The organism is Pseudomonas sp. R45(2017), assembly GCF_002112305.1.
In the GTDB taxonomy this organism is placed as follows: Bacteria; Pseudomonadota; Gammaproteobacteria; order Pseudomonadales; family Pseudomonadaceae; genus Aquipseudomonas; species Aquipseudomonas paraglycinae.
On sequence record NZ_NEHH01000003.1, the window covers coordinates 1 to 57671 of the forward strand.

46 protein-coding genes and 4 pseudogenes (1 of these 50 running past the window's edge) are annotated in these 57671 nt (G+C 63.0%); 22 read left to right on the plus strand and 28 right to left on the minus strand.

Annotated features, from left to right (window positions below; all coding sequences use genetic code 11):
- A pseudogene (locus CAF74_RS07155) lies at nt 1–207 on the minus strand (type VI secretion system tip protein VgrG); the annotation flags it as partial.
- Between the two features lie 269 nt (nt 208–476).
- Between CAF74_RS07155 and CAF74_RS07160 the strand changes: the two are divergent.
- Nucleotides 477–1469, plus strand: coding sequence for a diaminopimelate epimerase (locus CAF74_RS07160; protein ID WP_085745865.1), 993 nt, complete (start codon nt 477–479; stop codon nt 1467–1469).
- Between the two features lie 143 nt (nt 1470–1612).
- Here the strand turns inward: CAF74_RS07160 and codA are convergent, their stop codons facing one another.
- From codA to CAF74_RS07185, 5 genes are all read right to left on the minus strand, one after another.
- On the minus strand, nt 1613–2854 hold the full coding sequence (gene codA, locus CAF74_RS07165; RefSeq protein ID WP_085745866.1) for a cytosine deaminase: 1242 nt from the start codon (nt 2852–2854) through the stop codon (nt 1613–1615).
- 13 nt (nt 2855–2867) lie between these two features.
- On the minus strand, nt 2868–4139 hold the full coding sequence (codB, locus tag CAF74_RS07170; RefSeq protein ID WP_085745867.1) for a cytosine permease: 1272 nt from the start codon (nt 4137–4139) through the stop codon (nt 2868–2870).
- 172 nt (nt 4140–4311) lie between these two features.
- On the minus strand, nt 4312–5124 hold the full coding sequence (locus CAF74_RS07175; RefSeq protein WP_085745868.1) for an alpha/beta fold hydrolase: 813 nt from the start codon (nt 5122–5124) through the stop codon (nt 4312–4314).
- A gap of 85 nt (nt 5125–5209) precedes the next feature.
- On the minus strand, nt 5210–5566 hold the full coding sequence (gene queD / locus CAF74_RS07180; protein ID WP_007955941.1) for a 6-carboxytetrahydropterin synthase QueD: 357 nt from the start codon (nt 5564–5566) through the stop codon (nt 5210–5212).
- A gap of 86 nt (nt 5567–5652) precedes the next feature.
- The gene (locus tag CAF74_RS07185) at nt 5653–6732 is read right to left on the minus strand and encodes a patatin-like phospholipase family protein (protein ID WP_085745869.1); all 1080 of its coding nucleotides are present in this window, start codon (nt 6730–6732) and stop codon (nt 5653–5655) included.
- A 146-nt stretch (nt 6733–6878) separates the two neighbouring features.
- Here CAF74_RS07185 and CAF74_RS07190 point away from each other — a divergent pair, with 146 nt between their 5' ends.
- The 4 genes from CAF74_RS07190 to CAF74_RS07205 are packed head-to-tail and all read left to right on the plus strand — an operon-like array spanning nt 6879 to nt 9480.
- Nucleotides 6879–7187, plus strand: a complete 309-nt coding sequence (locus CAF74_RS07190; RefSeq protein ID WP_011335107.1) for a PepSY domain-containing protein — start codon at nt 6879–6881, stop codon at nt 7185–7187.
- On the plus strand, nt 7187–7498 hold the full coding sequence (locus CAF74_RS07195; RefSeq protein WP_039770259.1) for a PepSY domain-containing protein: 312 nt from the start codon (nt 7187–7189) through the stop codon (nt 7496–7498). Before CAF74_RS07190 ends, CAF74_RS07195 begins: the two co-directional genes overlap by 1 nt.
- A gap of 3 nt (nt 7499–7501) precedes the next feature.
- Nucleotides 7502–8170 carry a response regulator transcription factor gene (locus tag CAF74_RS07200; protein WP_011335105.1) on the plus strand — a complete coding sequence of 223 codons (669 nt, stop codon included), beginning with the start codon at nt 7502–7504 and terminating at the stop codon, nt 8168–8170.
- Nucleotides 8167–9480, plus strand: a complete 1314-nt coding sequence (locus tag CAF74_RS07205; protein WP_085745870.1) for a sensor histidine kinase — start codon at nt 8167–8169, stop codon at nt 9478–9480. The genes CAF74_RS07200 and CAF74_RS07205 overlap by 4 nt, the downstream gene beginning before the upstream one ends.
- A gap of 215 nt (nt 9481–9695) precedes the next feature.
- Here CAF74_RS07205 and CAF74_RS29605 read toward each other — a convergent pair whose 3' ends face one another.
- Nucleotides 9696–10451: a methyl-accepting chemotaxis protein gene (locus CAF74_RS29605; RefSeq protein WP_371807414.1), complete on the minus strand. Its 756-nt coding sequence runs from the start codon at nt 10449–10451 to the stop codon at nt 9696–9698.
- 102 nt (nt 10452–10553) lie between these two features.
- Nucleotides 10554–11942, minus strand: a pseudogene (locus tag CAF74_RS29610) (HAMP domain-containing protein); the annotation flags it as partial.
- A gap of 215 nt (nt 11943–12157) precedes the next feature.
- Here CAF74_RS29610 and CAF74_RS07215 point away from each other — a divergent pair.
- From CAF74_RS07215 to CAF74_RS29620, 3 genes and pseudogenes are all read left to right on the plus strand, one after another.
- Nucleotides 12158–13474 carry a Na+/H+ antiporter family protein gene (locus CAF74_RS07215; RefSeq protein WP_085745872.1) on the plus strand — a complete coding sequence of 439 codons (1317 nt, stop codon included), beginning with the start codon at nt 12158–12160 and terminating at the stop codon, nt 13472–13474.
- A gap of 212 nt (nt 13475–13686) precedes the next feature.
- A pseudogene (locus tag CAF74_RS29615) lies at nt 13687–14463 on the plus strand (cache domain-containing protein); the annotation flags it as partial.
- A gap of 312 nt (nt 14464–14775) precedes the next feature.
- Nucleotides 14776–15369: pseudogene (locus tag CAF74_RS29620) on the plus strand (methyl-accepting chemotaxis protein); the annotation flags it as partial.
- 210 nt (nt 15370–15579) lie between these two features.
- On the opposite strand, the gene CAF74_RS07225 reads toward CAF74_RS29620, so the two are convergent.
- On the minus strand, nt 15580–16515 hold the full coding sequence (locus tag CAF74_RS07225) for a LysR family transcriptional regulator (RefSeq protein WP_085745873.1): 936 nt from the start codon (nt 16513–16515) through the stop codon (nt 15580–15582).
- Nucleotides 16516–16626: 111 nt separating this feature from the next.
- Between CAF74_RS07225 and CAF74_RS07230 the strand changes: the two genes are divergently transcribed.
- The 3 genes from CAF74_RS07230 (at nt 16627) to CAF74_RS07240 (ending at nt 18165) form a co-directional block, all read left to right on the plus strand.
- Complete coding sequence (locus CAF74_RS07230; protein ID WP_039770247.1) at nt 16627–17115, plus strand: DMT family transporter; 489 nt, start codon at nt 16627–16629, stop codon at nt 17113–17115.
- Between the two features lie 3 nt (nt 17116–17118).
- Nucleotides 17119–17574, plus strand: a complete 456-nt coding sequence (locus CAF74_RS07235) for a DMT family transporter (protein WP_085686889.1) — start codon at nt 17119–17121, stop codon at nt 17572–17574.
- Between the two features lie 423 nt (nt 17575–17997).
- Entirely contained in the window at nt 17998–18165 is a 168-nt protein-coding gene (locus CAF74_RS07240) for a metallothionein (RefSeq protein ID WP_074689145.1), read from the plus strand.
- 24 nt (nt 18166–18189) lie between these two features.
- Here CAF74_RS07240 and CAF74_RS07245 read toward each other — a convergent pair whose 3' ends face one another.
- Both CAF74_RS07245 and CAF74_RS07250 read right to left on the minus strand, forming a co-directional pair.
- Nucleotides 18190–18462, minus strand: a complete 273-nt coding sequence (locus CAF74_RS07245; protein WP_085745874.1) for a hypothetical protein — start codon at nt 18460–18462, stop codon at nt 18190–18192.
- A gap of 38 nt (nt 18463–18500) precedes the next feature.
- Nucleotides 18501–18728: a DUF6555 family protein gene (locus tag CAF74_RS07250; protein WP_011335095.1), complete on the minus strand. Its 228-nt coding sequence runs from the start codon at nt 18726–18728 to the stop codon at nt 18501–18503.
- 137 nt (nt 18729–18865) lie between these two features.
- Here CAF74_RS07250 and CAF74_RS07255 point away from each other — a divergent pair, with 137 nt between their 5' ends.
- From CAF74_RS07255 to CAF74_RS07265, 3 genes are all read left to right on the plus strand, one after another.
- Nucleotides 18866–19654: a helix-turn-helix domain-containing protein gene (locus CAF74_RS07255; RefSeq protein ID WP_085745875.1), complete on the plus strand. Its 789-nt coding sequence runs from the start codon at nt 18866–18868 to the stop codon at nt 19652–19654.
- Nucleotides 19655–19743: 89 nt separating this feature from the next.
- Nucleotides 19744–19917: a DUF1427 family protein gene (locus tag CAF74_RS07260; protein ID WP_007958996.1), complete on the plus strand. Its 174-nt coding sequence runs from the start codon at nt 19744–19746 to the stop codon at nt 19915–19917.
- A 31-nt stretch (nt 19918–19948) separates the two neighbouring features.
- Entirely contained in the window at nt 19949–20905 is a 957-nt protein-coding gene (locus CAF74_RS07265) for a zinc-binding alcohol dehydrogenase family protein (RefSeq protein ID WP_085745876.1), read from the plus strand.
- Between the two features lie 139 nt (nt 20906–21044).
- Here the strand turns inward: CAF74_RS07265 and CAF74_RS07270 are convergent, their stop codons facing one another.
- Together CAF74_RS07270 and CAF74_RS07275 are read right to left on the minus strand one after the other, a co-directional pair.
- Nucleotides 21045–21422: a DUF6124 family protein gene (locus CAF74_RS07270; protein ID WP_039770242.1), complete on the minus strand. Its 378-nt coding sequence runs from the start codon at nt 21420–21422 to the stop codon at nt 21045–21047.
- A 487-nt stretch (nt 21423–21909) separates the two neighbouring features.
- Nucleotides 21910–22869: a nucleoside-specific channel-forming protein Tsx gene (locus CAF74_RS07275; RefSeq protein ID WP_085745877.1), complete on the minus strand. Its 960-nt coding sequence runs from the start codon at nt 22867–22869 to the stop codon at nt 21910–21912.
- Nucleotides 22870–23279: 410 nt separating this feature from the next.
- Here CAF74_RS07275 and CAF74_RS07280 point away from each other — a divergent pair, with 410 nt between their 5' ends.
- From CAF74_RS07280 to mnmH, 3 genes are all read left to right on the plus strand, one after another.
- Nucleotides 23280–33803: an autotransporter-associated beta strand repeat-containing protein gene (locus CAF74_RS07280; protein WP_085745878.1), complete on the plus strand. Its 10524-nt coding sequence runs from the start codon at nt 23280–23282 to the stop codon at nt 33801–33803.
- A gap of 99 nt (nt 33804–33902) precedes the next feature.
- Nucleotides 33903–34937: a selenide, water dikinase SelD gene (selD, locus tag CAF74_RS07285; RefSeq protein WP_085745879.1), complete on the plus strand. Its 1035-nt coding sequence runs from the start codon at nt 33903–33905 to the stop codon at nt 34935–34937.
- Nucleotides 34937–36040, plus strand: coding sequence for a tRNA 2-selenouridine(34) synthase MnmH (gene mnmH / locus CAF74_RS07290; protein ID WP_085745880.1), 1104 nt, complete (start codon nt 34937–34939; stop codon nt 36038–36040). Before selD ends, mnmH begins: the two co-directional genes overlap by 1 nt.
- A 27-nt stretch (nt 36041–36067) precedes the next feature.
- On the opposite strand, the gene CAF74_RS07295 is transcribed toward mnmH, so the two are convergent.
- Nucleotides 36068–36742 carry a histidine phosphatase family protein gene (locus tag CAF74_RS07295; protein ID WP_085745881.1) on the minus strand — a complete coding sequence of 225 codons (675 nt, stop codon included), beginning with the start codon at nt 36740–36742 and terminating at the stop codon, nt 36068–36070.
- Between the two features lie 295 nt (nt 36743–37037).
- Between CAF74_RS07295 and CAF74_RS07300 the strand changes: the two genes are divergently transcribed.
- Both CAF74_RS07300 and hemB read left to right on the plus strand, forming a co-directional pair.
- The gene (locus CAF74_RS07300) at nt 37038–37736 is read left to right on the plus strand and encodes a glutathione S-transferase family protein (RefSeq protein WP_039770231.1); all 699 of its coding nucleotides are present in this window, start codon (nt 37038–37040) and stop codon (nt 37734–37736) included.
- Between the two features lie 142 nt (nt 37737–37878).
- Nucleotides 37879–38853 (plus strand): porphobilinogen synthase, encoded by a 975-nt coding sequence (gene hemB / locus CAF74_RS07305; protein ID WP_085648205.1) that lies wholly within the window; start codon nt 37879–37881, stop codon nt 38851–38853.
- A 4-nt stretch (nt 38854–38857) separates the two neighbouring features.
- On the opposite strand, the gene CAF74_RS07310 is transcribed toward hemB, so the two are convergent.
- On the minus strand, nt 38858–40393 hold the full coding sequence (locus CAF74_RS07310; protein ID WP_085745882.1) for an FAD-dependent oxidoreductase: 1536 nt from the start codon (nt 40391–40393) through the stop codon (nt 38858–38860).
- Nucleotides 40394–40586: 193 nt separating this feature from the next.
- On the opposite strand from CAF74_RS07310, the gene CAF74_RS07315 reads away from it, so the two are divergent.
- Nucleotides 40587–41675: a DUF1615 domain-containing protein gene (locus CAF74_RS07315; protein ID WP_085745883.1), complete on the plus strand. Its 1089-nt coding sequence runs from the start codon at nt 40587–40589 to the stop codon at nt 41673–41675.
- 78 nt (nt 41676–41753) lie between these two features.
- Here the strand turns inward: CAF74_RS07315 and CAF74_RS07320 are convergent, their stop codons facing one another.
- The 12 genes from CAF74_RS07320 to CAF74_RS07375 all read right to left on the minus strand — a co-directional run bounded on the left by CAF74_RS07320 (nt 41754) and on the right by CAF74_RS07375 (nt 54763).
- Complete coding sequence (locus CAF74_RS07320) at nt 41754–42155, minus strand: phage infection protein (RefSeq protein WP_074689113.1); 402 nt, start codon at nt 42153–42155, stop codon at nt 41754–41756.
- A 113-nt stretch (nt 42156–42268) separates the two neighbouring features.
- Nucleotides 42269–42964, minus strand: a complete 696-nt coding sequence (locus tag CAF74_RS07325; RefSeq protein ID WP_085745884.1) for an anti-sigma factor domain-containing protein — start codon at nt 42962–42964, stop codon at nt 42269–42271.
- Nucleotides 42961–43494, minus strand: coding sequence for a sigma-70 family RNA polymerase sigma factor (locus CAF74_RS07330; protein WP_170928941.1), 534 nt, complete (start codon nt 43492–43494; stop codon nt 42961–42963). The genes CAF74_RS07325 and CAF74_RS07330 overlap by 4 nt, the downstream gene beginning before the upstream one ends.
- A gap of 42 nt (nt 43495–43536) precedes the next feature.
- Nucleotides 43537–44058: a DUF3455 domain-containing protein gene (locus CAF74_RS07335; protein WP_064597927.1), complete on the minus strand. Its 522-nt coding sequence runs from the start codon at nt 44056–44058 to the stop codon at nt 43537–43539.
- Between the two features lie 119 nt (nt 44059–44177).
- Entirely contained in the window at nt 44178–45791 is a 1614-nt protein-coding gene (locus CAF74_RS07340) for an ABC transporter ATP-binding protein (RefSeq protein WP_085745885.1), read from the minus strand.
- Between the two features lie 14 nt (nt 45792–45805).
- A complete protein-coding gene (locus CAF74_RS07345; RefSeq protein WP_085648212.1) occupies nt 45806–46828 on the minus strand; it encodes an ABC transporter permease in 1023 nt (340 codons plus the stop codon).
- Nucleotides 46828–47892 (minus strand): microcin C ABC transporter permease YejB, encoded by a 1065-nt coding sequence (locus CAF74_RS07350; protein WP_011335075.1) that lies wholly within the window; start codon nt 47890–47892, stop codon nt 46828–46830. The genes CAF74_RS07345 and CAF74_RS07350 overlap by 1 nt, the downstream gene beginning before the upstream one ends.
- 1 nt (nt 47893) lies before the next feature.
- Nucleotides 47894–49765 (minus strand): extracellular solute-binding protein, encoded by a 1872-nt coding sequence (locus CAF74_RS07355; RefSeq protein WP_085745886.1) that lies wholly within the window; start codon nt 49763–49765, stop codon nt 47894–47896.
- A 110-nt stretch (nt 49766–49875) separates the two neighbouring features.
- Nucleotides 49876–52581, minus strand: coding sequence for a TonB-dependent receptor (locus CAF74_RS07360; RefSeq protein ID WP_085745887.1), 2706 nt, complete (start codon nt 52579–52581; stop codon nt 49876–49878).
- 208 nt (nt 52582–52789) lie between these two features.
- Nucleotides 52790–53191 carry a biopolymer transporter ExbD gene (locus CAF74_RS07365; protein ID WP_011335072.1) on the minus strand — a complete coding sequence of 134 codons (402 nt, stop codon included), beginning with the start codon at nt 53189–53191 and terminating at the stop codon, nt 52790–52792.
- Complete coding sequence (locus CAF74_RS07370) at nt 53191–53895, minus strand: MotA/TolQ/ExbB proton channel family protein (RefSeq protein ID WP_085608298.1); 705 nt, start codon at nt 53893–53895, stop codon at nt 53191–53193. Before CAF74_RS07370 ends, CAF74_RS07365 begins: the two co-directional genes overlap by 1 nt.
- Before the next feature lie 49 nt (nt 53896–53944).
- The gene (locus tag CAF74_RS07375) at nt 53945–54763 is read right to left on the minus strand and encodes a TonB family protein (protein ID WP_085686619.1); all 819 of its coding nucleotides are present in this window, start codon (nt 54761–54763) and stop codon (nt 53945–53947) included.
- A 1079-nt stretch (nt 54764–55842) separates the two neighbouring features.
- Here CAF74_RS07375 and CAF74_RS07380 point away from each other — a divergent pair.
- Nucleotides 55843–56466 (plus strand): glutathione S-transferase, encoded by a 624-nt coding sequence (locus tag CAF74_RS07380; protein WP_085745888.1) that lies wholly within the window; start codon nt 55843–55845, stop codon nt 56464–56466.
- Between the two features lie 141 nt (nt 56467–56607).
- On the opposite strand, the gene CAF74_RS07385 is transcribed toward CAF74_RS07380, so the two are convergent.
- Nucleotides 56608–57048 (minus strand): CBS domain-containing protein, encoded by a 441-nt coding sequence (locus CAF74_RS07385; protein ID WP_064380861.1) that lies wholly within the window; start codon nt 57046–57048, stop codon nt 56608–56610.
- 189 nt (nt 57049–57237) lie between these two features.
- On the opposite strand from CAF74_RS07385, the gene CAF74_RS07390 reads away from it, so the two are divergent.
- Nucleotides 57238–57671, plus strand: partial view of a DNA polymerase II gene (locus tag CAF74_RS07390; protein ID WP_166673430.1) — the beginning only. 1927 nt of this gene lie beyond the right edge of the window; the window shows 434 of its 2361 coding nt (coding positions 1–434); its start codon is at nt 57238–57240; the stop codon falls past the right edge of the window.

Consider the following 57671-nt stretch of genomic DNA (forward strand, 5'->3'; position numbering starts at 1 on the left):
GCCCGAGCCCTGCGGATCGAGGGCGAGGAACGCCTGTTTGTGCAGGAGTTTTTCCAGGTCCAGATCCGGGTTTTCGCTGACCAGTTCCAGGTCGAAACGAAACGGCTGGCTGATGCCTTCGGTGCCGGTGAACGACAGCACTTGCAGGTCGCAAACGTAGTCCTCAACGGTCAGGCTGAAGTGCGTTTCGTTGGCTGGACTGAACATTTGACGCTCCTTGAGGTGAAACTGAATCTCCTGAAAGTTCTAACCTCGGCGAAAGCCTGATCCAGAACCGAGTCGGATCATAAAGGCTTAAAGTTGCGCAAAAAGTTGCGCACATGCCCTGAAAGCCGCGGTTCATAAGGCCTGTTCGAAGTTGCTACGAGATGTTTCTTGGCAAAGTGATATCACTTTTGCTGATATTTCCACGTGATTGTCGATCACGTCAGGCGATACAGTGGAGCGCAAACCGCAACCTGAACGCAGGAAACGAGATGGCAAAGTTTTACGATGCGCGCGGCAATATCTACGGCGTGGTTTCACCCCTACAGGTGCGAGAGGCGGGCATCGACCTGCCGGCCAACGCACAAGAGGCGGCGTCATCCAGAGCCATCTGGAGCGAGCAGGCCATCGCGACATTCTGCCAATGGCCTGACGCAATCCGGCCCGCCGGTGCCAAACATCATCGCAGCGATGGCTTGCTGATCGGCCCGTTTCAGTCCTCGGCACCCTTTGATCTGCTGATCGTCAACACCGACGGCACGCTGGCCGAGCGCAGCGGCAACGGTCTGACGATTTTTTCTCAGGCACTGCTTGAGCAGGGGCTGATGCCAGAGCAGGGCGCATCGTTGCAGGTGCATCACGACAAACAGGATGCGCAGTCGCCCGTGCCGATCTCGGTCAAGCCGGCTGAGGTCGCGGGCGTGCAGGGCTTCTGGCTGGATCTCGGGCAACCCGGATTCGGCCCGGCAGCCGTCAGTGCGCTCGGCGTTGAACCGGTGTCGTTCAATGGTGTGGAAATCAGCCGTGTTCGACCGTTGGCGCAACTCGATCCCGGCTGGGCACACAGTCAGTTCGTGAGAATCGGCAATCCGCACTGCGTGACGCTGCTGGAGGACGAGGCGGCATTGCCGAGCAACGAACAGATGCTTGAGTCGCCGCTGGCGGACAGTCTGACCGCCATCGCCTTCGCCGTGCCCACCGGCGCCGGCCAGCCGTGCCCGGCCGGGGTAAACCTGCAATGGGCGATACGTGCTGGCGATCAACGCATTGTGGCGCGGGTGTTCGAACGGGGCGAAGGCCCGACCGCCTCATCCGGCACCAGCGCCAGTGCGGTGGCGAGTGCGGCGTGGCGGGTGGGCTGGGTGTCAGCGGGAGAGGTGCAGGTGGTGATGCCCGGCGGAACCGCGCCGATCCTGCTGGAGGAGCGCGACGGAGAACTGCTGCGAGTGCGCCTGTTCGGCACGGCGCACACGACAGAAAAGTGAAGTCCCTTTCATGATCGTCCCCCCGGGAACGATGGATCCCTTGGGCTTTACTGTGAGCCGGTTCGAGGCGGTTGTCGCCTGTCAGATCTGACAGGCTGGCTCTTTCGATTCGCGATAAAACCGGCGCGAGCAATAACCGCCACTCAACCCTCCACGAACTCCACCACCGGCATCTGCCGCTTCATCAACACCTTGCCGTTGCGGATCGAATACAGCGGCAGGCCCTGGCTGCGGATCACTTCGTAGTCGCTGTCCGCCGACAGGATCAGCAGGTTTGCCGGGCGGCCCTGTTCCAGGCCATAGCGTTCGCCAAGGTGCATGGCCTTGGCGCTGTTGTCGGTGACCAGATCCAGCGCGCTTTGCAGGTTGCGGTAACCGAGCATGTGGCAGATGTGCAGCCCGGCTTCGAGGACCCGCAGGATGTTGCCGTTGCCCAGCGGATACCACGGATCGACGATCGAATCCTGACCAAAGCAGACGTTCATGCCCGCTTCAAGCAGTTCGTTGACGCGGGTCACGCCCCGGCGTTTCGGGAAGTTGTCGAAGCGACCTTGCAGGTGAATGCTTTCGGTCGGGCAGGAGACAAAACTGATCCCCGAATGCCCGAGCAGGCGGAACAGTTTGGCGCAGTAGGCGTTGTCGTAGGAGCCCATCGCCGTGGTGTGGCTGGCGGTCACGAGGGCGCCCATGTCGCGGCTGCGGGCCTCTTCGGCCAGCACTTCGAGGAAGCGCGAATGCGGATCGTCGGTTTCGTCGCAGTGCACATCCACCAGACAACCGGTGCGCTCGGCGAGGTCCATCAGGAACTTCACCGAGCTGACGCCCTGGTCACGGGTGTACTCGAAATGCGGGATCCCGCCGACCACGTCAGCGCCCATGCGGATTGCTTCTTCCATCAGCTCGCGCCCGTTGCGGAACGACTCGATGCCTTCCTGAGGAAACGCGACGATTTGCAGGTCGATCAGGTGACGGCTTTCCTCACGCACTTCGAGCATCGCCTTGAGCGCGGTGAGTTGCGGATCGGTGACGTCGACGTGGGTGCGCACGTGCTGGATGCCGTGGGCGGCGAGGGTCTGAATGGTTTTCTTCGCCCGGGTCTTGGTGTCTTCCTGGGTGATGGTGACCTTGCGCTCGCCCCAGCACTCGATGCCTTCGAACAGCGTGCCGCTCATGTTCCAGCGCGGCTCGCCGGCGGTCAGGGTGGCGTCGAGGTGAATGTGCGGCTCGACGAAGGGCGGCACCACCAGGTTGCCGCCGGCGTCGAGGTCGTCGGGGCCCAGGGTCGGCGCTTCGGTCTGGCGCGCGATGCTGCGGATCAGGCCGTCTTCGAGGTGCAATTCGTGCAGACCTTCCTGGTTGCGCAGTCGGGCGTTGATGATGTGCATCGGGCGAATCCTTTTATAGATCTTGTAGAGGGGCGGCCGCGTTGCGGGCGCCGAGCAGGCCGGTCACTGCGATATACGTTAACGCGGCAACGGCGATGCCGACCAGCGGCGCGACCCACGGCGAGCCGAACGCCGCGACCGTCCCGGCTGCGTAGGCCGCAAGCCCCGGCCAGTTGAACGCCGGTAACCGTGCGTCGGCCAGTCGCGGATAACGCCCGCGCCAGCGGAAGAAAAAGTCCGCCATGATCACGCCGCCAATCGGCGGGATCACCGTGCCGAGCAGGATCAGATAAGGCACCAGCATGTCGTACATGCCCAGCAACGCGAGCGCGGTGCCGATCACGGCGCCGGCCAGGGTCACGGTCTTGCGGCGACCGGTGCGCAGCAGGTTGCAGCCGGCGACGGCGAAGTTGTAGATGGTGTTGTCCTGGGTACTCCAGATGTTCAGCAACAGCATCGCCATCGCCGCCATGGCGAAGCCCTGCAACAGCAGCACTTCGACCACGTCGGGCTGTTGATAGACGATCGCACCATAGGCACCGATCAGCACCATCAGGCCGTTGCCGATGAAAAAACCGATCAGACTGGCCAGCACCGCGACCCGTGCCGAACGGGAAAAACGCGTCCAATTGGTGGCCTGGGTCGCGCCGCTGACGAAGGTACCGAATACCAGCGTGATGGCGGTCGACCAGTCCAGCGAACCGCTGGGCACGACGCTGAGCAAACCGTCGAGGCCGCCGACTTTCACGGTCGCGACCCACATCGACAGCATCAGCAGCAACATCATCGCCGGCACCGCGATGTACGACAGAATCTCCAGCCCGCGATAACCGACATACGCCGTGGCGCAGAACACCAGACCGAACAGCACCATCAGCCCCAGCACCGTGGCTTCGTTCAAATCGAAATACTTGCCGAGCACCACCGCCGCCGTCGCGGTGCCCCAGGCGTACCAGCCGATCTGGGTGAAGCCGAGGATCAGGTCGCTGAGCTTGCTGCCGACTTCGCCAAAACAGAAGCGCCCCATCAGCACCGAATTCAGCCCGCTTTTGAAGGCGATGTAACCCAGGCCTGCGGCGTACACGCCGAGCAGCAGGTTGCCGATGATGATGACGGCGAGCATTTCGCCGAAGTTGAACGCCACGCCGAGCTTGCCGCCGGCAAACATGGTTGCGGTGAAGAAGGTGAAGCCCAGCAGCACCATCGCCGTGGAGGCCAGGCCTTTGCGCGCGTGCATCGGCACTTCACTGAGGGGGTAATCGTTGCCGGGATCGTTTTGCGTCATGGGGCGTTCCTTGCTGGAAAGGGGAGGACGCGAAGAGGTTGCAGCGGTCGTGCCAAACGCGATGTTGCGAGTATTTATAGACGAGGCACGGATGATCGGCGCGAAAGCAGTGCATCGGGCGCCGCACCGAACCATGTGGGAGCAGCTGTTCCCACAGAGTCACGGGATTGGATCAGAGGAACCGCAGCAGCGCGGCGACTATGGCTTCAGGCGCATCTTCCTGCACCAGATGCCCGGCATTCGGGACCGGATGAAATTGCGATCCTGGAATCATCTTGTGCAACTCACGCCCGCGTTCGATGGGGATCCACTGATCCTCTTCGCCCCAGAGAATCTGCACCGGGCAACGGATCGTCGGGTACAGCGGCTGCGCCTCCAGCGTGTAGCGCTGGTCCATCTGCGCGATCTGCCGGTAGAACGCCGCTTGCCCCGGATCGCCTAGCCACGGCTGGACGTAGGGCGCCAGTTCATCGTCGGGAATATCCCGCTGGATCGCCCCGCGAATATAGGTCGGGACGATGGCGCGCTGGATGTAATCCGGCAGGCCGCTGAACGCCGCCTCATGCTGGCGCACGTGCTGCACGAACGGCGAACCCCAGGGTGTCAGCGCCACCGGGTCGATCAGGGTCAGGCTGCGGTAATCCTTGCCGTTGAGCAGGTGCGCGCGCAGCACGGTGGCGCCGCCGAAGTCGTGGGCGACCACGTCCGGGCGTTGCAGATTCCAGTGATCGAGCAACTGAACGAGCAATTCGTTCTGCACACCGAGGGATACATCGGCGTCCGGTTGCTCGGACTGCCCGTAGCCCAGCAAATCGAAGTAATGCACCCGATGCGTGGCGAAAAAGTGCGGCGCGATGCGGTGCCACACGTAAGACGAGAAGGGCGTGCCGTGCACGAACACCAGCGGCGGGCCGTCGCCGCGCACCCCGTGGCGAATCTGTCGCCCGTTGAAATCAAAGACCTGATCCAGCAGCCAGTCCCTCATGGGCCTGTCCTCTTGGCGGGTTCGAGCCAAAAAGCATAGGCGTAAAAAAACCACCGGTCTCGGTGGTTTTTTTGTGTCGCGGGAATTACTCGCCGCGATAGATGCAACCGCTGGTGCAGGTCTCGTGGATGCGGATCGCACTGAGTTCCGGCAGCAGGGGCTTCAATTCATTCCAGATGAATTTGGCCAGCACTTCGCTGGTCGGGTTCTCGAGGCCCGGAATGTCGTTGAGGTAGTTGTGGTCCAGACGCTCGTACAACGGCTTGAAAATCGCTTTGATCTCGGAGAAATCACGGATCCAGCCGGTGTGCGGATCGAGGTCGCCGCTCAGATGAATCGCCACTTTGAACGAGTGACCGTGCAGGCGTCCGCACTTGTGGCCGTCCGGTACGTGGGGCAGGCGGTGGGCGGATTCGAACGTAAATTCCTTGAAGATTTCCACAGTGATTTCAGCTCTGTTCAGATGGCGTTCGCCGCAGCGAATTCGGGCAGGCGGCGAGTTTATCAGCTTGTTCCCGGCTGTGCTGACTAAAGGGTCAGCAAGCGCTCGGCGAGGCGACCGTTGGCAGTCAGTTCAAGGAATTCGTCGCCCAGCCGTCGGCTCTCATCCATCGCCGCGCGCCAGTATTTCTGCCGGCTCGGCGCATCGCCCATGAAGCGCTTGAAGTCGTTACGGTCGGGGAGTTTGCCGTAGGGCAGGCGCGCCAGGTATTCCTTCGACGGCGCGAGCAACAGCACGTCCTGCAAGCGCTCGACCGAAGCTTTGCGCCACGGCAGGGTCTTGTCGAACCAGCCCGGAATCACCCGGTCGGTGAAGTGCGGATACAACACGATGTCGTCGCCGCTGTAAGGCAGGTCGAGGTGATAGTCGAGCAGACCACCGTCGCGGAACGTGCCGGCACCAGCGCCCGGCAGGTCGCGCACGCCTTCCATGACCATCGGGATCGAACCGGAGGCCAGCAGTGCCTGACGCAGGTTGCCGGCATCGAGGGCGACGAAGCGCGACGGGAAGTCATTCAACGCATGCACCGGCGGCGCCAGGCGCGGGTCGTGGATGATCAGCCGTTCGAAGTGCCGCGACAGCCGCGCCCGGCCCCGCAGGTTGTCGGCGATCACCGAGCCCAGCGCCAGCCCGAGCCGGCCGCGATGGTCGTCCGCCAGCCCGCCGTGGCTTTTGACCACCATGATGTTCAGGCGGTAATGGGCGTTGGTCAGAAGGCTGGCATCGCGACCGTCGAGCAGGTCATCGAGCATGCGTTGCGAACTGCGGCTGACGTCGCCGATGGTCACGCCTTTGTTGAAGTTCTGCTCGGTGTACAGATGACCGAGGCGGCGGATGCCTTCGGCGGCGTCCGGCAGACAAGCGCTGGCGAAGCGCCAGGAACCCACCGACGCACCGATCAGCGAACGCTCGCGCGGCGCCGCCGGCAGCCACTCGCCGAACAGCGCCAGATCCAGCCCCTGAATCCCCAGCGCCTTCGGCCCACCGGCAGCACCGGGCAGGGTGCCGACGTCGGCGGCGCTCAGGCCTTGGGCACGAATACGCGCCATGGCCTTGGGGCCGGCCTTGAGGGTGAGGGCAGGGAACTTGATGTGAATGGCGGTCATACCGGTCTCGATCGTTAGCAAGCGAAAGATTATAAGCACATGTTGCCGTGGCTGCAGGAGCAGGCCCAATGATGGCCATTCAGTTTCAGTTAAGTTCGCACCGTTAAGGTGCCGACCGTAGCGACACATAAAAATACGGAGACACCATGAAAACCCTGACTGCCCTGACCCTCGCCTCGATCATCGGCCTCGCCGCCAGCACCGTTCACGCCCGCGATCTCGGCCCGGATGAAGCCCTGCGCCTGCGCGACGCTGGTACTATCGTCTCCTTCGAGAAGCTCAACGCCACCGCGCTGGCCAAACACCCGGGTTCGACGATCACCGACACCGAGCTGGAAGAACAGTACGGCAAGTACATCTACCAGATCGAACTGCGTGATCCGCAGGGGCTGGAATGGGATCTGGAACTGGATGCGGTGAGCGGGCAAGTGCTCAAGGATCATCAGGATACGTAATGAAGGTGAATGTTCGCGCCACCCGCCGTACGGCATTGGCGCTGGTGATGTTTTGCTCGACGGCGATGGCCCGCGACCTGGGGCCCGACGAAGCCCTCAATCTGCGCAAGCAGGGCGTGATCCTGCCGCTGGAGCAAGTGCTGCAGCAGGCGATGGATCGTTATCCCGGCGCGAAACTGCTGGAAGTCGAGCTGGAAGAAAAACACGACGTCTACATTTATGAAGTCGAGTTGCTGACCGTCGAAGGTGTGGCCCGTGAGCTGCACCTGAAGGCCGACACCGGTGAACTCGTGAAAGACAAGGAAGATTGACCGATGCGCTTGCTTCTGGTGGAAGACCACGTACCGCTGGCCGACGAACTGCTGGCCGGCCTGCAACGTCAGGGCTACGCGGTGGACTGGCTGGCGGACGGACGCGATGCGGTCTATCAGGGCAGCAGCGAGCCCTACGACCTGATCGTCCTCGACCTCGGTCTGCCCGGCGTGCCGGGGCTTGAAGTGCTGGCGCAATGGCGCGCGGGCGGTCTGACGATTCCGGTGCTGATCCTCACCGCCCGCGACTCCTGGGCCGAGCGCATCGAAGGCCTGAAGGCCGGTGCCGACGATTACCTGACCAAACCTTTCCACCCGGAAGAACTGTATTTGCGCATCCAGTCGCTGCTGCGCCGTTCCAAGGGCCAGGCCAACCAGCCGACGCTCAAGGCCGCCGGTCTGCACCTGGACGAGGGCCGTCAGTGTGTCGTGCGCGACGGTGCCGACATTCAGCTGACCGCCGCCGAATTCCGTCTGTTGCGCTACTTCATGCTGCACCCGGAGCAGATCCTCTCCAAGAGCCACCTCGCTGAACACCTCTATGACGGCGAGACCGAGCGCGATTCCAACGTGCTTGAAGTTCACGTCAATCACCTGCGGCGCAAGCTCGGCAAAAGTGTGATCGAAACCCGCCGCGGTCAGGGTTATCTGTTTGGCGGACAGGCTTCGTGAGATCGATCCAGCGCCGCTTGAGCCTGGGGTTGATCAGTGTGCTGGTGGTCGTCGGCGTGCTGCTGGCGCAAACCAGTCTGTGGTTGTTCGAAGTCGGATTGCAGCGCTATCTCGAAGCCGGCTTGCGTAACGACAGCGAGAGCCTGCTGGTGGCGCTGGTTCGCGGCCCGCAAGGCTTGCAGCTGGATGAGCGGCACTTGTCGCCGGCCTACCAGCGACCGTTTTCCGGGCATTACTTCCGCATCGATTTCGCCGACAGCCATTGGCGCTCCCGCTCGTTGTGGGATCAGGATCTGCCGCTGCTCGAACGCTCCGGCCTGCACAGCAACCTGCAACTGGGGCCGGACGGCCAGCAATTGCTGGTGCTGCGTTCGGACTATCGACGGCTCGGCCAGTCGATTTCCATCAGCGTGGCCCAGGATTACACGCCGGTGCGCGAGAGCTTCCAGCGCATGCGCCAGATCGGTCTCGGCCTCGGGCTGGCCGGGTTGCTGCTGATTCTGTTGCTGCAACGCCTGACCGTGCGCCGCGCGTTGCGTCCGCTGGAAAAGGCTCGTGAACAGATCGCCCAGTTGCAGCAGGGCCAGCGTTCACAACTCGATGAACAAGTACCGGCGGAACTGGAGCCGCTGGTGGCGCAGATCAACCATTTGCTGGCGCACACCGAAGACAGCCTCAAGCGCTCGCGCAATGCCCTGGGCAATCTCGGGCACGCGCTGAAAACCCCGTTGGCGGTGCTGCTCAGTCTGGCGTCGAGTGAAAGGCTCGACGCGCATCCGGAACTGCGCAAGATTCTCAAGGAACAACTGGAGCAGGTTCAGCAACGGCTGAACCGCGAGCTCAACCGTGCGCGGCTCTCTGGCGATGCGTTGCCGGGAGCGCTGTTCGATTGCGACGCCGAGCTACCGGGGCTGCTGTCGACGTTGAACATGATCCATGGCGAGCACCTGGAGCTGAGTTATGTGGCCCCGCGGGGCCTGCAATTGCCGTGGGATCGTGAGGATCTGCTGGAACTGCTCGGCAACCTGCTGGACAACGCCTGCAAGTGGGCGGATGCCGAGGTGCGGCTGAGCGTGGTCGAAACGGCCGAAGGTTTTGTGCTGAGCGTGGAGGATGACGGGCCGGGGATTCCCGAGGCGCAGCGGGCTCAGGTGTTCAGCCGTGGGACGCGGCTGGATGAGCAGACCCATGGGCATGGGTTGGGGCTTGGGATTGTGCGGGATATTGTCGAGACTTGGGGTGGGGTTTTGGTGTTGGGTGAAAGTGAGTGGGGTGGGTTGAAGGTGGAGATTCAGTTGCCTCGGCGGTGAGCTTCAAGAGCCCCCTCATCGGAACGCCGCCCGCCTAACCCTCTCCCGGAGGGAGAGGGGACTGACCGAGGTGGATGTTCGAGTCTCACCGACTTGATATATCGAGGTGTACTCAGGCTCCGATAGCAACGGAGATCTGCTCCCTTTCCCCCTCGCCCCCTTGGGGGAGAGGGCTGGGGTGAGGGGGTAAGCTCTTGATCTTCAGCAATCCCGAGTCAAACCCGAAACTGATCCATCAAACTCTGCTGCTGATTCGCCAGGCTATTGAGCGACTGACTCACCCGCGCCGATTCATTCGCCTGTCCCGAGAGCGACTCCGTCACATCACGAATCGTCGCCACGTTGTTGTTGATCTCCTCGGCCACCGCGCTCTGCTCTTCGGCAGCGCTGGCGATCTGCAGGTTCATGTCGCTGATCACCGTCACCGCATCGCCGATCTGGCGCAGCGCGGTCACGGCCTGGCCGACCTGTTCGACGCTGCCCTGGGCCTGACGATGGCTGTTGCCCATCGAGCCGACCACGTCCTGGGTGCCGTTCTGCAATTGCTCGATCACCTGACGGGTTTCTTCCACCGATTCCTGAGTGCGGCGGGCGAGGTTGCGCACTTCGTCGGCGACCACCGCAAAACCGCGTCCGGCTTCACCGGCGCGGGCGGCTTCGATGGCGGCGTTCAGGGCCAGCAGGTTGGTCTGTTCGGCGATGGCGCGGATGGTTTCCAGCACGGTGCCGATTTTCTCGCTGTTGGCGGCCAGGCCTTCGACCTGCACCATCGCTGCGCTCATGTCGGCGGCGAGGGTGTCGATGCTGGCGGTGGTGCGGTCGATCACGGTCAGGCCCTGACGGGTGGCGCGGTCGGCATCCTTGGCCGCTTCGGCGGCTTGTGCCGCGCTGCGGGCCACGTCCTGAGCGGTGGCGCTCATTTCGTGGGACGCGGTGGCCACCTGATCGACCTGACGGTATTGCTGCTCCATGCCGGCGCTGGTCTGAGTGGCGATGGCCGAAGACTGATCGGCGGTGTTGCGCGCATCCTGCACCGAGCGTTTCACCTCGGCGATGATCGGTTGCAGCTTGTCGAGGAAGCGGTTGAACCAGCCGGCCAGTTGACCGAGTTCATCCTTCTTGTCGTAGGCCAGACGGCGGGTCAGGTCGCCTTCGCCGCTGGCGATGTCTTCCAGCATATGGGCCACGCCGAGGATCGGTTTGGTCACGCTGCGGGCCATCAGCCACACCAGCAGCAGGCCGATCAGCGCGGCGAGCACGCCCAGGCTCAGTTCGATGAGGGTGCCCGAGGTGTTGCTGGCATCCAGTTGCTGCTTGAGCGCTTCGGCGCGGCTGACCAGCACTTTCTCCGGCACATCGAGCAGCACGCCCCACGACGGGCCGCCGGGAATCGGCTGGAACGGCGACAGCACTTTCAGTTGCGCGTTGCTGTGCAGGCTGCTGACGGTGTGGCTCGAAGCGAGCAGGCGCAGCAGCTCGGCGCCGCTGGTGGTGTCCACGGCATCCAGGCGCTGGCTGAGTTTATTGGCATCCGGGCTGTAACCGGCGAGCAGGCCGGCGGGGCTGATGATGCTCACGGCGGTCTGGCCGTCGTAGAGCTTCTTGCTGGCGCTCTGGCTGATCGCTTGCAGGCTGTTGAGGTTGATATCCACCGACAGCGACGCGATGACTTTGCCGTTGACCATCAGCGGGAACACGATGCTGGTCATCAGCACCTTTTGCCCGTCGATCACATAGAAGTAGGGTTCGATCACGCACGGCTTGAGCGTGGTGCGCGGGCAGGTGAACCAGGCGTTGGCGGCCTGGCCGCTGGGGCCGGTGCTGGTGTCGGTCATGTCGCTTTCCGGCAGGGCCATCGAGGTCACCTTGCCCGGGGTCGGCTGCGACCAGTACAAGGCGAAACGGCCCTTGTCGTTGCTGCCCAGTTCAGCCTGGCCGGCAAACAGCTCGTCCTTGCCGTCCAGCGCGTTGGCTTCGAACACCAGCGACAGGCCGAGCAGATCCGGATTGGCCTGCAGCGCCGATTTCACCTGACGAGTCATGTCTTCGCGCAGGTCGAAGGCATCGAGGAAGCGCTTCTCGGCCTGTTCGCGCAGGAACAGCACCTGACGCGAGAAACCGTGGCCATATTGATAGGCGTCCATGAACTGCTGGCGAATGCCGGCGGCCTGGACCTCGCCCTGGGATTCGATGCGAGCCTGAGCCGATTCGGTGAGCATTTCCATGCTCGAAGCTTTCACCAGTTCGGAACTGTGCTCCATGCGATACAGCGAAAGACCCACCAACAGGGTCACGATACCGGCCAGGCAGAGCCCGGCGAGCAGGGTGATTTTCCATTGGATGGAAAGTTGTCTGAGTGACATGGAAACGTCCTTATTCGATAAATATCTGAGACTTTGCACTGTAACGGCCGCGTTTCGGCTTTCTTTATGGCGTAAATGCAATAGGGCGAATTGACGCATGTTGTGGCGGATATGCCTTGTTCAGCGGATTGATCATGGAAAGTTACACAGTGTTGCGACCAGTCGCTTTGACACTGCGCCCGCGCTGCGGCACAGTGCGCGCCCTTCTAATAAGACCCTCTATGCAAATCCGCTGGCGACCCTCGTGGCTTGTCGGCCGGACTCATCCTGTCTGGCGGTGAATGGCTTTACCGTCGTGTTTTCGAGGTAGTGAAATGAATGCAGTGATTGCTGCGGTCGGCGTCATGCTGATCCTCAGCCTGTCCCGGGTGCATGTGGTGATCGCGTTGATCGTCGGTGCGCTGGTCGGTGGCCTGACCGGTGGTCTGGGCATCGACGCCACGCTCAAGGCCTTCAACAGTGGCCTGGGTGGCGGGGCGACGGTGGCGTTGTCCTACGCGTTGCTCGGCGCTTTCGCCGTGGCGATTGCCAAGTCCGGTCTGGCCCACGCGCTGGCCGACAAGGCTCTGGCGATGGTCGACCGCCAGCATGCGACCGGTGGCGGCAGCGTCAAATGGCTGCTGATCGGCCTGCTGTGGGTGGTGGCGATCGCGTCGCAGAACATCCTGCCGATTCACATTGCGTTCATTCCGCTGCTGGTGCCGCCGCTTCTCTATTTACTGACCAAGCTGCAACTGGACCGCCGGTTGATCGCCTGCGTCATGACCTTCGGCCTGATCACGCCGTACATGTTCCTGCCGGTTGGCTTCGGCAACATTTTCCTCAACGAGATCCTGCTGGCCAACGTTGCCCGCAGTGGCGTGGACATCAGCGGGATCAACGTCACCCATGCCATGGGGATTCCGGCGCTGGGCATGCTGGTGGGGCTGGGCATCGCCTTTATCAGTTACCGCAAGAAGCGCGTATACGACCTGGGAAAAATCGAGCAGGTCGAGCAGGTGGCAGTGCAGTACAACCCGCGCAGTCTGTTGATCGCCGGTGTCGCCATTGCCGCAGCCTTCATTATTCAGTTGCTGCTGGATTCGATGATTATCGGGGCGCTGGCCGGTTTCCTGATCTTTTCGGCGTCGGGCATCGTCAAATGGCGCGAGACGGATGACCTGTTTACCGAAGGCATGAAGATGATGGCGATGATCGGCTTCATCATGATCGCCGCTTCCGGATTCGCCGAAGTGATGAAGGCCACTGGCGAGGTGCAGACGCTGGTCGAGTCTTCGGCGTCGTGGATCAACCACAGCAAGGGCATCGGTGCGTTGCTGATGCTGCTGGTCGGTCTTCTGGTGACCATGGGCATAGGCTCGTCGTTTTCCACGGTGCCGATTCTGGCGGCGATTTTCGTGCCGCTGTGCGTGCAACTGGGTTTCAGCCCGATTGCCATTGTCTGCATCGTCGGCACGGCCGGGGCCTTGGGCGATGCCGGTTCGCCCGCGTCAGACTCGACCCTCGGCCCGACCTCCGGGCTGAACATCGACGGCCAGCATCACCACATCTGGGACACCGTGGTTCCGACCTTCCTGCACTACAACCTGCCGCTGCTGGCGTTTGGCTGGGTGGCTGCGATGGTCCTTTAACTCCCGTGATCGTTCCCACGCTCTGCGTGGGAATGCAGCCCGGGACGCTCCGCGTCCCAAAGCGTGACGCAGAGCGTCACAAGAGGCATTCCCACGCAGAGCGTGGGAACGATCGGCGTCGAGGTGTCGTTCTCAAGCTGCAGCTCAACTTTTGGTTACGCGTGCCGTTAAAGCCTTTAACCACGCCAATAAAACCAAAAGAGTGAGCCCCCATGCGCCTGAGTCTCAAGGCTAAAGTCCTGTCCCTTGCCGTCCTTCCGGTGCTGCTCTTTGCGCTGGTGATCAGCCTGACCACGCTGTTCATCCTTCAGGAACAGGCGCGCAATGAAGTCCAGCAGACCCGCGAACGCCTGCTCGGTGACGCCAAAGCCACGCTGGCCAGTTACGTCGCCGTGGCCATGACCACCATCAAACCGTTGTACGACGCCGCCGCTCCCGGTGACGCCGAGGCGCGGGCGCAGGTGATCAAGCTGCTGTCGAGCATCAAGTACGGCAAGGACGGCTACTTCTTCGGCTACGACTCCGAGACCGTGCGCCTGTTCAAGGCCAACGACCCCGAAGGCGTGGGCAAAAGCTTCAAGGACAACCGCGACCCGAACGGCGTCTATGTCAACCGCGACCTGGTGAAAGTCGCGAAGGACGGCACTCACTACCTGCAATACAGCTCGCCGCTGCCGGGCAACGCGCAAGTGCTGGTGCCGAAACTTGGCTACACCGAATATCTGGCGAAGTGGGACATGGCGGTCGGTACGTCGGTCAACCTCGACGGCATCGAAGCGCAAGTGGCGGTGGTCGAGGCCAAGGTGCAGGAACGCATGCAGGGCGTGGTCTTGAGCATCGTCGGTGTGGCAGTGGTGGTGCTGCTGGTGATCGCGGCGGCGGGGATGCTGCTGGCCAACACCATTCTGCGACCGCTGACCCTGATGAAAGCCAACCTCGATGACATCGCGGCGGGCGAGGGTGACCTGACCCGGCGCCTGACCATCACCAGCCAGGACGAACTCGGCGAACTGGCCGGCTCGTTCAACCGTTTCGTCGACAAGATCCACGGCCTGGTGCGGCAGATCACCGAGATGACGTCGCAACTGACTGGCTTGGTGACGCAAGTGTCGGATCAGGCCCAGCGCTCCGATCAGGCCATGGAACGTCAGCGTCACGAAACCGATCAGGTCGCCACGGCGATCAACGAGATGTCCGCCGCCGCCCAGGAAGTCGCCAAGAGCGCGCAGAACGCCGCCGTCGCCGCGCAGCAGACCGACGAAGAGGGCCAGACCGCCAAGCGCGTGGTGGCCGGCAGCATCAAGCAGATTCATGCGCTGGTGGACGACATCCGCAGCAGCGGCGTGTCCCTCGACAGCCTGCAGCAGGACGTGTCGTCGATTGTCGGCGTGCTCGGGGTGATCCGTTCGATTGCCGAACAGACCAACCTGCTGGCGCTCAACGCCGCGATCGAAGCGGCCCGGGCCGGTGAGGCCGGGCGCGGTTTTGCGGTGGTGGCGGACGAGGTGCGGGCGCTGGCGTCGCGCACGCAGATCAGTACGCAGGAAATTCAGGGCATGATCGACCGCTTGCAGGCGGGTACGCAGTCGGCGGTGGAAGCGATGCGCCGTTCCAGCGAGGCGGGTGACGGTACTTCGGCTCAAGCCAATCAGGCGGGGGCGTCGCTGGATGCGATGGCGGATCTGATTGCGACCATCAACTCGATGAACGCGCAGATTGCCAGTGCCGCTGAAGAGCAGACGGCTGTGGCGGAAGAGATCAACCGCAGCGTGCACCAGATTGCGGTGGCGGTGGATAACGTGGCGGATGAGACACAGTTGGGGGCGCAGACCTCGCGCAGTCTCGCGGAGTTGGGGCAGCGGCTTGGGAAGTTGGTGGGGCAGTTCCGGATCTGACCCCCAAAGGCCCCCTCACCCTAACCCTCTCCCGGAGGGAGAGGGGACTGACCGCAGTGTCTTGCGTCATACATCGACCTGAAAAATCGTGTCGATTATGGATTCACAGCCGATCGCTCATGTCGGCGTATCTCTCGAATATCCCCCGTTCGGTTCCCTCTCCCTCCGGGAGAGGGCTAGGGTGAGGGCCGGCTTTTGACTTTGGCGAGCTCAGGGCCTGTCCCAGTAGGGGACTTCGCCAAAGCACTCGATAAAAAAGTCGATGACCGTCCGCACCTTCACCGACAACCGCCGGCTCCCCGGCCACAGCACCGAAATCTGCTGCGGCTCGACACTGTTCGACACCTGATAATCCCCCAACACCGGCACCAGCGTGCCCTCGCGCACCGCCTCGCCGATCAGCCATGACGGAAACATCACCAGCCCCAGCCCTTGCACAGCGGCCTGGGTCAACGTGTCCGCATGGTTGCCGGTGATCGGACCCTTGACTGCATACGGCGTCCACTCGCCCTGATCCTGCCGGAAGAACCAGCGCTGCAGGCCGGTCGCGCCCTTGTAGGCCAGGCACTGGTGGCGGGCGAGGTCTTCGGGATGCTGTGGCGTGCCGAAGCGCTTGAGATACGCGGGACTTGCCGCGACCTGAAACCGGTGCGGCGCGAGGATCCGCGCCTGCATGCTTGAGTCGTGCAGCGGGCCGATGCGGAACAGCAGGTCGGCGCCTTCCTGTAGCGGATCGATATAGTGGTCGGTCTGCTGGATGTCCAGTTGCAGCTTCGGATAGCGCTCACACAAATGGCCGAGCCATGGCGTCAGATGACGTTGGCCGAACACTACCGGGGCGTTGATCCGCACCAGGCCGGTCGGTTCGCTTTGCTGTTCCTGCAACGCCTGTTCGGCCTCTTCCAGTTGCACCAGTACCAGCCGCGCGTGGTGGCCGAGCATGCGCCCGGCTTCGGTCGGCGTGACCGCTCGGGTGTGGCGGTAGAGCAGCTGCTGGTTCAGCGCTTGCTCCATCAACTGGATCTGCCGGGAAATCGAGGAGGGCGCCACGCCCTCGCGGCGGGCGACTTCGGAAAAACTGCCGTGGTCGAGCACCGCCACAAACAGCCTTAGCGCCTTGAATCCCAGTTCGTTGAGCCCGTGCATGGTCTGTCCTGCTGTGCGATTTGCGCAAAAGTGTTGTCCGGATGCTCCCATTTATCGCACAGCTGCGCCAGCCGATAATCCGCGCCATCGTTTCCTTCAGAGGTTTTTCAGATGCAGTCGTTTGATGAAGTGAGTGCCGCGCCGGCGCCGGTAGCGCGGCCCGGTTTGCGTTTGTTGCTGTTGCCGCTGGTGATTCTGGCTGGCATGGGTTTGTCGGTGGAGGCGGGGTTGCTGGGGCCGTTGGGTGAGCAGGTCGGGCATTTGTGGGCGACCTTGAGCATCTTCGGGGTGGGCTCGGCGATTCTGTTTTTGTTGTTGCTGTTTGCGGGGCCGCAGAAGGGGCCGGCGCTGACCGATCTGCCGCGCTGGCAGTTGATCGGCGGGTTTCTGGGGCCGATGTATGTGGTGGTGTTGACGCTGGCGACGCCGCATATCGGGATTGCGATGACGATGATTGCGATTTTGTCGGGGCAGGTTGGCAAGAGTGTGTTGATTGACCATTTCGGGTGGTTTGGGGCTACGCGCAAGAAGGTCAATGCTGAGCGGTGGCTGGCGTTGGGGTTGATTGTGGCGGCTTTGGTTTTGATTGCGCGGGGGTGAGTGATGAGTCTGGTTATTTTGTTGGCGGTGGTGGTGTTGGCCGGTGCGGTGTTGAGTGTGCAGGCGGCGATCAATGGGCGGTTGGGGGAGACCGTTGGGGTGTTGCGCAGCAGTTTGTTGACGTTTGTCGTCGGCGCCGTTTCTACGGGGTTGTTGATTTTGTTTTTTGAGCCTGCTCAGGCGGTGAGTTTGCTGGAGGTGCCGAAGTGGCAGTTGAGCGGGGCGCTGTTTGGGGTGGTTTATATGATGGTGATGGTGGGGGCGGTGCCTCGGGTGGGGACGGCTGTGGCGACGGTGGCGGTGATTGTCGGGCAGTTGGGGATGGGGATGTTGATTGATAATTTTGGGTGGTTGGGGAATCCGGCGATTGAGCTGTCTTCTAGTCGAGTTTTGGCGATGGTTTGTCTCGGGTTGGCGCTGGTTTTCATGTATCGCAGTAGCGTGCGGCAGGCTGATTGATTGAGTGAATATCCGTTTCTTCGGGGGTGGCTGCTTATGGTTCCGCCCTTACGGCGGGTCACTTTTTCCAAACGCCGAAAAAGTAACCAAAAAGGCTTTACCCTGACGTACGGCCCTCGCTGTGGCTCGGGTTCCTTCGCTCCGGGATTGATCCGGGGGCATCGCCTACGGTTTGCTTCGCTGCACCTCCTCTCGATGCATGCGGCTGCGCCGCACGGTCGCTGCGCTCCCACCCCCGGATCAATCCCTCCACTCAGCCTGCCGACGGGCGTTGCGATCAAAAGCGGTACTCGAGCTAACGCTCATCGTGTTGAGTGGTGGAGGGGTAGGGGGACTAGGTGGTTAGGTGCTTTTCACCTTCTACACTGGTAGCACGGCTTGTTCTTTCGGCCTCAGACAACCACCACCGAAGGAGTCTGTTCCATGGCAGATAGAAAATGCGATTGTCCGGGATGTCGTTGCACGATCAAGGAGGGTGAGCATTCTTATGTGGCGCACGGGAAGCATTATTGCTGTGAGGCCTGTGCGCATCATCACAAGAGTGGTGAGGAGTGTTCGGGCAAGGGGTGTCAGTGTGCGCATCCCAAGTAATCTCGGGTATGGAATAAGTGGAGCCTAGTCGGGCTCCACTTCCAGTTTCAGGCTGTCGTCGTCCAGGCGTTCGGTGTGGCGGACGTTGCCTTGCAGGCGGCGGCCTTCGACGTTGACGACGATGGTTTTGGCCTTTTCGAGGTCTTCCGGCAAGGGGGCCGGGACGCGCAGGGCGAAGCGGTAGGGGTCGTTTTCGACGGGTTCCAGGCCAACCGGGCAGTCGACGCTTTTGGTGATGCGGCCAAAGAGGGTGTCCAGGCCGTAGTCCAGGTGCGCCGGGCTGTTGATGGTTGTCATGTGTAATCCCCCGAAATAGTCCCCGCCTGCGCGCAAGCTTAGCTTGCCGGTCGCCATGTGACGTTTTCCACGCCGAATTTTTCTGCCATCGGCTTGCTGGTCTTCTGCACTTTCTCCCGGCCGAAACGCGGGATGCGGCCGACCCCTGCGTCGCAGCTTGCCCAGTGCCACGCCTCGGTGTTGTCCATTTTGTCCGAGCGGATAATGAACGACTTTGGCGCGCCGTGAAGGGTGTAATCGATGACGTACAGTTTTGCGTTGTTCATAAAGCCCATCTTCCTCCCTGTGGTAATAGAAGGATCGCTGGGCTCCGGGAAAATTCACTCGGATTGTCCGACGGTATCTATCAATGGCAAGGGACGAGGCGCACTGGTTACCATGGCGCTCTCACCAACCCCGATGAATGCTCGCCATGGCCCTCGCTGCGCCCCCTGATTTGAGTGATACCGATGTGCCGGTGCAGCCGCTGGCGCGCACCTATCCGCGTGGGTTGTTTATCGAGCCGCACGAGCATGTGTGGGGGCAGTTGCTGTATGCGATGAGCGGGGTGATGTGGGTCGAGACCCCGCACGAGGCGCTGGTGGTGCCGCCGCAGCGGGCGGTGTGGTTGCCGCCGGGGGTGCCACACGGGATTCGGGTGGTGTCGGATTTGCAGATGCGCAATATCTACTTGCGCCCGGCGCTGGCTGCGACGCTGGATGAGACGGTGCAGGTGATCGAGGTCGGCGGTCTGCTGCGTGAGTTGATCGTCGGGCTGGTGGCGCAGGGCGACAGCGGCGATGCCGAGTACTACGAGGCACTGGTCGGGCTGGCGCTGCTGGAGCTGAAACGCGCAAGGCGTTCACAGCTGAAGATCCCGCTGCCTGACGATGCCGACCGGCGGCTGATGAGCCTGTGTCAGGCGGTGATGGCCGCGCCGTCGCTGGACATTCCTTTTGAACAACATGCCGAAAACGCCGGGGCCAGCGTGCGCACCCTGGCGCGGTTGTTCAAGGAAGGGTTGGGCATGGGCTTCGCCGAGTGGCGGCGGCAGGTGCAGTTGGCGACGGCAGTGGCGGAGTTGATCCAGGGTGTGCCGGTCAGCGCGATTGCCCGTGAGCTGGGTTATTCGCCGAGCAGTTTCAGCGACATGTTCCGCCGGGAGCTGGGTGTCGCCCCTTCGCAATTCGATAGCGGGCCGCTTGCCGGCTGATTTGGCCGAAATTCAGAAGTCCTTGGCCGATGCCGGTCGCAGCCTTTCCCTAGACTTTGCCCATTCCCTTTGTGTGGCGGAGTGATCCCATGAATTACCTGATTTCACTGGGCGTCGGTCTGGGTGTCGGCCTGCTGTATGGCGCGCTGGATGTCCGTTCTCCGGCGCCGCCGACCATTGCGCTGGTGGGCCTGCTGGGCATGCTGGCGGGCGAGCAGTTGTGGCCGATGGGCCGGCAACTGGTCAGTGGCTGGCTGTCCTGAATCCTGTCTTTTTCCTTCGGTGGAGATTTCCATGAAAGCACTGCAATTCGATAAAACCGGCGACCTGTCGTCCCTGCGCTTCGTCGAGGTGCCGACGCCGGTGCCGGACGCTGACGAGGTGCTGGTGCAGATCAGGGCTGCCGGCCTCAATCCCAGCGACGTCAAGAACGTGCTCGGGCGTTTCCCGTACACCACGCTGCCGCGTATTCCCGGTCGGGACTTTGCCGGTGTGGTGGTCGAAGGGCCGCAAGGGTTGATCGGTCAGGAGGTCTGGGGCACCGGGCGTGAGCTGGGTTTTTTCGCCGATGGCTCCCACGCACAGTTCGTCAAACTGCCGGCCAATGGCGTGGCGCACAAGCCTTCGCATTTGAGTTTCACCCAGGCCGCCAGCCTCGGCGTGCCGTACACCACGGCGTGGGATGCGCTGGAGCGCAGTCTGGTCAGTGCCGAAACCCGTTTGCTGGTGATTGGCGGCGGGGCGGTGGCGACGGCGGCACTGGCGCTGGCCAAGGTGCGCGGCGCGCAGTTGCTGGCGGCGGCGCGGCGGCCGGAGCAGGTCAAGGACTTGCAGGCGCAGGGTTATCAGACGATTCAGCTGGATAAACCCGAGGATCTGGGTGCGCAGGTCAACGCCGTGTATCGCGGTGGTGCCGATGTGATCTTCGACACCACCGGGTTCTGGCTGCCAGCGTCGGTGCCGGCGTTGGCACCGTTCGGGCGGATCGCGATCATCGCTGCGCCAGTCGATGGGCATGTGCAGTTGCCGGCGCTGGCGCTGTATCGCAAGGGCGGTTCGGTGGTCGGCATCAACTCGTTGCTGTATGGCGTTGAGGCCTGCGCGGCGATGCTGGAACAGTTTGGCCGGTTCTTCGACGAAGACCTGCTGCCACTGCCGCAAGGGCTGGTGGAAGCCCCGCTGGCCGAAGGGCTGGCGCGGTATGCCGATGTGAATCAGGGCAGTGGCGACAAGGTCATCCTGATTCCCTGAGCGACACCAATGCATTAGATCGTTCCCACGCTCTGCGTGGGAATGCCTCAATGGACGCTCTGCGTCCGCTCTTTGGGACGCGGAGCGTCCCGGGCTGCATTCCCACGCAGAGCGTGGGAACGATCAGTCGATCAATCGATCAGGCTGCAGCGGACGCCTCAGTCTTCACTTCCAGATTATCCAGCACCCGATTCACCGCCAGCTCACCCAGCATGATCAGTTGCGCAATCCCCAACAGCACATGCCGCTGCGGGCCATCCACCAGCCCGGCGAAGTCATTGGCCATCACCTTGGCCGAGGTCAGAGTTTCGCAGGCGTCGGCCAGCAGTTCTTCGTTGTCGATGCCGGGGGCGATGAGGTAGCGGGTGTTGTGTTTGAGCAGGGGTTTTCGGGGGAGCAGTGGATTGAGATAGTGATCGAGGGCGCGTTCGGCGGCTTCGTGGAATTTCTTGGAGTCGAGGGTTTCGTAGGGCGAGGTGGGGTCGGTTTCGGGTGGATTGGGTGTGGGTTTGATCATGGTGAAGCTCCTATAAGAGTGGAGCCGCCCGGAGCTGTCGCTAAACAGGAAGGTGGCGGCTGTACGCAGGTTAGCGAACCGGTTATAGGCACCCGGCAGACCCGAGGGTCTCCCGCATACAGCCACCATAGCGGAGTTGCAGACGATGAGCCTGCGACAAAGCATGGAGCGCTGATGCACCTATTTATGATTCGAGTCGCTAAACCCGATCGCTGTTTTTCAGCGACCGCCAAACAATAGAACCCGCCCCCAAGGCGCACAAGCCGGCGGATTCTGGCGGATGCGTAGGCAAAGGCGCAAGGTCGCGTGGCTTTGAGGACATAATCTTCAACACTCTTCAACACTGCGTTGATTTGTGCCCGAAACGACAAAACTCGCCGTCCCGATCAAACGGGGCGGCGGGTTTGTATACCTGATGCGCTGTATTGTTCTGTAGGCGTCAACGCGAGCAGTCTCGCCAGTATGTTCAGCCTTGAAAGGGGCGGGATCAGAACTGATACCCGACCCCCGCGTAATACCCCCAGCCATTGGAACGTGCACGGAAATTACCGTCGCCGAAGTTCAGCTCGCTGCCGTCCTCCCAGTTGCCGCCGTTGTGGAAGTAACGGCCGACCAAAGTGAAGCGCAAGTGGGTGAACGAGTACAGCAACACGTTGGTCGCCACCGTGGCATTGGCGGTGCGCGCCGGGTTGTCCTTGTGGATGTCCGAGCCGAAATCGAAGTTGGTGAAGCCGATGTAGGTCAGCGAGGCGCCGTTGCTGAATTTGTCGATCGGCACGATGTACTTGAGTTGCGCGCGGTAGCCGTCCCACGAATATTCGTTGCTGGCCCCGTAGTTTTCCCACTGGTAGCGCCCGTACAGGTTGGCCGACAGATTGACCCGTGAATGGGTGTCGATGTCGGTGCCGAAGCCGCTGTACAGCGTGTTGGCGCGGTTCTCTTTGCGGCTGCCGTGGTCGTAGATCCAGTCGAACGCAACGTACCATTCCTTGAACGGCCCGATGGCCAGGCTGCGGCCGGCGAGGTAGTCGATGGAGATGCGCGGCTCGTGCTCCATGAACACCGGCGAGCCGTGATCCCACACGCCTTTGTCGTGGCTGTTGCCGATGTTGAAGATCTTCGGAATGTCGATGTAGCCGTACAGTTCGAACGGCCCCTTGCGCCCGAAGTACTCGTATTCCAGGTAGATGTCGTCGGCCGGTTGCGGGCCGAAGCTGATGTCCTTGCTGCCGATCAGCATCAGGTCCTGGTTGTACCAGTCCGACAGGTACGCGCCTTTTTTCGGCGGGCTGGCTTCGGGGCTGAGGGCTTCACCCTGGGCGGATTCATCGGGCAGGGCGGTTTGCGCCATCGCGGAGTGACTGAGAACTCCGGTAACGCCGGCCAGTAGCAGGGAAACAGCAAAGGTGCGCACACCGCGACGACGGTGGCAGGAGAAAACGTGCATTCAAAGTCCTTTTTGCGGATCAAGGCCCGGAATCATGGGGGCTGTACGGTTTTGTAACGAAAAGGCAGTCAACAGCGACTCGCAAACGTTTGCACAAGCCGTACCAGTTTCTCAAGTGGCTGAAAAATCGATTGATTCGCGGGTATACCTGGCGACTCGGTCAACTCCGCTCAAAAACGCCTGAAATAGCCCTCAAGTCCTTGCTCAGAACGGCCGGAAGTATCGACGCAGGGCCTTATCGCACAAAAGTATTAACACTATTTAACCGGTGCCCCATCGCAGGGCTTCAACTAGCGTGTGTCTGGAATGGGACGGTTTATCTGATGACCGTCATACGCTTGATACGCGTGTTGGATCTTGCCGCAGTTGCACGCCTTCAAGGACGAAATCGGCCACGAAAGGAGTAACCCGTGGAAGCAAGGTTTGGTGTCGCCCTCGTTTCGCGTTTTTCCCCACTGTCCCTTGCTGTGCATCTGAGCGTCGCCGGACTCTTGTTCGGTGGTGTCAGCGAGCAGGCGTTCGCCACCTGCTCGGCGGCGGGCTCCACGATTACCTGTTCGGGCGTCCCGACCCTGCCGCTGTTTCTCAATGACTACAGCAGTGCCACCAGCGGCCTGACGGTCAACGTCAACTCGGGCGCGCAGATGAATGCGACGCTGGGCGGCAAGGTCATCAACCTGACCGGGGCCAACATCAACCTGAACAACTCCGGCACCGTCGACCCGGCCTTGCTGGGCCTGGTGTCGATCCTCAGTGGCGGTGCATTCATCGGCACCGGCGCGACCAGCACGGTCAGCGTGGTCAACAATGCCAGCGGGATCATGCGTGGCACAGGGATGTTGCTCGGCCTCAACCTCACCAGCATTGACGGCCTGGCTATCGGCGTGAACAACGCGGCGGCGGGTACCACGACCATTACCAACAACGGCACCATTACGTCCACAGGGCTGTCGGTCGGCGGCATCACCCTGGCCGATACCCCGGTGGTCGGGGTGTATGGCGGCTCGCAAGTCAACATGACCAACAGTGCCAGCGGCACGATCAACGGCCGGATTGCGTTCGAGACGTCGGCAGCAGGCAACACCTTCACCAACGCCGGTAACATCACCGGCGGTGTGTCGATGGGCGCGGGCAGCACCAACACCTTCTACGCGATCACCGGTTCCAGCGTTAACGTCGGTGACGGTGTGCAAGTGTCCGTCGGCCTCGGTGGCCTGGTCGGCATCAACCTGACCTTCGCCCCGACCGGCACCATCGATGGCGGCGCGGGGGGCACCAACACGCTGATCCTGCAAAACCCGATCGGCGTCGGTGGTGGCGTCACCGGGACCGGCACCGCGTCCAGCGCGACCTACGTCAACTTCAACAACCTGACCCTCAACAGCGGCACCTGGACCTTGCAGGGGCCGTTGGTCAGCGGGGCGACCACACTCAATGGCGGTGTCGCGCAGTTCAACGACAACGCCGCGTTCGGCAGCGGTGTGCTGACGTCCAACGGCGGGATCCTCCAGGCCAGCAACGCGGGACTGTCGCTGGCCAACCAGATCAATCTGGGCGCGAGCGGCCTGACCCTGCAGGGCATCAACGGCACGACCCTCAACGGCGTGATTTCCGGTACTGGCGGCCTGACCAAGATCGGCAGCGGTCAGCTCAACCTCAACGGCATCAACACTTACACCGGCAACACTGTGCTCAACGGCGGCACAGTGCTAGTGGGTAATAACTCGGCATTCAGCACTGGCGGCATTACGGTCGGCGGCGCTTCGAGCATCTCGGCAACGACGCCGATTTCGCTGGCCAACGCGATCACGCTCAACAGCACCCTGACCGCAACCGGCACCGGAGCGCTGACCCTGGGCGGGGTGATCAGCGGTACCAGCAACCTGACCAAGACCGGCAGCGGCAGCCTGACCCTCAACGGCATCAACACCTACACCGGGAACACCAGCCTCAACGCCGGCACCTTGCGCGTCGGCAACAACAACGCCCTGGGCACCGGTGTCCTCAACACCAGCAACGGTACCAGTCTCGACAGCACCGGCAACGTGACGCTGGCCAACAACGTCGGTATCACCGGTACGTTGAACGTGCTCGGCAGCAATGCCCTGACCCTCGCCGGCGTCGTGTCCGGCACCGGGGCGATTACCAAAAGCGGCAGCGCCAGCCTGACCCTGACCGGCAACAACACCAACAGCGGCACCACCGTGCTCAATGGCGGCAGCTTGCTCGTCGGCAGCAACACCGCCCTCGGCACGGGCGCGTTGAACGCAGCGGCCGGCACTACGCTGGATGCGACCACCGCCGTGACCCTGGCCAACGCGGTGGCGCTGGCGGCGGATCTGACCATCGGCGGTACTCAGGCGCTGGGCTTGAGCGGGGTCATCAGCGGCGCCGGCAACCTGATCAAGAACGGCACCGCGAACCTGACCCTCAGCGGCAACAACACCTTCTCCGGCGGCACGGCACTGAATGCCGGGACACTGATCGTCGGCTCCAACACCGCGCTGGGCACCGGCGCGCTGACCACGGCGGCGGGCACCACCCTCGATGCCAGCACCACTGTGGCACTGAGCAACGCCGTCGCCCTCGGCGGCAACCTGAACATTGGCGGCAGCGCCAACCTGACCCTCGGCGGCGTGGTCAGCGGCAGCGGCGGGCTGACCAAGAACGGCGCGGCGAACCTGATTCTCAACGGCACCAACACGTTCCTCGGTGCTATTGCGTTGAACGCAGGCACCATTACGGCGGGCGCCAACGCTGCGCTCGGCAGTGGCAATATCACTGTCGGCGGCGCGGCGACTCTCGACAGCAATACCGCGGTGACGCTGAACAACAACGTCATTCTCAACAATAATCTGGCGATCGGCGGCAGCAATGCACTGACCCTCGGCGGCGTGATCAGCGGCGCCAGTCAATTGATCAAGAACGGCACGGCAAACCTGACCCTCAACGGCGCCAACACCTTCACCGGCGGCGCTGCACTCAACGCCGGCAGCCTGACCGTCGGCAACGGCGCGGCACTCGGCACCGGCACGCTGACCGTGGGCGGGTCGGGCGGCACGCTCAACAGCAGCGCCAACGTGATGCTGAACAACGCCATTGCCCTGAACGCCAACCTGACCGCCGGTGGCGCTAACCCGCTGACCCTCGGCGGCGTGATCAGCGGCGGCAGCAACCTGATCAAGACCGGTGCTTCGACCCTGACCCTGACCGGCAACAACACCTACACCGGCGCTACTTCGCTGAACGCCGGGACGTTGGTGGTTGGTTCCAACACCGCCCTCGGAACCGGCATTCTCAACGCCGCCAACGGCACCACACTGGATGCCAGCACAGCGGCGAGCCTGGCCAACAACGTCAACCTCGGCGGCAACGTGACCATCGGTGGCAGCAACGCGCTGACCCTCGCGGGCGTGGTCTCCGGTGTCGGCGGCCTGACCAAAAGCGGCCCGGCCGATCTGATCCTTAACGGCGCCAACACCTACTTCGGCAACACCGCGCTGAACGTCGGCAAGCTGATTGTCGGCAGCAATACCGCACTGGGCAGCGGTGTACTGAACGCAGCGGCCGGCACCACGCTGGACACCAACACCGCCGTCACTCTGGGCAATCAGGTCAACCTCGCCGGTGCGATGAACATCGATGGCAGCGCCGATCTGACCCTAACCGGAACCGTCGCTGGCGCCGGCAGCCTGGTGAAAAACGGTGCGGCTAACCTGAACCTCAACGGCACCAACACCTACGCCGGCGGCACCACGCTGAACGCCGGTACGCTGACGGTCGGCAATAGCTCGGCGCTCGGCACCGGCGCCTTGACCGTCGGCGGTGCGGCCACCCTCGACAGCAGTTCGCCGCTGGTCAGCCTGACTAACGCGGTCGTGTTGAATGCGGCCCTGAGCGTTGGCGGCACACAGAACCTGACCCTCGGCGGCGTGCTCAGTGGCACCGGCCAACTGGTCAAGAACGGCAGCGCCAACCTGACCGTAAACGGCACCAACACCTTCAGCGGCGGCACCACCCTCAACGCCGGCACCCTGACCCTCGGCGCGCCCGGCGCATTGGGCAGCGGCACGCTCACCGTCGGTGGCGCCGCGACGCTGGACAACAGCAGCGCTTTCACCCTCGGCAACAACATCACCCTCGATGCCGGGCTGACCCTGGCCGGCAACAACGGCCTGACTCTCAGCGGCGTGATCGACGGCGCCGGCAGCCTGACCAAGACCGGCCTGGACGACCTGACCCTCAGCGGCAACAACACCTTCACCGGTGCGCTGAACATTGCCGCCGGCAGCGTCACCACCGTGAGCAGCGGGGCGCTGGGCAACACCTCCGGCGCCAACGTCAGCGCCGGCGCCAGCCTCAATCTGGGCAGCAACGCCAGCCTCAACGGCCTGAGCGGCAGCGGCAGCGTGCAGATCGGCGGCGGCAACACATTGACCGTGGGCGGGGTCAGCAGCACCAGCACCTTCGACGGCGACCTCAGCGGCAACGGCGGCCTGACCAAGGTCGGCACCGGCACCCTGAACCTGACCGGGATCAACGGCATCGTCGGCAACACCGCCGTCAACGGCGGCACCCTGAACCTCAGCGGTTCGCTGGCCAGTGCCCAGGTCAACGTCAATACCGGCGCCACCCTCACTGGTAACGGTTCGGCGCTCGGCGCGATGACCATCAACAGCGGCGGTCACCTGGCCCTGTCGTCGGGTAATACACTCTCGGCCGGATCATTGACGCTCGCAGCCGGCAGCAATGTCGATGCGGCGCTGGGGACGCCATCGACCACGTCACTGATGAACGTCGGCGGCAACCTCACCCTCGACGGTAATCTCAACGTCACCGATGCCGGTGGTTTCGGCGTCGGTGTGTATCGTCTGTTCAACTACACCGGTGCCCTGACCAATCTGGGCCTGGACGTTGCCAGCGTGCCGGTCGGTTATGGGCTGGGCGATCTGGTGGTGCAGACCGGGGTCGCCAATCAGATCAACATTCAGGTTTCGGCGCCGAATTCGGACATTCGTTACTGGGACGGCAGCCAGACCATCGCCAACGGTACTGTCGATGGCGGCAGCGGTACCTGGAACGGCGCCGGCACCAACTGGACCGACGCCAATGGTCTGGTCAATCAGACCTGGGCCGGCGACTTCGCGGTGTTCCAGGGCACGGCCGGCACGGTATCGGTCAATGGCACGCAACTGTTCACCGGCATGCAGTTCCTCACCGATGGCTACAACGTGGTCAACGGCACCTCGGGACTGCTGACCGCCGTCAACGGTGCCGGCGGCACCACGGCGATGCGCGTTGATCCCGGCGTGACCGCCACGGTCGGCGTGAACATCAACGGCAGTGGCATTCTCAATAAACTCGACAGCGGCACCCTGGTGCTCAATGGCGCCAACAGCTACACCGGCGGCACGCAACTCGATGGCGGCAAAATCGTGGTCGGCAACAACACCGCGCTGGGCAGCGGTGCGTTGATCGCCAATGCCGGCACGCAACTGGACAGCAACACCGCCGTGACCCTGGCCAACGCAACCACGCTCAACGGCAACCTGACGATCCTTGGCAGCAACGCGCTGACCCTCAACGGTGTGATCAACGGTACCGGTGGGCTGATCAAGAATGGCGCGGCCAACCTGACCCTTGGCGGCAACAACGCCTTCCTCGGGCCGGTGGCACTGAACGCGGGCGGTCTGATTCTGGCGTCGAACAGCGCGCTGGGCTCGGCCACCCTGAACGCGGCGAACGGCACTACCCTGGATGCCAGCAGTGCTGTCACGGCGGGTAACGCGATCAACCTGGCGGGCAACCTCGGTATCGTCGGCAGCAACGATCTGACACTCAGCGGTGCGATCAACGGCGCCGGCAGCCTGACCAAGAACGGCGCGGCCAACCTGATCCTGAGCGGGGCCAACAACTTCCTCGGCGGCGTCACCCTCAACGCCGGCACCCTGACCGCCGGCAGCAACGGCGCTCTCGGTCTGGGCAACCTGACCGTGGCCGGCGCTTCAGCGCTGGACAGCAACACTTCGGTGTCGCTGGGCAACAACGTGGTGCTCAACGCCAACCTGACCAATACCGGCAACAGCGACGTAGCGCTCAGCGGTGTGGTCAGCGGCACTGGCGGTCTGATCAAGAACGGCGCCTCCAATCTGACCCTCAACGGCATCAACACCTATAGCGGCGGCACCACGCTGAACGCCGGCACCGTGACCCTCGGCACCTCGGCAGGCCTGGGTTCCGGCGCGGTGACCGTGGCGGGCGCTTCGACCCTCGACACCACGGCGCCGCTGGTGCTGGCCAACAACCTCAACGTCAATGCTAACCTGAGCGTGGCCGGCAACAACAACCTGACCCTCGGTGGCGTGATCGCCGGGGCGGGCACCCTGACCAAGAACGGTCTGGCCGACCTGACGCTGTCCGGCAACAACACCTTCAGCGGCACCTTCGAAGTGCAATCCGGCAGCCTGACCACCCTGGGCAACTCGGCACTGGGCAGCAATGCCGGGGTCAATCTCGGCGCTGCGGCGACCCTCAACCTCGGCGGTTCCGGCAGCCTCGCCAGCCTGACCGGCAGCGGCACCGCACTGATCGGCGGCGGCAACACGCTGAGCATCGGCGGCAACAACGCCAGCAGCATTTTCGATGGCGTGCTCACCGGTACCGGCGAGTTGAGCAAACTCGGCACCGGTACGCTGACCCTCACCGGCCTCAACAGCCTGACCGGCAACACCACGGTCAATGCTGGCACCTTGAACGTCAGCGGCTCGCTGGACAGCGCCAGTGTGCTGGTCAACAGCGGCGGCACTCTGACCGGCGGCGGCTCGCTCGGCGGAGCCGTGACCGTGGCGGATGGCGGTCATCTGGCTGGCGCCACCGGCAGCACCCTGTCGGTGAATTCGCTGGTGTTCAACACCAACTCCAACTTCGATGTCGGCCTCGGCACACCGGTTTCCGGTGGCGGCAACGCGCTGGTCAACGTCGGCGGCAACCTGACGCTCGACGGTACCCTCAACGTCAGCGACATCGGCGGCTTCGGCAGCGGCGTGTACCGGTTGATCAACTACACCGGCGGCCTGACCGACAACGGCATGCTGATCGGCACCGTGCCGGGCAGTGTCACCCCGGGCGATCTGACCCTGCAGACCGCGCTGGCCAACCAGATCAACCTGCTGGTCACCGCACCAGGCGTTACCGTGCAGTTCTGGGACGGCAATCAACTCGTTGCCAACGGTTCGGTGGATGGCGGCAGCGGCACCTGGGGCACCGGCACCACCAACTGGACCGACGTCAACGGCACCACCAATCAGGCCTGGACCAACAGCTTCGCGGTGTTCCAGGGCACGGCGGGCACCGTCACGGTGAACGGCGCGCAAACCATCACCGGCATGCAGTTCGTCACCGATGGCTACAGCCTGCAGAACGGCACGGCCGGTTCGCTGAATCTGGTCAACGGGTCGCTGGGCAATGCCACCGTGCGGGTCGATCCGAACGTCACCGCCACCGTGGGCGTGGCGCTCAACGGCGCCGGCACACTGGGCAAATACGACACCGGCACCCTGGTGCTCAACGCCGCCAACGGCTACACCGGCGGCACCGCGCTCAATGGCGGCAAAATCGTGGTCGGCAACAACTCAGCCCTCGGCACCGGCGTGTTGACCGCCGCCAACGGCACGGCGCTGGACAGCAACGCAGCGGTCAGTCTGGCCAACGCCGTGGTGCTCAACGGCGGACTCACCGTCGCCGGCTCCAACGCATTGACCCTCGACGGTGTCGTCAGCGGCAGCGGCAGTCTGATCAAGACTGGCGCCTCAAGCCTGACTCTCAACGGTAGCAATACTTACAGCGGCGGTACTCAACTGTCCGGCGGCTCGCTGATCCTGGGCAACAACAGCGCGATCAGCAGCGGCGCTCTCAGCGTGCTGGGCAACGGCACCCTCGACAGTACCTCTGCGCTGCAACTGGCCAATGCCATCAACCTGGGTGCGGAATTGACCCTGGCCGGCAACCAGAACACCACGCTGATCGGTGCAATCACCGGCAGCGGCAGTCTGGTGAAAAACGGCAGTGGCGACCTCGTCCTTAGCGGTGCCAATACCTACAGCGGCGGTACGACGCTGAACGGCGGCAGCACCCGTGGCGACACCAGCAGCCTGCAAGGCGCCATCGCCAACAACGCGACGCTGACCTTCGAGCAGAACAGCGACGGCAGCTACACCGGCAACCTGACGGGCGTCGGCACACTCAACAAAACCGGTACCGGCGCCTTGCTGCTGACCGGCAACAACACCTTTACCGGCAACACCGCGGTGCAGGCCGGTTCGCTGAACGTCAACGGTGTGTTCAACAGTGCCAGCGTCAACGTTGCCAGTGGGGCGGCGATCGGCGGCAGCGGCGTGTTCGCAGGCGCCGTGCAACTGGCCAACGGTGCGACGCTGACGGGCGGCGGCGCTGCAACGCCGTTGTCGGTCGGTTCGCTGGCGTTGTCGTCGGGCACCAACCTGGACTTCACCCTCGGCTCGGCCGCCAGTTCCACCACAGTGGTCAACGTCGCCGGCAACCTGACCCTCGACGGCACGCTGAACATCAGCAATGCCGGCGGCTTCGGCACCGGGGTCTATCAACTGTTCAGCTACGGCGGCAGCCTGACCGACAACGGTCTGGTCTACGGCAGCCTGCCGGTGTCGGCGGCCAACCTGACCCTGCAGACCGCGCTGGCCAATCAGGTCAACCTGCTGGTGCAGAACACCCCGGGTGAAGTGCAGTTCTGGAACGGCGGCACCACCAACCCGGACGGCAGCATCGGTGGCGGCAGCGGCGTGTGGGGGCCGGGCACCAACTGGACCGATCCGAGCGGTACTCAGGCGTTGGCGTCGAACGGTCAGTTCGCCGTGTTCGGCGGGCAGAGCGGCACGGTCACGGTGCAAGGCAATCAGAACTTTACCGGGTTGCAGTTCCTCTCCAGCGGTTACAGCCTCGTTCCAGGTGCTGGCGGTACGCTGACCCCGGTCAACGGCCCGGGTGGCAGCCTCGCTCCGGTGCGGGTGAATGCCGGTGGCAGCGCGGAAATTTCCGCACCGCTGGTGGGCAGTGGCGGTATCGAGAAACTGGATTCCGGCACTCTGGTCCTCAGCGGCGCCAACACCTACAGCGGCGGGACCACGGTCAGCGGCGGTACGCTGATCGGTAATACCACCAGCCTGCAAGGCAACATCCTCAACAACGCATCGCTGGTGTTCCAGCAGAACACCAATGGCCAGTTCAACGGACGCCTCAGCGGTGTCGGCGCCCTGGCCAAACGCGGTGCCGCGCGCTTGCTGCTGACCGGTGATCAACCCTTCAGCGGCACCGTGGCGGTGGATCAGGGCGTGCTGCAAGTCGGCAGCCGTGCGGCGCGGGCGTCCCTCGCCGGCCAGGTCACCGTGGCCAATGGCGCGGGCCTGAGCGGTAATGGTAGCGTCGGGTCGGTGGTCAACCATGGCGTGGTGGCTTCCGGTGGCGAGGACGGCACCTTGAGTGTCGCCGGCAACCTGACCAACGCCGCCGACGGTGTGCTGGCCCTGACTGTCAGCTCGCCGACCGCCACTCCGCTGGCCGTCGGTGGTACCGCGACTCTGAGCGGTGGTCTGCAGGTCAACAGCCTGGCACCGTTCACCGGCAATACCGTGTACTCGCTGATCACCGCCGGTGGCGGGGTGACCGGCACCTTCAGCGCCGCCGACCTGCCGCAATACGCGTTCCTCAATACTGCGCTGGTGTACGACGCTAACGCGGTGAACCTGGTGGTCAGCCGCAACGGCAACTCGTTCGTCGACGTTGCCGCCACCCGCAACCAGCGCAATACCGCTTCGGCGTTGATGCGCAACGGTGCGGCGGGCGCTGCGTTGCAGAACGAAATCGTCAACCTCAGCGTGGCCGGGGCACGTAACGCCTTCGACAGTCTGTCGGGGGAAATCCATGCCAGCACCGCCAGCGCAATCCTCGAGGATTCGCGATACGTGCGGGATGCGGTCAACGACCGTATGCGCCAGCCGTCGTGCAGCGCGCCGGACGATCCACGCCGCGCCCTGGCCCCGAGCGACAACCAGCTGAGCAGCAACGGCTGCCACGGCGAAATGGTCGGCTGGGCCCGCGCACTCGGCGCCTGGGGCGAGTCGGATGGCGACAGCAACAGTGCGAAGCTGGATCGCAACCTGAGCGGCTTCATGCTCGGCACCGACAAACAGATCGACGACCAATGGCGCGTCGGCATGGCCGCCGGCTACACCCGCAGCGATCTGGATGCCCATGATCGTCGTTCGAATGCCACGGTCGAGAGCTACCACCTGGCGGCGTACCTCAACTCGCAATTCGATGCCCTGGCAGTGCGCCTCGGTGCGGCGTACAGCTGGCATGACATCGAGACCAAACGCGACGTCAGCGTCGGCGCCTACAACGATCGGTTGAAGGCCAATTACGACGCCCGCAGCGCCCAGGTGTTCGGTGAAGTCGGTTATGCCATCGAAGCGGCCGGGATTGCCCTGGAACCGTTCGCCGGCCTGGCGTACGTCAACTACGACAGTGACAAGGCCAAGGAGAAAGGCGGAGTAGGGCGTCTACGCGCCGAGTCCGATCAGGACATCACCTTCTCGACCCTGGGCGTGCGCGCCGGCAAGGTCATCACCCTGGCCAACGGCGGGCAGTTCACCCCGCGCGCGGCTCTCGGCTGGCGGCATGCCTTCGGCGACACCAAACCTGACGCCGACCTGACCTTCATCGACGGCGGCGCCTCGTTCAACACCCAGGGCGTGCCGATTGCCAAGGACAGCGCGGTGGTCGAAGCAGGCGTGGACTTCCAGATCAGCCCGACTGGCAAACTCGGTATCGGTTATTCGGGACAGCTGTCGAACGAGAGCAACGACCATGCGATGACCATCAGCTTCAGCCTCGGGTTCTGATTCAGGAGCGAAGCACTTCAGCCGCCCGTAAGGGCGGCTTTTTTTTGCCCGCCGACCCCTCTGCTAAAATCCCTCCCACTGCCTCCCGGAGACTGCCCCATGACCGAGCCCATCCGTCTGACCCAATACAGCCACGGCGCCGGCTGTGGCTGCAAGATTTCGCCCAAGGTGCTGGAGGTGATTCTGGCCGGCAGCGGGGCGCAGAACCTTGATCCGAAACTGTGGGTCGGCAACGCGTCGCGCGATGATGCGGCGGTGTATGAGATCGATGCCGAGCGCGGGGTGGTGTCGACCACGGATTTCTTCATGCCGATCGTCGACGACCCGTTCGACTTCGGTCGCATCGCCGCCACCAACGCCATCAGTGACATCTACGCCATGGGCGGCGATCCGTTGATGGCGATTGCGATCCTCGGCTGGCCGGTCAACGTGCTGGCGCCGGAAGTGGCGCGAGACGTGATTCGCGGCGGACGTGCGGTGTGCGATGCGGCGGGGATTCCGCTGGCCGGCGGGCATTCGATCGATGCACCGGAGCCGATCTTCGGTCTGGCCGTCACCGGGCTGGTGGAAAAGCGCTTCATGAAACGCAACGACACCGCCACCGCCGGTTGCCTGCTGTACCTGACCAAACCGTTGGGCATCGGCATCCTCACCACCGCCGAGAAGAAGGGCAAGCTGCGCCCCGACGACATCGGCGTGGCCCGGGACTGGATGTGTACGCTGAACAAGCCCGGCAGCCGTTTCGGCAAACTGGCCGGGGTCACTGCCATGACCGACGTCACCGGCTTCGGGCTGCTCGGGCATCTGGTGGAAATGGCCGACGGTAGTCACCTGACGGCGCGCATTTTTTATGACCGGGTACCGCGTCTGGCGAGTGTCGAGTATTACCTCGAGCAGGGCTGCGTACCGGGCGGCACCCTGCGTAATTTCGACAGTTATTCGGGCCGCGTCGGGCGGGTGCAGGAATTGCACAAGCGGGTGCTGTGCGACCCGCAGACCAGCGGCGGATTGCTGGTGGCCGTGACCCCCGAAGGCAATGCCGAATTCCTCGCCGTCGCTGCCGAACTCGGCCTCGCGCTTGAGCCGATCGGTGAGTTGATCGGGCGACAGAGCCACGCGGTCGAGGTGAATTGATGTCCATCGACGTCACCGACTACCGCGACATCTTCCTCAACGACCGGCCGCTGATGGACGCCCGTGCGCCGGTCGAGTTTCACAAGGGCGCGTTTCCCGGGGCGCTCAATCTGCCGCTGATGAACGACATCGAGCGGCAGCGGGTCGGCACTTGCTACAAGCATCACGGTCAGCAGGCCGCCATCGAGCTGGGCCATCAATTGGTGTCCGGCGCGGTCAAGGCCGAGCGTCTGCAAGCGTGGGCGGAATTTGCCCAGGCGCATCCCGACGGGTTTCTTTATTGCTTTCGTGGCGGCCTGCGCTCGCAGATCGTCCAGCAGTGGCTCAAGACAGAAGCCGGCATCGACTACCCGCGTATCGGCGGTGGCTACAAGGCGCTGCGAGGTTTTCTGATCGACACCCTCGAATCGGCCCAGGCCGACTGTGATTTCGTGCTGCTGGGTGGCATGACCGGCACCGGCAAGACCGAAGTGCTGGTGCGACTGCGCAACAGCGTGGATCTGGAAGGCCATGCCAATCATCGGGGCTCGAGTTTCGGCAAACGCGCCACCGGTCAGCCGTCGAACATCGATTTCGAGAACCGGTTGGCCATCGACTTCCTGAAAAAACGTGCGGCCGGCATCGATCAGTTTGTGTTGGAGGATGAGAGCCGGGTGGTGGGCAGCTGCGCGCTGCCGCTGTCGCTGTATCAGGGCATGCAGCAATACCCGATGGTCTGGCTGGAAGATCGTTTCGAGCAGCGCGTCGAGCGGATCCTGCGCGATTACGTGGTGGATTTGTCCGCCGAATTTCAGGCAGTGCATGGGGACGAGGGGTTCGGGCGGTTTTCCGAGCGGTTGCTGGACAGCCTCGACAACGTGCACAAGCGCCTGGGCGGGGAACGGCATCGACGGATGCGGGTGTTGATGGAAGAGGCGCTGGCGGAGCAGAGCCGCAGCGGGGCGGTGGAATTGCACCGCGCGTGGATCGAAGGTTTGCTGCGCGAGTATTACGACCCGATGTATGTGTTCCAGCGCGAGAAGAAGGGCGGGCGGATCGAGTTTGCCGGGGAGCGGCAGGCCGTTATCGAGTACTTGCGTCAACGCGATAAACCCAAGGCCTGACGGGGCCCGAGCGGGCCCCGGGCAACCTCAGGTCGGACAGCTTTCCTGGCCGTTATCCAGCCCCTGTTTGTAGCTGTGGCTCTGAAGGCTGGCCTTGCCGTTGTGCCAGGTCAGGGTCAGCACGTACAGCGAGTCGTAATCGCTGGATTCCCAATCTTCGGTGATCTTCTGCTTCTCGCCGACGGCCTTGCCCGCGACCTTGTTGATCAGCTCCGGCAGGTAGCCGTGGGACCACGCGGTGTAAATGGTCGAGTTGTGGTACTTGTCGTCGGTCAGTTCCCGGGCCAGGTCGCTGGTGTCGTTGGCCGAGAACTCGATGTTCACCGGCAGGCCGAGCTTGATCGCCGCCGGGCTGATGGTCATCAGCGGGCGGATGTAGCTGTAGGAGTTGTCCAGCTCGCCTTCCTCGACATTGCGCGTCGGGTTGGCGGCGAACACATAGTCAGCCTTGCCGAATTTTTCCGGTAGCAGGGTCGACAGGTCGATCGCCCGGTTCAGGCCCTGGCAGTTGAGCTGGCCGAGACCACCGGCGGGTTTCTCGGCATGGCGCAGGAACACCAGGGTCTGGGTGCCGTCCACCGGTTGCGCACGGCTTTCGCTGGATTCCAGCGACAGGAACAGCGCGCTGACTGCCAGCAGGGTGGGCAGGGCCACATACGCGCGATGTTTGAAGCGGTTGGCGACTTTCATCAAGTTCGTCATGGGATAAGGCGTCTTCAGTCTGTTCGGTTAAGGCTGACAAACCTCTGCACCGGTGCGTGGGCGCCGGGTGTTTTCCCTGTCATCACTGGCTTGCTTGGAGCCCCCTGAGGCCCGTTTGGTTCGATCCGCTTGAGTGCGCCGCACTTTACCGTTCAGCCTGTGCGGTTGGAGGGAAGGTTAACCACAGGATGTTGCGGATTTAAGTAAGCCTGCCAAGGGAGGCGTAAAGAACCCGAGCCAGAGCGCTGATCGTGGATTATGCTCAGGCCTTTCATTTTGTGACTGGATGCTACACATGACTGATCTGTCCGCGTTCCCGATCACCCAGAAATGGCCGGCGCAGTACCCTGACTGGATTCAGCTCTATTCCCTGCCGACCCCCAACGGCGTCAAGGTCTCGATCATGCTCGAAGAAATCGGCCTGCCGTACGAGCCGCACCGCGTGGGCTTCGACACCAATGACCAGATGTCTCCGGAATTTCTGTCGCTGAACCCGAACAACAAGATCCCGGCGATCCTCGACCCTCACGGCCCGGAGGACAAACCGCTGCCGTTGTTCGAGTCCGGCGCGATCCTGATCTACCTCGCCGACAAGAGCGGCCAGTTGCTGGCCCAGGAAGGCGCGTTGCGCTACGAAACCATCCAGTGGCTGATGTTCCAGATGGGCGGCATCGGCCCGATGTTCGGCCAGCTCGGTTTCTTCAACAAATTCGCCGGCAAGGACTACGAAGACAAGCGTCCCCGTGACCGCTACGTCGAAGAAAGCCGCCGCCTGCTCAGCGTCCTCAACACCCGCCTGGAAGGCCGCGACTGGATCATGGGCGAGCGCTACACCATCGCCGACATCGCCACGTTCCCGTGGGTGCGCAACCTGATCGGTTTCTACGAAGCCGGCGATCTGGTCGGCATCAACAACTTCCCGAATGTCACCCGGGTGCTGGAGCGCTTCCTGGCGCGGCCGGCCGTTGTGCGCGGCCTGACCATTCCTTCCTGACCCTGTTGCAGCCGGGTGCGCAGATTGTTGCGTGCCCGGTAACGCACTGTTGATTGATCCAGGTTTGTACCCCGTCCCCCGCAAGGCATAAGCTTCGCCCCCTACGACTTTCGTCTCATCCGCTGTTTTCAGGAAAGGCCCCATGTCCAGTCAGTTCCCCGAAGCACGTCCACGCCGTCTGCGCCGCAATGCGAGCCTGCGCAGCCTGTTCCAGGAAACCGAGTTTTCCCTCAACGATCTGGTGCTGCCGATCTTCGTCGAAGAAGAGATCGACGACTTCGTGCCGATCAAGAGCATGCCCGGCGTGATGCGTATTCCCGAGCGCAAACTGGCCGGCGAGATCGAACGTTACGCCCGGGCCGGGATCAAGTCGGTGATGACGTTTGGCGTGTCTCATCACCTGGACGCCAACGGCAGCGACACCTGGCGTGAGAACGGTCTGGTGTCGCGCATGTCGCGGATCGCCAAGGACGCCGTGCCGGAAATGATCGTGATGTCCGACACCTGCTTCTGCGAGTACACCGATCACGGCCATTGCGGCGTGATGCACAACCATGAAGTCGACAACGACCAGACCCTGATCAACCTCGGCAAGCAAGCGGTAGCGGCAGCCCGTGCCGGTGCCGACGTGATCGCGCCGTCGGCGGCGATGGATGGCCAGGTGCGGGCGATTCGCCGGGCACTGGACGACGCCGGCTTCACGCAGATTCCGATCATGGCCTACTCGACCAAATTCGCCTCGGCGCTCTACGGCCCGTTCCGCGAGGCCGGCGGCAGCGCGCTGAAGGGCGATCGCAAAAGCTATCAGATGAACCCGATGAACCGCCGCGAAGCCCTGCGCGAATCGTTGCTTGACGAGCAGGAAGGCGCCGACGCGCTGATGGTCAAACCGGCCGGCGCGTACCTGGACATCATCCGCGACATCCGCGAAGCCTCGAACCTGCCGCTGGCGGCGTATCAGGTCAGCGGCGAGTACGCGATGATCAAGTTCGGCGCCCAGGCCGGGGCCATCGACGAAGATCGCGTGGTGCGCGAAAGCCTCGGTGCGATCAAGCGCGCGGGCGCGGATCTGATCTTCACCTACTTTGCGATGGACCTGGCCCTGGCCGGGATCTGATCCTTCAGGGACAACTGAAAAACGGCCGGATCCCGTGATCACGGAAATACCGTTCGATCACCTTCGGATCCGCGCTGTTGTCGGCAATCGCCACGTAGGTATCCGGGCGCAGCAGGTAAAAGCCGTTGCGCCCCAGCCCTGCCGTTTCAAACGCCGGACGCCAGTCGAATACGTGCAGCGGCAAGTGATGTTCATTGCACCAGGCGATCATCTCGTCGCTGGTGTCGCCGTACACATGCACCTGCCAGCACGGATGGCGCAACGGTTCGTAATTATCCCCCTCGCCATCATGGGCCCACGGCAAGCGGTCGCCGCCGTGGACGTGCCCGGCCACGCCTTCACTCAACGTCATGCCCCGATAGTTGACGGTGATTTGCGACACCGTGCGAAACAGGAATTCGCGGCTGGTCTCGAACGAGGCCATTTTCGGAATCAGGAACGGTGCCAGTCGCGTGCGCAACAGATCGGCCATGCGGCCTTCGGCGGTGACGAAGCTGAAAACTTTGTCGGTGGTCGACACCAGTCGCCGGGCGAAGGCGATGCGTTCGGTTTCGTAGCTGTCGAGCAGCTTGGGCGTGGCCGCGCCGCCGAGCACTGCCGCGAGTTTCCACGCCAGGTTGATCGCGTCGCCGATGCCGGTGTTCATGCCCTGACCGCCGGCCGGGCTGTGCACATGCGCCGCGTCGCCGAGCAGAAACGCCCGGCCCTTGCGAAAGTGATCCGCCACCCGGTGATGCACGCGGTAGGTGGAGAACCAGTTGACGTCCTCGATGTGCACGTTCAGATGTTCGATGGCGCGATTGCTGACATCGGAAAACTCGAGGGTTTCGGCACGATCCGCACGTTTGTCACGAACCGTGCCGATCAACCGCGCACGGCCTTCGCCAGCCAGCGGAAACACCGCGAGAAAGTCCGCTTCATCCAGATCCAGATGCAACTCGCCATTGAGCGCCGGGCCGCTGGCCCGCACATCGGCGACGTAGAAAATCTGCTGATAAGTGCCGCCGGGAAAACCGGTGTCGAGGGTTTTGCGCACGACCGAACGGGCGCCGTCACACCCGGCCAGATAGCAGGCCTGGCAGATTTCCTGCTCGCCATCCGGCAGGCGCAAATGCGCGGTGAGGCCGTCGCCGTTTTCCGTAAAGCTCTCAAGCGTGGTGTTGCGTTCGACGGTCACGTCATAGTCTTCGAGGCGGTCGATTAACAGCCGCTCGTGTTCGTCCTGCGGGTACATCTCCAGAAAGGCGTAAGGTGTCAGGCCTTCGCCGATCCGGTTCAGCGGCAGTTGTGCCACGGGTTTGCCCTTGACCCAGAAATTGGCCGCCGCCACCCGGTGACCGTTACGCACTATCGCGTCGGCCAGGTCCAGTTGCCGGTACAGCTCAAGGGTGCGCGCCTGCACCGCCAGCGCCCGCGACGTGGTGCCCGGCGCGGAGGTCTTGTCGATGATGCGCACCCGCACGCCCAGTTTGCTCAGCCACAGGGCCAGCACCAGTCCGGTGGGGCCTGCGCCGATGATCAGAACATCACTGCGGTTCATGGTCTGTCCTCCTCGCGTGTCCTGACCTGCGGCATGCCACTGAGTGTGCAGCAGCAAGTATGGATCAGACGGCGAGGGCGGCCAGTCGGCCTGCCAAACGGGGCGATGGAACAGCGCCGCCGGCCCGCAGTCCTATCCTGCACCCTGCGATTGAGCGTAGGGTTAACCCGGCTCAACGGACTGGATGAAGCGTATGCACACCCCTCGATTATTCGTCAGCCTCGCCGCGCTGCTGGTACTGGCCGGTTGCGCCGGTCAACGCAGCGAAGAACCGGCGCCGCGCCCGCCCGCCGAGGTCAAGGCGCAGATCGTGCGCCTGCTGCCGGCAAAAACCGTCGACCGCCAGGGCTGGGCCACCGATATCTACGCCGCGTTCGCCGCCCAGGGCATCAGCCCGACCACGCAGAATCTGTGTTCGGTGCTGGCCGTCGCCGAGCAGGAATCCACTTTTCAGGTCGATCCGCCGGTGCCCGGTCTGGGCAAGATTGCCCGTGACGAAATTGACCGCCGCGCTGCCAAGGTGCATATCCCGAGTCTGTTGGTCAGCGGCGCCTTGCAGGTGCGTTCGCCGAACGGCAAGACCTACAGCGAACGCCTCAGCGCCGCCCGCAGCGAAAAGGAATTGAGCGCAATTTTCGACGACTTCATCGGCTCGGTGCCGATGGGCCGCACGCTGTTCAGCGGTTTCAACCCGGTGCACACCGGCGGGCCGATGCAGGTCAGCATCGAATTCGCCGAGCAGCATGCCAAGGACTACCCGTACCCGGTGGACGGCACGATTCGCCGCGAGGTGTTCAGCCGTCGGGGCGGCATGTACTTCGGCATCGCCCATTTGCTCGGTTATCCGGTGAGTTATCGCGAGCCGCTGTACCGCTTCGCCGACTTCAACGCCGGCTGGTACGCCAGTCGCAACGCGGCATTTCAGAACGCGGTCAGCCGCGCGTCGGGGATTCCGCTGGCGCTGGACGGCGACCTGATCCGCCCGGGCGCGATCATGCCGGGCAGCACTGAACTGGCAGTGCGCACCCTCGGCAAATCCCTGGGCATGCGCAATCCGGTGATCCGCGATCAACTGGAGAAGGGCGATAGCCTGGCCTTCGAGGAGACCAAACTGTATCAACGGGTCTTCGAACTGGCGGAGCGTGCGGAAGGCAAGTCACTGCCACGTGCGGTGCTGCCGGGCATCGTGCTGCAGAGCCCGAAGATCACCCGCAAACTGACCACGGCGTGGTTTGCCAAACGGGTCGACGAGCGTTATCGGCGCTGCATGGCCAAGGGCTGAGGACGATCAAAAAGGCATAAAAAAACCCGGCTGACGGGCGCCGGGTTTTTTCTGGGTTGTTGCGATCAAGCCATTCATTCAGGCAACGCGACGTTCGATCAGACGATCCGAACCACCTTCGGCAACACGGCGTTCGATCAGACGATCCGAACCACCTTCGGCAACACGGCGTTCGATCAGACGATCCGAACCACCTTCGGCAACACGGCGTTCGATCAGACGATCCGAGCCACCTTCAGCAACGCGACGTTCAATCAGACGATCCGAACCACCTTCGGCAACGCGGCGTTCGATCAGACGATCCGAGCCACCTTCGGCAACGCGACGCTCGATCAGACGATCCGAACCACCTTCGGCAACGCGACGTTCGATCAGACGATCCGAACCGCCTTCGGCGATCATGGTGTGGGCAGGTTTGGCGGCAAATGCGTTGAAGGCCAGAACCGAGAGGGCAATGCTGAGGATGACTTGGCGTTTCATGATGGTGTGCTCCGGGGGTGTTGTTTGTTTGGTATGGAGCCGATGTTACGCCCGGGATTTTTTAAGAGAACTTCATTGACGTGATGGTGAACATCGACGCCGATGATGGTTTGTCACAGCACCTTCACTGCGCGGCCGATTGCCTGGATCGGCCCGGTAGGTTTGCCGATCGGCGAACCGGTGGCGCCTTCCAGCGTCAGCTCGAACAACTGGTTCGGTTGCAGCGGCGGCAGCTTGTCCAGCGGGATCGACAGCGCCTGGCCCGGTTTGACCAGCCCCAGCGACACCGGACCCTGCCAGCCATCGGCCTTGGTCCAGAACTCCAGCGCTTTGTCGGCCGGCACCTCGACCACGCCCAGCGGAATCAACTGGATCTCCCGTGGACTGCTGGCCTGTATCACCCAGCCCGGCGCCTTGTCCTGCGGGGCGACCAGCACCACCAGAAAGCTCGGTTTCGGTGTGGTCTGGGTCAACAGGATCGAACCCAGCAACAAAGTCGCGGCCAACCCGGCAGCGCTCAATCCGCGCCACAGCGACAGGCGGTTCCACCAGGAAATCTCGGGCGCCACTTTGTGGGTGAGTTGCCCGACACTGCGTTCGATGCGTTGCCACAGCTGCGACGAGGGCTGATGCGCCGGGGCGAGGTCGGTCAACTCCAGCAAGCGCCGCTCCCAGGCATCCACCGCCGCTTGCAGCTCGGGCTCGTTGGGCAAGCGCCGTTGCACCTCGGCGCGCGCTTCGGCCGAGAGGGTGCCAAGCACGTATTCGCTGGCCAGTTCATCGCGTTCCTGCGCCGATTCGGTGGTCATCCCATGCACTCCCGCAACGCATTGAGGCTGCGCTTGATCCAGGCTTTGACGGTGCCCAGCGGCGTGTCGAGGCGTTGGGCGATCTGTGCGTGGCTGTAACCGTCGACGTAGGCGTGAAGGATGCAGCGGCGGCGTTGCGGTTCCAGTTGATGCAGGCAGCGATGGATGCGGGTCGATTGCGCCAGCGCATCGAAGTCGTCATCAATCGCCGGAGATTCGTTGCTGTCGTTCAACGGCGTTTCCCGGTCGTGATTGCGCAACACATTCAACGCCAGATGCCGGGTCACGCTGAACATCCAGCCCCGGGCCGAACCGCGCGCCGGATCGAACCCCGCCGCGCCGGCCCAGATCTTGATGAATGCGTCGTGAACGATGTCTTCGGCCAGCGCCGTGTCGCGCACCAGACGTCGGGCCACACCGAGCAGCCGCGGGCTTTCCTGCACATACAATTCGCGCAGGGCCCCGCGCTCGCCGCGGGCACAGGCGGCGAGGCGGGCTTCGTAATCGAACGCGGTTTCGGGTAATGGCATGTCCTGCAATCTAGCAAGCATCGAGCAAACGTCCAGTCAGGCTCAGTTCGCGGCCCAGAAAATGTAGTCGGCCTGGTACTTCACCACTTCCTGTTTGCCCTTGTTCGCCGCCGTGCATTCGCTGCCCGGCGCCACGCCGCCCTTGAGCGCGACGCGCTGGATGTAGCTCACGCCGCTCATCGCGCCTTTGCCCTCGGCGGGGTTGGCCTTGACCAATTGATAGGGCAGGTTGCCCGGGCTCGACGGCGCGACGGCCAATTGCGTGCCGGTGACTTTCGAGCCGTCCTTTGCCTGCCAGGTGGCGGGCGGGCCGAAGTAGGTGCCGACCTGTTTGCCGCTGCGATCGTTGAGCACCGCTTTGGGGCCGACGAACACCCACTCGGTCTGGCCGGCGGCATTGGCCTTGTCCCGGCATTCGTAGGTGATCTCGCCGACCCCGGTGGTTTCCATCGCGATCTTGTGACCGTCCGGCACCTTGATCGCATCGGGATAACTGCTTTGGGCAAAGCTTGTCGAGGCGACGGCGAGCAAACCGGTGAAGCCGATCAGTTGGGTGATGTTCATCAGTGTTTCTCCGAAAAAGGGTAAACCGCTGACAGCCGAAAGGGGGCTGTTACAGGGACTACCCGTGACGGAGGCGTTTGGATGCAGTGGCCGGAAAATAAATCTGAAAGCACTGAAGGTCAGATTGCTGGAACCCGCTCACCCCCGGTTTTTGCCAATGCCAGGCCGGAGGCTTTCAGCAGTTCCTGGGTATAGACATGCTGCGGCGCCGCAAAAATCTGGCGCGACGCTCCCTGTTCCACCACCTTGCCGTCCTTGATCACCATCAAATCGTGCGCCAGTGCATGCACCACCGCCAGGTCATGGCTGATGAACAGGTACGTCAGCCCATGGCGGATCTGCAATTGCCTCAACAACTCCACCACCTGTTTCTGCACCGTGCGGTCCAGCGCCGAGGTCGGTTCGTCGAGCAGAATCAGCGCCGGTTCCAGCACCAGCGCCCGGGCGATGGAAATGCGCTGGCGCTGGCCACCGGAAAACTCGTGGGGATAGCGATGGCGGCTCTGCGGATCGAGGCCGACTTCCTCCAGCACGCGGATCACCGCCGCTTCGCGTTCTTCGGCCGTGCCGATGCCGTGGGTCAGCAGGCCTTCGGCGATGATCTGCTGCACCGACATCCGAGGGCTGAGGCTGCCGAACGGGTCCTGGAACACCACCTGGATCTGCCGGCGCAAGGGGCGCATCAAACGCTGATTGAGCAGGCTCAATTGCTTGTTGCCGAAGCGAATATCGCCCTCGGATTCCACCAGCCGCAGAATCGCCTGGCCCAGCGTCGACTTGCCCGAGCCGGACTCGCCGACAATGCCCAGAGTCTTGCCCCGTTGCAGCCGGAAACTCACGCCGTCCACGGCCTTGATGTATTCCTGGGTGCGGCTGAACAACGCCTTGGGCAGCGGGAACCAGACTTTCAGATCATCCACTTCCAGCAGATTGTGATCGTAGCGACTCGGCACAGGTGCGCCGGACGGTTCCGCCTCGATCAGCAGGCGGCTGTAAGGATGCTGCGGGGTGCGGAACAGCGTTGCGCAATCGGCTTGTTCGACGATTTCCCCGTGGCGCATCACGCACACCCGTTGGGCGATGCGTCTCACCAGATTGAGGTCGTGACTGATCAGCAGCAGCGACATGCCGAGGCGTTGCTGCAACTCGATCAGCAGTTCGAGAATCTTCTGCTGCACGGTCACGTCCAGCGCCGTGGTCGGTTCGTCGGCGATCAGCAATTGCGGCTCGTTGGCCAGCGCCATGGCGATCATCACCCGTTGCCGCTGGCCACCGGAGAGCTGGTGCGGATAGGCCTTCAAGCGCTGCAACGGCTGGCGAATGCCCACCAATTCCAGCAGCTCCAGCGTGCGCTGGCGTGCGGCGCGACCCTTGAGCCCCTTGTGGATCTCCAGCACTTCGCTGATCTGCTTTTCCACCGTGTGCAGCGGGTTCAGCGAGGTCATCGGCTCCTGGAAAATCATCGCGATGCGGTTGCCGCGCAAGCCGCGCATCTGCTGCTCGCTGGCATGCAGCAAGTCCACGCCGTTGTAGCGGATGCTGCCCGTGCTACTGACGGTTTTGCCTGGCAGCAAACGCAGGATCGAGTGGGCCGTCACCGACTTGCCCGAGCCGGACTCGCCGACCAGTGCCAGGCACTCGCCACGGCGGATGTCGAGGTTCACGCCGTGCACCACTTCGTGCCCGGCGAAGGCGACGCGCAGGTCGCGGATTTCAATCAGGTTGTCGGTCATTTCAGCTCCGGGGATCAGGATCGCGGATCGAACGCGTCACGGCAGGCTTCGCCGATAAACACCAGTAAGGACAGAATCAGCGCCAGGGCAAAAAACGCCGTCAGCCCCAACCACGGCGCTTGCAGATTGCGCTTGGCCTGGCCGATCAGTTCGCCCAGCGATGCGGTGCCGGCGGGCATGCCGAAGCCGAGAAAATCCAGCGCGGTGAGGGTGGCGATGGCGCCGGTCAGAATGAACGGCAGGTAGGTCAGGGTGGAGGTCATGGCGTTGGGCAGAATGTGCCGGCGCATCAGCTCGCTGTCCGTCAGGCCCAGGGCCCGCGCGGCCTTGACGTATTCCAGGCTGCGCCCGCGCAGGAACTCGGCGCGCACCACGTCCACCAGTGCCAGCCAGGAAAACAGCGCCATGATCCCCAGCAGCCACCAGAAACTCGGCGATACGAACCCCGACAAAATGATCAGCAGGTACAGCACCGGCAGCCCCGACCAGATCTCCAGCACCCGTTGCCCGAGCAAGTCGACCCAGCCGCCGTAATAACCCTGCAACGCCCCGGCGACGATGCCGATCAGCGCACTGACGGCCGTGAGAATCAGCGCAAACAGGATCGAAATCCGCGTGCCGAAAATCACCCGCGCCAACACGTCCCGGGCCTGATCGTCGGTGCCCAGCCAGTTGCTGGAGGACGGCGGACTCGGCGCCGGTTCAGTTAGGTCGTAATTGACCGTGTCGTAGCTGAACGGGATCGGCGGGAACAGCATCCAGCCGCCCTGATCCTCGATCAGTTTGTGTACGTAATTGCTCGCGTAATCCGGCTGGAACGGCAGTTCGCCGCCGAAATCGGTTTCCAGATAATCGCTGAGGATCGGGAAGTAGAAGGCATGGTGGTAGCGGATCACCAGCGGCTTGTCGTTGGCGATCAGTTCGCCGCCGAGGCAGATCAGGCACAGCCCGATGAACAGCCACAGCGACCAGCGCCCGCGACGGTTGGCCTTGAATTGGGCGATGCGCCGCCGGCCCAGAGGGGAGAGTGTGAACATCAGGCAGTCCTCGCCGAGAAGTCGATGCGCGGGTCGAGCAGGGTGTAGCAGAGGTCGCCGATCAGCTTGATCAACAGGCCGAACAGGGTGAACAGGAACAGCGTGCCGAACACCACCGGGTAGTCCCGCGACACCGCCGCTTCGTAGCTCATGCGCCCGAGGCCGTCGAGGTTGAAGATGGTTTCGATCAGCAGGGAGCCGGCGAAAAACACCTCGATCAACGCCGACGGCACACCGGCGACCACCAGCAGCATCGCGTTGCGAAACACATGGCCGTAGAGCACGCGTCTTTCGGTCAGGCCCTTGGCGCGCGCGGTGATCACATACTGGCGGCTGATCTCGTTGAGGAAGCTGTTCTTGGTCAGGATCGTCAGCGTCGCAAAACCGCCGATCACCAGCGCCGTCACCGGCAACACCAGGTGCCAGAGGTAGTCGCCGACCTTGCCCCACAGGCTCAGGCTGTCGAAATTGTCCGAAACCAGCCCCTGCACCGGAAACCAGTTGACGTAGCTGCCCCCGGCGAACACCACGATCAACAGGATCGCGAACAGAAACGCCGGCATCGCGTAACCGACGATGATCGCCGTGCTGCTCCAGACATCGAATGCGCTGCCGTTTTTGATCGCCTTGCGAATGCCCAGCGGGATCGAAATCAGGTAGGTGATCAAGGTCGCCCACAGGCCGAGGGACAGCGACACCGGCAGCTTCTGCACGATCAGATCCGTCACTTTCGCACCGCGAAAGAAACTGCTGCCCAGGTCCAGTTGCGCGTAGTTTTTCAGCATCAGCCACAGGCGTTCGTGCATCGGTTTGTCGAAGCCGTAGTGGTGCTTGATCTCTTCGATCAGCGCCGGGTCCAGGCCTCGGCTGCTGCGCCCGGCACCGCCGATGGCGGTTACCTCGCTGGCGCCGCCCATGCTGTGCCCGCCGAAACCTTGCAGGCGGGCGATGGCCTGTTCCACCGGGCCGCCGGGCGCGGCCTGCACGATGACGAAGTTGACCACCAGAATGCACAGCAGCGTCGGGATGATCAGTAACAGACGTCGACTCAGATAACGCCACATGTCACTGGCCCCCCGCGAGCTGGCGCAGGGCGCTCATCTGCTGATTGGTCAGCGGCTTGGCCGAGACCTCCCACCAGGTATCGAGGCCTTCGCTGTAAATCGGCTGCACCGGTGGCCTGCCGAAGCGGTTCTGAAACACCGTCGGCGTGCCTTTGGAGTAGTAGTTGGGAATCATGTAGTCACCCCATTGCAGCACCCGGTCTAGGGCGCGGGCGTAACGCACCATAGCGTCGCGGGTATTGGCCTGGACCAGGCCGTCGATCAGCCGGTCCACCGCCGGGTCCGCCAGCACCATCGAATTGGAACTGCCGACCTGCGTGGCGCTCTGCGAGGCATACAGGCTGTACAACTCGCGGCCCGGCGAGACGATCGGATCGCCGCTGCGCGGGAAACTGGTGACGATCATGTCGTAGTCCCGGGCGTTGAGCCGGTTGATGTACTGCGCTGAATCGATACGCCGCAGATTCAGGGTGATGCCGATCTGCGCCAGGGTGCGTTTGTACGGCAGCAGCATGCGGTCGAAACCGCCCTGGCCGTCGAGGAAGGTGAATTCGAAGGGCTCGCCGGCGGCGTTCACCAGCCGGTTGTTTTTCGGCGTCCATCCGGCTTCGGCCAGCAGCTTCAGGGCCTGCAACTGCTTGTCGCGGATGTAGCCGCTGCCATCGGTTTTCGGCGCCTGATAGACCCGGCTGAAAACCTCGTCCGGAATCTGTCCGCGCAGCGGTTCGAGGATCGCCAGTTCGCCGGCGTCGGGCAGGGCGGTGGCGGCCATTTCACTCTTCGGCCAGTAGCTGTTCTGGCGCACGTAGAAGCCGCGCATCATCTGCTTGTTGGTCCACTCGAAATCCCACAGCAGGCTCAGCGCCTGACGCACGCGGCGATCCTTGAACAGCGGATTCTGCAGGTTGAACACGAAACCCTGGGCGCAGGTCGGTTTGTCCGGGGCGAGAATCGCCTGTTGCAGGCGACCGTCGCGCAGGGCCGGGCTGTCGTAGCCGACCACGTAGCCGGACGAGGAAAACTCGCGGTTGTAGTCGAACGCCCCCGCCTGCAGCAGTTGTCGGGCGACGTCTGTGTCGCCGTAGAAATTCACGGTCAGGCTGTCGAAGTTGTACATCCCGCGACTGACCGGCAAATCTTTGCCCCACCAGTCCGGATCTCTCTGAAAACTGATGCTGCGTCCCGCATCGACCTTGCTCACCCGATAAGGGCCGCTGCCCAATGGTGGTTCGAAACCGCCGCCGTTGGCGAAGTCGCGGGTTTTCCACCAGTGCTCGGGCACCGGTCGCAGCGACGCCAGATCCAGCGCCAGGGTGCGGTTGAGGTTGTTCTTGAAAGTGAAGCGAATCTGCCGCGGGCCTTCGATCAGCACGTCCTGCACGTCGGCGTATTGCTGGCGATAACTCAGGCTGCCCTTGGTCATCAACAGTTCGAAGGTGTAGCGCACGTCCTCGGCGGTGATCGGCGTGCCATCGGCGAAACGCGCCTCGGGATTCAGGTTGAAACGCACCCACAGACCGCCGGGATCGCGCTCCATGGATTGCGCCACCAGACCGTAGACGGTGTAAGGCTCGTCCAGGGAGCGGAACGCCAGCGGCGAATACACCCAGTCGTTGACCTGCACCACGGAAATGCCCTGATCGGCATACGGGGTGATGTAGTTGTACTGACCGATCTCCATCGAAGCGCGGCTGAGCGAGCCGCCCTTGGGGGCATCGGGATTGACGAAATCGAAGTGCTGGAAACCGGCGGGGTATTTAGGCGCCTCGCCGTACACCGTCATCGCGTAGCTGCCGCCGGCCAGCGCAGATGACGCGTTGCACAGCAGCGCGCTGCCGAGCAGCAGGCCGGCCATGTTGCGCATGAATGTCATGAAGTCGTTCCTCTGAGCCGGAAAAACCCGAAGCGGCGGCAGGCCGCTGCGGGATGCGAATTCGCAAGGGGAAGGGGCCGGCCGGAGTCTTGCGCGGCCCCGACCGGGACTCAGAAGTGGTACGTCATGCGCGCAAACAGCGTGCGGCCCAGCGGATCGGTGTAGCGCGGGTCATAACCGCTCTGGAAGTTGTAGGCCTGGTTGGAGAACGGCGGATCGCGGTCGAACAGGTTCTTCACCCCGGCATCGACGTCCAGCACCTTGTCGAAGGTGTAGCCGGCCGACAGGTCCCACACCGAATACGACGCGACCCGCGCGTTGGTCTCGCGGTCGTAGTCGTTGTAGCCGGTGGTGAAGCGGTTGGTCAGCGCCGCGCGGGCTGCACCGAAGGTCCAGGAACCGGTCAGGTTGTGTTTCCAGCGGGCAATCACACCGTCGCCCTTGAAGTCGCCGACCTTGTCGGTGAACGGGCCCTTGATGGTGCTCTGGAAGTCGTACTCGTCGACATAGGTGCCTTGCAGGCCCAGGCCGAATTGACCGTACGGCGTGTTCGGGAAGCGATAGTCCAGCGACACATCGACGCCGTTGGTTTCGACGATGCCGAGGTTGGCGTTGCCGGTGACGATGTAGTTGAGCGTGCCGTCGGCGTTGCGCACGAAGCGGTCAGGGTAGCTGCCGGCCTGATCGAACACGGTGGATTCCGGGAACGGCTGGATCTGGTTGGAGATGTGAATCCACCAGAAATCCAGGCCCACGGACAGATTGCTGACCGGCTGATAGACGAAGCCCAGCGTCACGTTGCGCGCCTTCTCCGGGGCCAGGTCTTCGTTGCCGCCGATCTGGTTGAGGAACTGCTGACCGCAATCACGCCCGCCGTTGCCGCCCGGTTGCACCACGCCGCCGGTACACAGCACCGGGTCGTTGTAGTAGCCCTGGGTGAAGGTGATGCTGCGCGGCGAATACAACTCATACAGCGACGGCGCGCGGAAGCCTTCGCTGTAGGCGCCGCGCACCACCAGTTCCTTGAGCGGCTGATAACGGAACGAATATTTCGGGTTGGTGGTGCTGCCGAAGTCGCTGTATTTGTCGTGACGCACAGCGGCGGACAGTTCCAGGCTGTCGAGCACCGGTACGTTGATTTCCGCGTAGGCGGCTTTCACGCTGCGGTCGCCCTCGACGCTGCCGGCCGGGTCGATGCCCAGGCTCTGGATGTCGCCGGCAAAGGCTTCGAAGTCCTGGTGGAATTTCTCTTTGCGGTACTCGCCGCCCAAGGCCAGGCCGGACGGACCGGCACCGAACCAGTCACCGATCTCGCGGCTGATCCGCCCGTCGAAACCGGCGACCCGACCGACCGCCGTGGAATAGGCGCCGTGGTACGCGGCCTGGTCGATGTATTGCTGACCGGCGCTGGTCTGCGGGCCGAACGGGTTGAGCAGGCCGCTGGCCAGACCGTCGATCATCGCCTGATCGCTGACGTAGCCGCTGGTAACGCTGGAGACGATCTTGTTCTGGTTGTACGAGGCGCCGACGTTGTAGTCCCAGCCGCCAACCAGACCGTCGAAGCTCAGCAAAAAGCGCTGGCTGGTGTTCTGGTCTTTCGATTCACGCGGGCCGGCGGCGGTTTCGCGCCAGTTCACGTCCACCGGTTGCGTCGGGTCGAGGGCGAAACCGGTGGGCGCCGGGGTGATGCCGTTGCCGGGGTAGTAGGGCGAGGATGAGTCGAGGCTGAGGCCGGTCAATGGCGCCGGGCCAATAGCAATGGCGTTGTTGTTGCGCGACCAGAAGTATTCGAGGTTGACGTTGTGGTCGTCGGCCAGTTTGCCGGTGGTCTTGCCGAAGAACGACGTTTTCTCGGTCTGCGGCACCAGGTCGATGTATTCGCGGGTGCTGAAGCGGCAGAGGCCGTCGCGGGCCACCAGGTTGGGGCCGTTGCAATTGCTGTTGGCCAGCGGGTTGGTGGCGTTGCCGTTCTGGCTGTAGTTGCCGGGGAACGCGGTGCCGGAGGTCTGGTCGAGACCTCGGCCGGGGACATAGTCGCGGGCGAAGGAGCGGTCGTTGGCGTCGAGGTTCTGCTGCTTGTTGTAGTTGAACACGCCGAGCACGTTGAAGCGGTCCTGCTCCAGATCGCCGTAGCCCCAACTGGCGCTCATGTCCTTGGTCGCACCGCCGCCACTGTGGGTCGGGGTTTCGCCGCCGAGGGTGAGTTGGCCGTCGGTCATGGATTTCTTGGTGATGAAGTTGATCACGCCGCCGATGGCGTCGGTACCGTACAGGGCCGAGGCGCCGTCGCGCAGCACTTCCACGCGCTCGATCGCGGCAAACGGGATCATGTTCAGATCCACCGCGCCGCCGGCCGAGTTGGTGCCCGACAGGGCGTTGTTGGCCAGTCGGCGACCGTTGAGCAGCACCAGCGTTTTGTTCGCGCCGATGCCGCGCATGTCGGCGAACGATGCACCGCCGGTGGCCGCGCCGACCGAGCCTGCACTGTTGTTGATCGACTGGCTGCCGGTGATGCGCTGCACCAGTTCGGCGGTGGTGGTCACGCCCTGTTTACGCAGCTCATCGGCCTTGAGCACGGTGATCGGCACCGCCGTTTCCGCGTCGACCCGACGGATCGCCGAACCGGTCACTTCGACTCGTTGCAGTTGCGTGGTCGGCGCGACCACCGCAGCGGCGGCCGGGACGCTGTTGTCGTCCTCGGCGGCTTGTACCCCGGCGCCCATCCCCATGGCCACCAGGTACAACGGAACGAAACGGTGACGGGAAATCGTCGCCACCAAGGGTTTGAGCGTGAAGCGTGGAGTGTTCATCAGCATGGTTGTTTCCGACTTTGTTAGACGTTTATCGAAATGGCCTTGTGAGCCCTCTTTGCACGGAGCACGGTGGTGCCGCGCCGCGAAAACCACTTTCTTCAAGCAAGCCGATCCCCTCCGAAGACGCGCTGCGTTTTTTCGGTCGGCCGATTGCGACGGGATTCAACGAACGGTGTCGGGCGCGTCCCTCACTGCGCGCCCGGCACCGCCGTCAGCGGGTGGTCATCACCGATATCTTGGTGATGCCCGAGCGCTCGATGGACGCCATGGCTTTGGCGACCTGGCCGTAATTCACGGCGGAGTCGGCCTGCAGCTGCACGCGTACGTCGGCATCTTTGGCCTTGACCTCCTTGAGGCTGGCCTCCAGTGATTCCGGCGCCAGCTCGGTCTTGGCCAGGAAGAACTTGCCGTCCTGATCGACGCTGACCACCACCGGATCCTTCTTTTCGGCGGGAGCGACGGCGTCGGTTTTTGGCAGGTTGACCTTGATCGCGTTGGTCATCAGCGGTGCGGTGACGATGAACACCACCAGCAGCACGAGCATCACGTCCACCAGCGGCGTGACGTTCATTTCGCTGAGCACTTCATCGCTGTCTTGAGTGGAAAAGGACATCAGCTGGCCTCCCGCACGGCGGCCGTGGATTTGGCGATGGCCTGGCGGCTGATGGAGAAAGCGCTGCGCGAGGCGAGGGCGTCGAAGTCGTGGGCGAAGTCATCCATGTCCGCCGAGGCCAGTTTCAGGCGCCGCAGGAAGAAGTTGTAGATCAGCACTGCCGGCACCGCGACGGCAATCCCCACACCGGTGGCGATCAGCGCGTGGCCGATCGGCCCGGCCACGGTTTCCAGGCTGGCCGAACCGCTGGCGCCGATGCTTTGCAGGGCTTCCATGATTCCCCACACGGTGCCGAACAGACCGATGAACGGCGCGGTGCTGCCGATACTGGCGAGGATCGCCTGGCCGTTTTCCAGCGAGCGACGTTCCTTCTGGATCTGCTGGCGCAGGTTGCGCTCCAGTCGGTCGGAACGGTTGATGGTGTGTGCCAGTTGCTGGGTGGTGCGCGGGGACTCTTCCACCAGCAAGGCTTCAAAACCGCTGCTGGCGATCCGCGCCAGCGAGCCCGGATACTGGCTGGCGTGTTCGGCGGCGGTGAGCAGATCCGGCGCGCCCCAGAAGGCTTTGCTGAACTGCTTGTTCTGGGTTTTCTGGCGCAAGTATTGCGCCGACTTGACCAGCAGGATCGCCCAGCTGACCACGGAAAACAGCACCAGCCCCCAGAGCACGCCGGGGACAATCATCGAAGACAGAGAATCGTTCATGGCTACACCTCGCTTGCGTTAATCGGTTGTGAGTTCGGTTGTCGCGCCGTCATTGCGGCAATTTGAAATCGATGGTCTGGGTGGCGAAGCCGTCGATCGGTGTGTCGCCGCGCTTGGCCGGTATGAACTTCCAGGCCTTCACCGCCGCGACCGCCGCGTCATCCAGTTGCGGCTTGCCGCTGGATTTGGTCACCGTCACCGAACCGGCGCGACCGTTGGCCAGCACCTGAATCCGCAGCACCACGCTGCCTTCCCAGTTGCGCCGCAGGGCCAGCGACGGGTATTCCGGCGGCGGGTTGCCGAGGCTGGCGAGGCCGGAAATCGCCGCCGACTCTTTCACCGGGCCCGGTGCCGCCGCAGGTGCAGGAGGCGCACTCGGGGTGGCCGGAGCGGCAGGCGCTGCCGGTTGCGCAGGGGCGGGCGGCGCTTTCGGCGGCTCGGCCTTTTTCACCGGTTTGGGTTTCTCGACCGGTTTCGGTTTTTCGATCGGCTTGGGTTTCTCCACCGGTTTGGGCGGCGGCTTGACCGCGTCCTCGTCTTCCACCGGTTGTTCCGGTTCGGGAGGGGGCGGCGGGGGAGGAGGCGGCTCCGGTGTCGGCGGGGCCGGCGGTGTCGGGCTGGTGAGCTCGACGGTCATTTCCGGAATTTCCGGTGGCGTCGGCAGCGGTTCGGCCCGCGCCTGCTGGAAAAACCACCAGGCGCCGCCGTGTATCAACGCCGACACCGCCACCAGCAACAGCATCTGCTGTTTGTTCAGGCCGCCGGGCTGCGAAGTGTTGGCCTTGTAGACGGGCCGACCCGCCACCGACGCAAGCGCTGCGTTCGGTACTGGCCCCGGCGGCGTTCTGTGCTTTACCGCATCGTTCATTAAAGCTCCCTCGGGTGGATGAAGGGCAATAAGGTGCCGTTCGAACAACACAGCGTTGTTCGAGTGAGTGGTCGCAACTTTCATACGGGTGTGCAGAAGCCGATAGTTGAACTATCTATTGAACAGGGCTTGTGCAGCGTGTTGTTTCAGTAATGCCGACTTCGATGGTTCATTGATCCGGTCCGTGGCTGTTCTTTTATAAGTGAGTGTGCAATTGAGTGGCGAATATCGTTCTTGCCCTCATGGTTGATGCAATAGCAACCGCTGTGCCAAACAGTAAACAAATGTGTAGCGGTTATTTCACGGATGATACGTATGTCGCATTTATATAAGTTTCATCAGGCACGCCGGTTTTCATGGGCGCATAACCTCCCGACGGCCCTGTTTGCAGGGCTTTTTCAAAGGCGAGACAGGCCTGGCGCGGTATCGCGCTGTTCAGCGAGATAGAGCGGCTGTTCTCGTGTCGGCCAGGACGCGTGATGGTGCGTGGCGGACTGATTTGGTGCGGGTCAGTGTTTTAGCGGGTCACAGGCGCTGTTCCTTGTTCTTGTCTAAATAAAATCGCGTTCGGGGTAATGATTGATAGTGCAGTTTTGGTGCGCTTCGGAGATTAACGCCGAACAGCGAAAGTTGTAGCAGTGTGCTGTCTCGAAGTTATTGTCGAACAATGTGTTGTTGCATTCATTAATGCAGCGCGCACGCAATGACTTTCTGCGTGCTATTTAAAAAATAAATAGTGCGGGCGTTCAGGTAATAAAAGGAATGCACGGACAGTTCGCAGGACGAACACGGCGCAGGTACAGGGGCACGGAGAGAAGAGTGTGGCGCAGCAGATGAAGATTCACGCGGTGAACTCCTTGTTGCCAGCTCGGATACGCGAACTTTTGGTTCGGTATCGCACCTTACAAGAACGCGGATAGCGTTCGCTGATTGCTCTTGGTGCGGGATGGGCACCGCCAGCGCTGTTTTGCGAGATCAGGGATTCGCAAGCTGGCGATGAATGCGCAATCCGTGCCAAATTCGATACAACAGCTATAAATAGAGCCAGGCAGGACGCCTTTCGCAGTGGAGGAGGGGTTATGTATCAGCTCTACGGACATCGCAACTCAGGGGCAGCGGCCATCGAGGCGGCGCTCGAGCTGTGCCAGGTGGCTTACCGCTTCATTGATATCGAGGCCAGTGCGGAAGCGGCGCAGGAGCTGGCGCGGCTCAATCCGCTCAAACAGATCCCGACTCTGCAACTGCCGGACGGCAGTGTCATCACCGAAAGTGCGGCAATTCTGATTCATCTGGGGCAACGCTTTGCGCAATCCGGCCTGCTGCCGGCCAACGGCGCTGACCGCGATCAGGCGATTCGGGGCCTGGTGTACATCGTCAGCAATTGCTATGCGGCCATCGGGATTATTGATTACCCGGAACGCTGGCTGGTGATGCCGGACGAGGCCTCGCGGCAGAATTTGATGGCGGGGGCGCGGGAACGACTGCACTGGAGCTGGGAGGTGTTTGCCGATCAGTTCTCGGCCGAGCTGTACCTGGACGATGAAACACCGGGCGCACTGGATGTGCTGGCGGCGGTGGTCACGCGCTGGGCCGGTGCCCGCGAACACCTGCGCCAGGCCCGACCCGGTTTCCATGCGTGGCTGCAACGCATCGACCGGCACCCGGTGCTGGCGCCGGTCTTTGCGCGGCATTGGCCCGGTTAAGAAATCGAATCAGATGGTGATCGTTGATCGTTCCCACGCTCCGCGTGGGAATGCAGCCCGGGACGCTCCGCGTCCCAAAGCGTGACGCAGAGCGTCACAAGAGGCGTTCCCACGCAGAGCGTGGGAACGATCAAACAGGAACTATTCCCCGCGAATGTACTGCTCCAGCTGTTTGATCAGCTCGGCCTGTTCGGCAATCGCTTCCTTGACCAGGTCGCCGATCGACAGCAGGCCGATCAGCTTGCCGTTCTCCACCACCGGCAAGTGACGCAAGCGTTTGTCGGACATGATGCCCAGGCAAGTGTCGACGGTCTGGTGGGTGTCCACCGTGATCACGTTCGCCACCATGATGTCGCGCACCGGCGTGCCCACCGAGGAGCGCCCGTGCAGCACCAGTTTGCGCGCGTAATCGCGCTCGCTGATGATGCCCACCACTTTGTCGTCTTCCACCACGAGCAAGGCGCCGACGTTCTTCTCGGCCATTTTCATCAGCGCTTCGAGCACCATGTGATCGGGTTTGATCTGGTGCACTTCCTGATTTTTCGGATCTTTGAGCTTGAGCAGCTGGGCGACGGTTTTCATGGCGGTTACTCAGGTGTTGTCGTTGTTCTCCAAGCATCGTAGACGCAGGCGCGCAGGGCAAGGCCGCAAAACGGCAGATAACACGCAAAAAACGTCATTTGACCGGGTTTTTCATGGCGAGGCCTTTGTCACGGGTTACGGCAATGCCGCGTAGAATGCCCGTCTGAATCAATTCCTGAGGTTGCAGTGGTGGATTTACAGCAGGGCTTCGTCCTGACCCGGCATTGGCGCGACATCCCGGCCGGCACCGAAGTCGAGTTCTGGCTGGCGACCGACGCCGGGCCGCGCCGTGTGCGCCTGCCGCATCAGCCGTCGGTGGCATTCATCCCTGCGGCGCAGCGCGAGCAGGCCGAGCGGGTGCTGGCGGACGAAAAGAACGTCGAACTGCGCCCCCTGGCCTTGCAGGATTTCGAGCATCGCCCGGTGCTCGGTCTGTATTGCCAGCAGCACGGTCAGTTGATGCGCCTGGAAACCGCGCTCAACCGCCACAGTGTCGACGTCTTCGAAGCCGATGTGCGACCACCCGAGCGCTACCTGATGGAGCGTTTCATCACCGCGCCGGTGTGGTTCAGCGGCACGCCCGATGCCGAGGGTGTGCTGCTCGACGCCCACCTCAAGCCAGC

Excerpts from the sequence above, each read along its gene's own strand:
- CAF74_RS07160 (WP_085745865.1), top strand. The coding sequence starts at position 477 with ATGGCAAAGTTTTACGATGCGCGCGGCAATATCTACGGCGTGGTTTCA.
- codA (WP_085745866.1), bottom strand. The coding sequence starts at position 2,854 with ATGCACATCATCAACGCCCGACTGCGCAACCAGGAAGGTCTGCACGAA.
- codB (WP_085745867.1), bottom strand. The coding sequence starts at position 4,139 with ATGACGCAAAACGATCCCGGCAACGATTACCCCCTCAGTGAAGTGCCG.
- CAF74_RS07175 (WP_085745868.1), bottom strand. The coding sequence starts at position 5,124 with ATGAGGGACTGGCTGCTGGATCAGGTCTTTGATTTCAACGGGCGACAG.
- CAF74_RS07185 (WP_085745869.1), bottom strand. The coding sequence starts at position 6,732 with ATGACCGCCATTCACATCAAGTTCCCTGCCCTCACCCTCAAGGCCGGC.
- CAF74_RS07190 (WP_011335107.1), top strand. The coding sequence starts at position 6,879 with ATGAAAACCCTGACTGCCCTGACCCTCGCCTCGATCATCGGCCTCGCC.
- CAF74_RS07195 (WP_039770259.1), top strand. The coding sequence starts at position 7,187 with ATGAAGGTGAATGTTCGCGCCACCCGCCGTACGGCATTGGCGCTGGTG.
- CAF74_RS07200 (WP_011335105.1), top strand. The coding sequence starts at position 7,502 with ATGCGCTTGCTTCTGGTGGAAGACCACGTACCGCTGGCCGACGAACTG.
- CAF74_RS29605 (WP_371807414.1), bottom strand. The coding sequence starts at position 10,451 with ATGGAGCAGCAATACCGTCAGGTCGATCAGGTGGCCACCGCGTCCCAC.
- CAF74_RS07215 (WP_085745872.1), top strand. The coding sequence starts at position 12,158 with ATGAATGCAGTGATTGCTGCGGTCGGCGTCATGCTGATCCTCAGCCTG.
- CAF74_RS07225 (WP_085745873.1), bottom strand. The coding sequence starts at position 16,515 with ATGCACGGGCTCAACGAACTGGGATTCAAGGCGCTAAGGCTGTTTGTG.
- CAF74_RS07230 (WP_039770247.1), top strand. The coding sequence starts at position 16,627 with ATGCAGTCGTTTGATGAAGTGAGTGCCGCGCCGGCGCCGGTAGCGCGG.
- CAF74_RS07235 (WP_085686889.1), top strand. The coding sequence starts at position 17,119 with ATGAGTCTGGTTATTTTGTTGGCGGTGGTGGTGTTGGCCGGTGCGGTG.
- CAF74_RS07240 (WP_074689145.1), top strand. The coding sequence starts at position 17,998 with ATGGCAGATAGAAAATGCGATTGTCCGGGATGTCGTTGCACGATCAAG.
- CAF74_RS07245 (WP_085745874.1), bottom strand. The coding sequence starts at position 18,462 with ATGACAACCATCAACAGCCCGGCGCACCTGGACTACGGCCTGGACACC.
- CAF74_RS07250 (WP_011335095.1), bottom strand. The coding sequence starts at position 18,728 with ATGAACAACGCAAAACTGTACGTCATCGATTACACCCTTCACGGCGCG.
- CAF74_RS07255 (WP_085745875.1), top strand. The coding sequence starts at position 18,866 with ATGCTCGCCATGGCCCTCGCTGCGCCCCCTGATTTGAGTGATACCGAT.
- CAF74_RS07260 (WP_007958996.1), top strand. The coding sequence starts at position 19,744 with ATGAATTACCTGATTTCACTGGGCGTCGGTCTGGGTGTCGGCCTGCTG.
- CAF74_RS07265 (WP_085745876.1), top strand. The coding sequence starts at position 19,949 with ATGAAAGCACTGCAATTCGATAAAACCGGCGACCTGTCGTCCCTGCGC.
- CAF74_RS07270 (WP_039770242.1), bottom strand. The coding sequence starts at position 21,422 with ATGATCAAACCCACACCCAATCCACCCGAAACCGACCCCACCTCGCCC.
- CAF74_RS07275 (WP_085745877.1), bottom strand. The coding sequence starts at position 22,869 with ATGCACGTTTTCTCCTGCCACCGTCGTCGCGGTGTGCGCACCTTTGCT.
- selD (WP_085745879.1), top strand. The coding sequence starts at position 33,903 with ATGACCGAGCCCATCCGTCTGACCCAATACAGCCACGGCGCCGGCTGT.
- mnmH (WP_085745880.1), top strand. The coding sequence starts at position 34,937 with ATGTCCATCGACGTCACCGACTACCGCGACATCTTCCTCAACGACCGG.
- CAF74_RS07295 (WP_085745881.1), bottom strand. The coding sequence starts at position 36,742 with ATGACGAACTTGATGAAAGTCGCCAACCGCTTCAAACATCGCGCGTAT.
- CAF74_RS07300 (WP_039770231.1), top strand. The coding sequence starts at position 37,038 with ATGACTGATCTGTCCGCGTTCCCGATCACCCAGAAATGGCCGGCGCAG.
- hemB (WP_085648205.1), top strand. The coding sequence starts at position 37,879 with ATGTCCAGTCAGTTCCCCGAAGCACGTCCACGCCGTCTGCGCCGCAAT.
- CAF74_RS07310 (WP_085745882.1), bottom strand. The coding sequence starts at position 40,393 with ATGAACCGCAGTGATGTTCTGATCATCGGCGCAGGCCCCACCGGACTG.
- CAF74_RS07315 (WP_085745883.1), top strand. The coding sequence starts at position 40,587 with ATGCACACCCCTCGATTATTCGTCAGCCTCGCCGCGCTGCTGGTACTG.
- CAF74_RS07320 (WP_074689113.1), bottom strand. The coding sequence starts at position 42,155 with ATGAAACGCCAAGTCATCCTCAGCATTGCCCTCTCGGTTCTGGCCTTC.
- CAF74_RS07325 (WP_085745884.1), bottom strand. The coding sequence starts at position 42,964 with ATGACCACCGAATCGGCGCAGGAACGCGATGAACTGGCCAGCGAATAC.
- CAF74_RS07330 (WP_170928941.1), bottom strand. The coding sequence starts at position 43,494 with ATGCCATTACCCGAAACCGCGTTCGATTACGAAGCCCGCCTCGCCGCC.
- CAF74_RS07335 (WP_064597927.1), bottom strand. The coding sequence starts at position 44,058 with ATGAACATCACCCAACTGATCGGCTTCACCGGTTTGCTCGCCGTCGCC.
- CAF74_RS07340 (WP_085745885.1), bottom strand. The coding sequence starts at position 45,791 with ATGACCGACAACCTGATTGAAATCCGCGACCTGCGCGTCGCCTTCGCC.
- CAF74_RS07345 (WP_085648212.1), bottom strand. The coding sequence starts at position 46,828 with ATGTTCACACTCTCCCCTCTGGGCCGGCGGCGCATCGCCCAATTCAAG.
- CAF74_RS07350 (WP_011335075.1), bottom strand. The coding sequence starts at position 47,892 with ATGTGGCGTTATCTGAGTCGACGTCTGTTACTGATCATCCCGACGCTG.
- CAF74_RS07355 (WP_085745886.1), bottom strand. The coding sequence starts at position 49,765 with ATGACATTCATGCGCAACATGGCCGGCCTGCTGCTCGGCAGCGCGCTG.
- CAF74_RS07360 (WP_085745887.1), bottom strand. The coding sequence starts at position 52,581 with ATGCTGATGAACACTCCACGCTTCACGCTCAAACCCTTGGTGGCGACG.
- CAF74_RS07365 (WP_011335072.1), bottom strand. The coding sequence starts at position 53,191 with ATGTCCTTTTCCACTCAAGACAGCGATGAAGTGCTCAGCGAAATGAAC.
- CAF74_RS07370 (WP_085608298.1), bottom strand. The coding sequence starts at position 53,895 with ATGAACGATTCTCTGTCTTCGATGATTGTCCCCGGCGTGCTCTGGGGG.
- CAF74_RS07375 (WP_085686619.1), bottom strand. The coding sequence starts at position 54,763 with ATGAACGATGCGGTAAAGCACAGAACGCCGCCGGGGCCAGTACCGAAC.
- CAF74_RS07380 (WP_085745888.1), top strand. The coding sequence starts at position 55,843 with ATGTATCAGCTCTACGGACATCGCAACTCAGGGGCAGCGGCCATCGAG.
- CAF74_RS07385 (WP_064380861.1), bottom strand. The coding sequence starts at position 57,048 with ATGAAAACCGTCGCCCAGCTGCTCAAGCTCAAAGATCCGAAAAATCAG.